Origin of the sequence: Natronomonas gomsonensis (assembly GCF_024300825.1) — an archaeon.
GTDB lineage: Archaea > Halobacteriota > Halobacteria > Halobacteriales > Haloarculaceae > Natronomonas > Natronomonas gomsonensis.
The window spans coordinates 2,949,437-3,007,107 of the sequence record NZ_CP101323.1; the positions used below are offsets into that span (position 1 = coordinate 2,949,437).

The following is a 57,671-nucleotide window of genomic DNA, read 5'->3' on the forward strand; positions in this document are numbered from 1 at the left end:
GGTTCCCCTTGAGGTATTGTTTGATTTCCTCGCGGGTTGGGTCTGGGTTCTCCTCAAGTAGCGCCACGGTGGAGACAACGAAGCCGGGCGTGCAGTAGCCACACTGCATCCCGAACTCCTCGATGAATCCCTCTTGGACGGGGTGAAGGTCCACGCCGTCTCCATTGTGGTCCGCCAAGCCCTCAACCGTCGTAACCTCCTTACCGTCGGCTTGGTGGGCCGGAATCAGACAGGACTTGACCGGCGTACCGTCGACGAGGGTCATGCAGGAGCCGCACTCGCCGACCTCGCAGGCCTCCTTGGTCCCGGTCAGTTCGAGTTCGTTCCGGATGGCGTCCCGAAGCGGAACGCCGGGTTCAACCGAGAACGTCTGTTCTTCGCCGTTCAACTCGACCGTAATGTTGTCGATCGTGCTCATTGTGCTGGCTCCGTGAGAGGGGGTGCATCAGACCGTCGTAGAGCGGTGGTAATCGCACGCTTAGTCATGACCCTGAATAGGTGTTTCCGGTACTCAACGTCGTCATCCACATCGTCGATCAGTTCGAGGTCCTCGACGATTGCCATTGCGACCTCGTCAACGGTTTCCCGGTCGATTCGGTCGCCGACCAACTGCGATTCGATTTCCTCTGGGACGCGCTTCGGGACCGGTGCACCGGCGCAGTAGGCGAGTTGAGCGTCAGTGCACGTCTCACCATCGTCCGCGTCGGGGACTATCAACGCGGCGACACCGGCCGTCGACCAGCCGCCGGGGGCCTCGGTGTCGCTCGCGTACGCACCTCCTGCCCGTGCGGGCGGTCGCTCGAACTTGATTCCGGTGACGATCTCGTGGGGTTCGAGTTCCGTCAGGTAGTAATCAAGGAAGAACTCCGAGAGGTCGTGGTGGCGGGTCTCGTCCCCATCAAAGCTGACTGCCTTGGCATCAAGACACTGGAGCGCCGGAGGCAGGTCTTGGGCCGGGTCGGCGTGAGAGACACCGCCACCGATCGTCCCTGCGTTGCGCACCGGCACGTCGCCAATCGCCTTCACGGCGTCACTGAGCAGGTCGAGGTCAGCACAAATCTCGGTCTCGAGCAACTCGGAGTAAGTCACGAGCGCGCCGATTTCGACGGTTCCATCGGTTACCGTCACCGCGTCTAGGTCGGGTATCTCGGTGATGTCTACGAGCGCGTCAGGGGAGATGAGCCCCTGCCGTAGCAGGGGCATCATGCTCTGGCCGCCGGCGACTATCTTTGCCTCGTCGGCCTCCTTCAGACGGTCCACCGCGTCGGCGAGCGAACCGGGTTGGTAATACTGCACGGAATCACCCATGCGTTGGAGTCTCAATACTGCAAGGTAAATGTACCGGATACCCCAATCATGCCGGATTACAGTCCCATTACCCCACCGTACCCCGCACCCTGTGGCTGGTGGCTCAGGAGCGGCGGCTACACTATGGTTGCCCCTGAATTGACCTCCAGCCAGCCTTCGAACGACCCAAACCTCCAAAAAGTATAAATAGAAACCCCATATCTCTTAATGCAGACATATGAGTAACCATGACAACCCCAGCGAGGGGAACAGCGACCGAACTGTCACTCGGAGATCAACCCTGAAGGGACTCACTGCGGTAGCCGGCGTAGGATCGGTCGGCCTATCGGGCTGTCTCGGCGGCAACGGGGGAGGGAACGGCAACGGCGGCGATGGCGAAGGCGGCACAATCAAAATCGGTCTTCAGGCCGATCTCACCGGTGCGCTGTCGATATACGGATTCTGGCACCGTCGCGTCCTTGAGAACTACGTCGAGGCGGTCAACGAGGACGGTGGTATCGACGGCCGTGAGGTGGAACTACTCGTCGAGGACACTGAGACCGACGCCGAAACCGGCGGGCAGGTCTTCCGGCGCCTCGTCCAACAAGAGGACGTCGACTTCGTCATCGGTTCGCAGTCCTCTGGCGTCTCAATCGCGACGAACCCGCTGGCCAAGCAGATGCAAGTACCGTACTTCCCGCTGGGAGAGGCGCCCTCGATTACCGGCGAGGACGGTAACCGCTGGGTGGTGCGAAACAACCACAGCACGGAGCACGCCGCTGAAATCGCCGTTGAACACGGGATTGAGAGCGGTTCGAAGTGGACGATTATCTACCAGGACTACGCGTTCGGCCAACAGTATCGAGACGCGGTGACCGCCGCCGTCGAACGGCGCGACGGTGAAGTACTCCAAAGCATCGGCGTGCCGGTGGGTGAAAGTGACCTGAACTCCTACCTGAACTCAGTGCCAGAGGATACTGAAGTCCTGTTCAACGCGTTGATTGGTGCCTCGTCGCTGGGCTTCCTCCAGCAGAGCGCGGACCTCAACACGCCAGGCCAGCGACTCGGTGCCATTGCCTCCATCGAGGGCGTAGATGTCAGCGAGACCGGCAAGGGCGCGGAGGGTGCGGAGTATGTGACGATGCTCCCGCGTGACACGAGCGACGTGGACGTAGACGGTGTCGAACAACTACGTGAGATGGCGAACCCGTCGGACAGCGACAACATCTACCTCGGTGGCCACATCAACGCTTCTTACGAGGCACTTTCGTGGATCGAAGACGCGGTAACCGCGACCGAGTGGTCCGGGTCGGGGGATCACCAGGCGCTCATCGAGTGGTTCGAGGGCGGTCCCTCGGTTGAAGGCAGCGAGCGGTACCCACAGGGGCCGAAGTTCTTCCGCGGGGAGGACCACCAGGCGTTCATGGACATGCACATCGAGCGCATCGAGGACGGCCAGCTAACCAACGCTAAGCGGGTCGAGGTCGACGAACCCAGCTTCGAGGCGCGGGCGAACCTGGCCAGCCAGGAGTTCTGAGCCCGGAGTCGTCTGTCCGAATCACTGTTGGGCCACACACTGTCGCATTTCTCATCCTACGAGTCGGAGTAGTGTGCCGATAGAAACTACTGTCCCTCTCGTCACAAGTTTTATGACAAGCGGGTTTATCTATGGGTTGAAGACACATACCACAGTGTGGATTGTGTTCAAAACGCCACAGAGGTAAACAAGCATGAAGGGTACGAGACAATTCGTTAACAGACGTAACGTTATTCGAACAATCGGCGCAGGGAGCGCCGTGGGTCTGGCGGGCTGTCTGGGCGGCGGCAATGGCAACGGCAATGGCAACGGCGGCGATAGCGACACCATCAAGGTTGGCCTCCAGGCTGACCTCACTGGTGCGCTGTCGACGTACGGCTTCTGGTTCAGGCGGGTACTGGAGGCATACGTTGAGGAGATTAACGAGGACGGCGGAATCGACGGTCGCGAGGTGGAACTGCTCGTTGAGGACACCGAGACTGACGCCGAAACTGGCGGGCAGGTCTTCCGGCGACTGGCTCAGCAAGAAGGGGTCGACTTCGTCATCGGCTCCTTCTCCTCCGGTGTTAACATCGCGACGATTCCACTTGCCAAGCAGATGCAGGTGCCGTACTTCCCGGCCGGTTCGGCGCCGTCGACGACGGGTGAGGACGGCAACCGTTGGACGATTCGGACCGCACACGAAATCACGCAGAATGCGGCGCTGGGTGTCGAGTGGGGGCTGGAGAACCTCGGGACGAACTGGACCATCATGTACCAAGACTACGCGTTCGGCCAGCAGTGGCGGGATGCGATTCAGGAAACCATGGGTGACGACGGCGAGATTTTGGAAACGATTGGCGTCCCTGTCGGCGAGAGCGACCTCAACTCGTATCTGAACGGAGTCCCCGAGGACACCGATGTCCTGTTCAACGCTCTAATCCTGCCGTCCTCGATTAGCTTCCTGCAACAGAGCGCCGACCTGGACACCCCGGGGGCCCGCTTCGGCGACATTTCCGGAATCGAGGGGACGAACGTCTCGGACATCCAAGACGCGGGGCAGGGCGCTTCGTACATCACTGGACTCCCCCCGACGCTGGACACGGAGGGGAACAACCACCTCCGGGAACTCGCGGATGTCGAAGGTGCAAGCGAGGCGCTTGTCCGCCAGTACTGGGTCGCCTACGAGGCGATGTCGTTCATCCGTGATGGTATCGAGGCCTCCGACTGGGAGAGCCAAAAAGATCACCAGGCGTTCATCGAGTGGTTCGAGAGCGGACCATCGGTCGATGAGGGGATTTCCTACCCACAGGGTGATAAGTTCATCCGTGGAGAAGATCACCAGGCGTTCATGAACCGCTACATCACCCAAATTTCGGGCTCGGAGCTAGATGTCGTTACGCAGATGGAACTGACGGAGCCACCGCGGCCCCCCCGCGCGAACCTTGCCGGCCAGGAGTTCTGACCGACAACACGCGGGTTACTGGCACCGATAGAACGAACACGGATGGCTACGACCGACCGAACAAATGGTCGAGTTACTCGGGCCTGGGCTGGCTGTCGCGGCCGCGCTATTCTTAGCGATTCAGGTCGGCTGCATCCGCATCGGAACGGATAGCGGCCGGTCGAACGACGCTCTAATCGTCGTCCTGCTTGTCAACATTACCGTGCTGGTTCCCGTCGCACTCGTGGTCGGTTATCCTGACTACAGCCTATCGAGGAACTCGCTGCTTGCGTTCGCTGCGGCAGGCTTGGTCGGGACGATGATGGGCCGTGCCTTCGAGTACGCGGGCATCGAGCGAATCGGTGCGAGCCGGTCGGAACCGATTAAGGCATCCCAGCCACTTCACGCGGCCGTCCTCGCAGTGCTTGTCCTCGGAGAGACGCTGACACCAGTGATGGCCGTCGGCACGGTCCTGGTGGTGGTCGGCGTCGCCATCATCTCTTGGGAGAGTCGCAGTTCTTCGACCGGGCTCGAGTCGATTTCGTGGTCGTACCTCGCGCTACCACTGGCCTCCGCATTCCTGTACGGTATCGAGCCCATCTTCGCGAAAGTCGGATTAGCGACCGGCACCTCGCCGTTCGTCGGCCTCGGTGTCAAGACGGTGACGGCGACGGTCGCCTTCTACGCGTATCTGCGGTACCGCGGTGTGCTGCCGGAACGCGGCGTGTTCGAGTCAGTCAACACGAAATGGTATGTGGCGGCTGGCCTCGCCAACTCCGCGTTCCTGCTCAGCTACTATGCGGCACTGGCGGTGGCGCCAGTCGTGCTGGTCCAGCCGGTCTTGCAGACGAGCCCGCTGTTCGTGATCCTCATCTCCTACGTCTTTCTCCAGCGGCTCGAACGGGTCACGTGGAAAATCGTCGCCGCAGCCGGCATAGTCGCGCTCGGAGCCGGCTTAGTAGCGCTGCAGGTCTAAGCCAGCTCAGTCCTCAAGATCGTCAACCTGCAGACCACCGATTCGCGGGTGGGGCCGGCCGCCGTCCGTCACGACGACAATCAACACGAGTTCGTCTGCCGCGGGCGCGTCCTCAATACGGACCGGCATCGCGTCGTAGTGGGTCCGGACGTAGGCCTCGTCCTTGTAGTGGGTCGGGACGTCGAGGACTGTCCCCGGCCCGCCGTGTTTTTTCGCGCTCGGGATGATGGCGTCGCCGCCGCCGACGGCCTCTCGCAGCGGCGTCCCGAGTTCGGGGTGGAGCATCGCCGCGACGTGTTCGAGTTCGCCGTCGGTTCCGACGATACCCCCTTTCCCGTAGCTCTCGACCCGGTCAGGTCCACCGAGCCTGTCGACGGCCGTCTCGGCGAGCTGTCCGCCCAGGTCGGCGCCCCACTCGGTGAGTAGCGACAAATCCTCCTGCCACTCCCTCGCATAGGGATTGTCGATTACGGCCGCTGCAGCGACCTTCGTGACCGGGTCGTCGAGCGCCCGTTCGCCGTCGCGTTCGGTCTTCGATTCGATTACTGTCTGCGTCCGGATGGTCGGGTCAGTCATGTGTGTTCGATGGTCGCGGTCTGTTTCGCAGGGGCGGTGTTCCGGCTCCCATCGACGTGGACCTCGCCATCGACGAGCACCGTTGCTATCGCCGGATACGAGCCGGCATCGAGCGCCTCGAGAGCCGTCTCGGCTGCACTCCCTTTCGGCGCACCCATCAGCGTCAGGTCCGCCGGCCGTCCCTCCTCGATTCGGCCGGTGTCGAGGCCGTGGTGGCGGGCCGTGGTGCCGGTGGCTAGACAAAGAACCTCCTCGGGGGATACGTCGGTCATGCCACAGAGTGTTGCGGCCTCAAGCAGTACTCCGAGCGGCGTCACCCCGGTTCCGGAAGGAGTGTCGGTGCCAATCTGGATGCGGTTGAGTTCGTCGCGGTCGGCAGCCATCTCCAGTACGTCGACCGCGACGCGCTGATTTCCGGCGAGCACTAAATCTAGAACGATTTCCGTCTCGGTGACCAGTTTCGTCACCTCATCGTCCGGGATTGGCGTCGGGCCGCCGTTGACATGGGCCGCGATATCGGGGCCGATGTCGACGAACATCTCGGCGTCTGTTGACTTCACGCCGGGAAGGCTCGTGCCGCCGCAGTGCATCAGGACTATCATGTCCCGCTCGTGACCCCAGGAGATGAGATTTCGGGCGCGTTGGCGTTCCTCAACCGGCATGAGGAATTTCAAGCGCTCGACGCCTTCCCGGTGGACATCCTCGATGTCATCCTCAGTCATGTCGCCGTCGAGAATCAGCGTGCCGCCCCTGACCTTGACGCCGCCGGGGCGGTCATTAGCGAGTGACTTCCGGGCGAGCGTGGCTAGGGACTTGGCGCTCTCGACGTCATCAGGTCGTCCGGGAAGGTGAGGTTCTCCGTTTGAGATCATCGAGGTAATCCCACCGTGCAGATAGCTCTCACACCAACCGAGCGTTTGCTGCCGTGGGGTGTAGTCGCCGAACACCGGGTGGATGTGGGAGTCGATCAGACCGGGTGTCAGGGTGAGACCGCCGGCGTCGATCTTCGTGTCCGCGGTGGTGATTGTCGTGCCCAGTTCACGAATTTTCCCGTTCTCGATATACACCGAATCCCCGTCGAGAATCGGCTCCTCCAGCCGCCCGGTGATAATCCGGCCGATGTTCGTGACGAGCGTGCTCACGACTCGGACACCTCCCGGTCTCTGATTGCTGCTTCCGGGCCCTGTGGTGCAAAGATCCACAGTTTCCGGAGCGGTTCGGTCCCGACGTTGACGTGTTTGTGCTGTACGCCAGGTGGAATCACGGCCGCCTGATTCGCTGTTAGCCTGTACGTCTCGTCGTCGGTGACGATCTCCGCCTCGCCCTCAAGAACGTACACTATCTCTTCGACTTCGCGTACGTGTGGAGAGCCCTCCGCGCCCGGTTCGAAGGTGACGACCCCGACGCTGACATTCTCGACACCGACGCTTTCGTCGGCTACGATTTGACTCGCGAACGCACCGCTGCCGTATTGCGGGAGTGTCGCGGTGTCCCGTACGACGATTCCGCCGTCGCTTTCGTCGGTCACGGGCGACCAACCTCATTGGATATGTGTTGGTAACTCATACCACGGATTGTCGTTTCAGGAGATGAAATATATAGCTTGTCCATACTCTGGCGGGTACAGCAAGCCAACGGGCGGCCGCTGTTCGTGACCGTTCAGGCGACTGGGGCTTCCAGCAACATTTATATCAACGGCGTTGAAACTACTGGACCAAGCCATGAGAGTGCATCACAGTGGCACGTGTGCCACAACGAGGTGCCGGATAACTGGACGGATTCACGGAGTACTGTCGAGGAACTGGCCGCTGTTAACCGGTACTCACGCAGCGGGCCGTTCGCCCGCCAACAAATAGTATGGCGCTGGGAAGTGACCTCGCGGTGGCGATACTGAACGGCGTCACTTGGGGACTTATCGTGGCGCTGATCGCATTAGGACTCAACCAAATCTACGGGCTGCTTGAAATCGTCAATATGGCCCACGGATCGCTGTATATGCTCGGTGCTGTCATCGGCTGGTTTATGATAGATGCCACCGGGAGCTTCGGCGCGGCGCTGCTGGTCGCGCCCCTTGCCGTCGGCGTCATCGGGATGACCGTCGAGCGCACAATCCTCCGGCCGATTGAGGACGACCTCACGATCACTCTGATCGCGACGTTCGGCCTATTGTTGATCTTCGATCACTTGGCGCTGATGACGTTCGGCCCCGGTACCCGCTCGGTATCCGCGCCAGTCGGTGGCACGGTGTCGTTTGCGGGCATCTCGTACTCGAAGTACCGTCTTGTCGTCGGCGTCGTCTCCATCGTCCTGATGGTATGTCTATACCTGTTCCTCTTCCGGACCCGCTATGGGACCTGGATGCGGGGCGTCCGTCAGGACCGAGAAACCGCAAGTGCGCTCGGAATTCCCACTTCGAAAGTGTTCGTCTTCACGTTCGGCCTAGGCTCGTTCTTGGCCGCGCTGGCCGGCGTGTTGCTGGCACCGATCGTCAGTGTGGGCCACCTGATGGGGCTCGACATCCTTGCGGTGGCCTTCATGGTGGTAATCGTCGGCGGCTTAGGCTCTCTGCGCGGCGTCCTCGTCGCCAGTTTGATATACGCACTCGTCGAGAACGTGAGTTCATTATTCATGACCCCCATAGAGGCACGCATCCTGACATTCGCGCTCATGATCGCATTCGTATTGGTTCGCCCTGACGGCATCTTCCGGGGTGCATCCGCGTGACCCGGAACATCGAGACGCCACTCGGAACGCTGACTCCCACGAACGGGGCCTGGATTGCGCTTGCGGCTATCGCCGTAATCTACCCCTTCACTGTGGACAACTTCCTGTTGTTCTTAGGCGCGTCAGTCCTGGCGCTGGGGCTGTATGGGGCTTCCTTCGACCTAATCTACGGCTACACAGGATTGTTGAGCTTCGGTCACGCCGCGTTCTATGGCGTCGGCGCGTACGCGGCGACATTCGCAATCCAAGACTACGGTCAGGGCGTTCTCACCGCCATGCTCGTTGGATTCCTCGTTACCGCCGTCATCGCCATCGGTCTGGGTCTCATCGCGATTCGAGTCAGTTCGCACGGATTCGTGATCGTTACGATCCTGATCGTCCTAATCGCGAACCTCGCCGCGGTGAGCTTGACGTCGATTACCGGCGGTACCGACGGGATGAGCGTCATCATTCCTGAACTCGCGCTACCGATGCTCGGGGAGTTCTCGATGCTAAACCCGATGTTCAGGTACTTCTTCGTCTTGGCCGTGGTCGGAGTCTCGCTCATGGCTATGAACCGCCTCGTGAACTCGCCGATTGGCCTCGTGTTCCGAATGATCCGTGACAATGAACAGCGCGCGCGGATGCTCGGGTACAACGTTACGGTTTACAAGCTGATTGCCTTCAGCGTCAGTGGCGCATTCGCCGGTGTGGCGGGTGTGCTCAGCATGTACGTCACTGGGTTCGTGAGCGCCTCGCACTTCGCTCTCATTGTCTCTGGTGACGCGGTCATCTACACGCTTGTTGGCGGCCGAGCGACGCTGATCGGCGCTATCTTAGGCGCGGTCCTGATCGAAGGAGCCTCGAACTTCGTGAGCGGGATTACCGATGTCTACCCGCTGATTATCGGCGCAATCTTGTTATTCACCGTGATCTTCGAGCCGGAGGGTGTCGTTGGGATGTCCCACCGCGTTCGCGACTGGCTCCAAGACCGCGGCGTATTGCCTGGGGGAGACGAACCTGAGTCGCCGACAGACCCCGATGCTGATCCCGGCGCTACCGAGGTGACTACCGATGAGTGAGACCATACTCAGGACGGACGGATTGACCCGCAGGTTCGGCTCACTGGTCGCTGTCAACGATGTTGACCTCGAGATTTACGAGGGCGAGATTCGTGGATTGATCGGCCCGAACGGGGCCGGTAAGACCACCGTGTTTAACATGCTCTCAGGGATGCTTGATCCGTCGTCCGGCGAAATCTGGTTTCACGATGAGGAGATTACGGACATGCCGCCGCACCAGATCACTTCTCGTGGGATGGCTCTCGCCTTTCAGATCACCAGTATCTTCCCCGAACTGACGGTCACGGAGAACGTCCTCGGGGCTATCAATGGCCAGAAGCGCTTTCTGAACCCGCTTGAACGCTACAGCGACGACGAAGCCGGCCACGAGCGTGTGATGGAACTCTTGGAGCGCGTCGGTCTCATGGAACATGCAGAAGAGACAGCAGAGAACCTCTCACACGGCGACCAGAAGGTCCTTGAGATGGCGCTCGCGCTCGCGAGCGATCCGGATATGCTCCTTCTCGACGAGCCCGCGGCAGGGCTCTCAGCCAGTGAGACACGGACCGTGGTCAACCTGCTTGAGGAACTCCACGGAGAGGTTACGATCATGCTCATCGAACACGACATGGATTTGGTGATGGAACTCGTCGATAGCCTTACCGTGCTTCATCACGGCGAGATCATTTCAGAGGGGAAACCCTCGGAGATCAAGACGGACGAACAAGTGCAAGAAGTCTACTTCGGGAGGGAGTACTAATGCTGGAAGTGGACGCCATCAACACCTACTACGGGAAGAGCCACATCCTCCACGATGTCAGCTTCGAGGCTGACAACGACGAGGTGGTCGCTCTCCTCGGTCGCAATGGTGTCGGAAAAACCACCACCATGAAATCAATCATCGGGTTAACCCCTCCGCGAACTGGAACGGTCCGATTCGAGGATGAGGTAATTTCAGGCAACTCAGCGAGCGAGATTGCCAACCGTGGAATCGGTTATGTCCCGCAGGACAGGGGAATGTTTCCCGACTTGACTGTCGAGGAGAACCTGACGATGGGGCTCGGGACGGCGACCCGGGATCAGAGTATCCTCGACCAGATTTACGAGCGATTCCCCCGCGTCGAGGAACGGCTCCAGCAAAAGGCCGGCACCCTCTCGGGCGGTGAACAGCAGATGGTGGCGATGGCCCGCGCACTGATGCGGGACCCGAAACTCGTGTTGATGGACGAACCCACCGAGGGGCTGATGCCCTCGTTGATTCCCGAAATCGCCGATATCACCGAAGAGATCGCCGATTCGGGATACACTATCGTTATCGTCGAACAGAACGTTGACCTGGTAATGGACATCGCCGACCGCGTCTACCTGATGGACAACGGCCGGATCCACGAGCAGGCAACGCCAGCTGAACTGCGCGAGAATGAAGCGATCCTCGAGAAGTACCTTGGAGTTGGTATCTAATGATAGACTTCGAACTCAGTCCGATTTCGCGACGCATCGTCGAAGAACTGGCAACGGTTACTGCAGAGGAGGAGGTGCTCGTCATCTCCGATCCGGAGAAGGTGAGCGTGGGGCGTGCAATCACCAACGCAGCGCGGTCGACGGGTGCGAACGCAACCCTATCGATAATGCCGCGACTGGATGCCCACGGGAACGAACCACCGGAACCGGTTGCCGCCGCGATGAAGGCCGCTGACGTGGCCTTCACTGCAACGACCCACGCGATCACGCACACGCAGTCCCGACTCGCGGCCTCAGACGCCGGCACGCGTGTCGTTGTCCTTCGGGGCGTCACGGAAGACATGCTGATTGAAGGGGGCATGAACACCGACTACGAGCGGCTTCGTGAGGTCACCGCTGCTACGCGTGATGTCCTTGACGCTGCCAGCGAGGCCCACGTTACCAGCCCTGCCGGAACGGACATCGACCTGAACTTGGAGGGCAGCTCGGCGTTCTCCCTCGATGGCTACTTCCATGATTACGGCTTCTCCGCGCTTCCAGGTGGGGAGTCGCCGACCTGTCCGCAAAAGAAACCAGGCACTGACGGGACCGTCGTCATCGACTACTCGATGGACAACATCGGCCATCTCGACGAACCGATCGAACTCACGTTCGAGGCGGGAACGCTGACCGATATTTCGGGTGGTAGCGAGGCCGACGAGTTACAGGCTATTGTCGACGATGCTGGCAAGAACGCCGGCAATCTCGCCGAGTTCGCAATCGGGACCAACCCCGACGCGCGCCTGATCGGCAACCTCGCCGAGGACAAAAAGAAGGCCGGTACCGTCCACTTCGCTATCGGCGACGACACCAGTCTTGGTGGCACCCTAGAGAGCGAAATCCACTTCGACGGTCTCGTCCTCGACCCGACCGTCGAACTCGACGGCACCGTTGTCCTTGACGAGGGGACGCTGGACATTGAAGGCATCCTCGACTTGGCGGACGAACTCCGGGACTAACCGGCAGAGCCGCCGCTCCCTATTCTGCAGTTCCGTTACCGCCGAAAACGTGCGTCGGCCGACCGATCACCCGTCTTCGCGGTTGTGGATCGCCCCGTCGCGCGCTGAGAGATGCTGTGGATCCCGGTCGTTCGCGACGGCCAGAAGTTCGGCGACGATGCTGTGGGCGATTCCATAGGGCGTACTCCCACCTAAATCGAGACCGATCGGGGTGTAAACCCGCTCCAGATCGGTCTCGGTTGGTGTCGTGGCGGTCTCATCGTCGTCCATCGCCGCGAGCAGTTCCTCGAAGCGCTCGCGCGGGCCCATGAGCCCGATGTATGGAACAGGGGTCTCGAGTAGTTCCTCAAGCGCGAGTCGGTCGTCGACGAAGTTATGCGTCATAATGACGACGTAGGTGTCCTCGTCGAAGGACTCGGTGTCCCGAATCCGTGCCGGTGAGGTCGAATTAACCTCGGTGGCGGAGGGGAACTGATCCGAGTCCGTGGTTCCCCGGAACCCGACGACGTGGACGCGGAAGTCGGCGTTCGCGGCCAATTCGACCACGGGACCGACGTCGTGGCCGGAGCCGACGACGACGAGTTTTGGGGCCGGCGTGAGCGCATCTACGAACACCTCGGCTGCCCCCGCGTCGGTTTCGACACGGACCACGCCACTGCGTTCTTGTTCAAGGTGGTCTTTGACCTCAGATTCGACTGCGTCCCGGACCCACGCAGGTGCGTCCGATCCCTCGACGAATCCCTTGCCGGGGCGGTAGTTTCCCCGACTCCAGGCTGGGGCGTTCCCGTCGAGAACCGTGACGACGCCGACGGGCTCATTCGCGGCAACACTGTCGAGGGCCGGCCGGTAGTCTGCAGTCAGCGGCTCAAGGAGGACATCGATGATTCCGTTACAGCCGACGCCGAGCCCCCAGACGTCCTCGTCGTCCTCCATCATGTCGTACGTTTCAATTCGTGGACAGCCGCTATCAAGGACATCCGCTGCAATGCGATTGATTTGGTCCTCCAGACACCCAGCTGTGATGCTGCCGAGGCCATCGCCATCGGGCGTGACGAGCATCTTCGCACCAGGACGCCGATAGGCGTTCCCTTCGACATCGGTTACGGTCGCGAGGACCGCCGGTTTATCTGCTTCGAGCAATTCGCGAGCCCGGGCATACACCGTCGACTCGGGAACGCTCCATCTGCTGTCTGTCATTGCTAAAGGAGTCGCGTCCCTTGATTGTAAGCGTTTTCCCCGCTAAAGTGGCCCGAATGGGCCGAACAGACTGAATACGGCTCATCTGGCCATCTCCCGTCAGCGCTAAAATCGCGGCTGCTCAGGACCGTAAACCGACAGGGTACCGGGTGGTATCCACCATCATTATTACCGGGCCCGCGCAATAGGTTGCAATGCTCGACTACTTCGATGTAGAATCGGATGTGTCCGCAGAGGAGCGGATGATCCGGGACACGGCCCGAGAATTCGTGGAAGAGAAGGTACACCCCAATATCGGCGAGCACTGGATTGAGGGAACCTTTCCCACTCAATTGATCTCTGAAATGGGTGAGATGGGGTTCTATGCACCCAACTTGGAGGGATATGGCTCTCCAAACGTCTCTGAGACCGCGTATGGTCTCCTGATGCAGGAACTGGAGGCCTGTGACTCTGGCCTGCGCTCGATGGCCTCCGTTCAGGGTGCGCTCGTAATGTACCCAATCCACGCCTACGGCTCGGAGGCACAGAAAGACGAGTGGCTGCCCAAACTCGGCAGGGGAGACGCGGTGGGCTGTTTCGGCCTCACCGAACCCGAACACGGTTCCAATCCGACGGCGATGGAGACCTACGCTGAGGAGGCCGATGGCGGCTACCGACTGAAGGGTGCGAAGACATGGATTACGAACTCCCCGATTGCGGATGTCGCCATCGTCTGGGCGCGTGACCGGACCGACCCTGACACGCCCGTCCGGGGATTCCTCGTGGAGACCGATCGCGACGGCGTCTCGACGAACAAGATTACCGAGAAACTCTCGCTTCGGGCCTCTATCACTGGTGAAATCGGTCTCAACGACGTGTTTGTTCCCGAGGAGAACCTGCTGCCCGGCGCGGAAGGTATGGGTGGACCACTCGGATGTTTAACACAAGCTCGTTACGGCATCGCCTGGGGCGCTATCGGCGCCGCACGTGATTGCTTCGAAACCGCCAGACAGTACGCAGAAGACCGCGACCAGTTCGGTGGCCCCATCGGTCGGTTCCAGCTACAGCAGGACAAACTCGCCGAGATGGCCACCCAGATAACGCTCGCCCAACTGCTCGCGCACCGCCTCGCGGACCTCAAAGAACGCGGCGCGATGCGCCCCCAGCACGTTTCGATGGCCAAGCGCAACAACGTCCGGATGGCCCGCGACCAGTCCCGCATCGCTCGCGAGATGCTCGGCGGTAACGGCATCACCGCCGACTACTCGCCGATGCGACACATGGCCAACCTCGAGACAGTGTATACCTACGAAGGGACCCACGACATTCATACTCTGATTCTTGGGGAAGACCTGACTGGCATCGCCGCCTACGAGTGACTATGGTGGGCGAAGCCAAATCCTCCGAGACCGACGTCGGCCCGCTGGATGGGCTGACGGTGCTTGACGCATCGCGGGTGCTGGTCGGCCCGTTCTGTACGATGCAACTGGGAGACCTCGGCGCGGAAGTCGTCAAGGTCGAACATCCGAAAGGGGGCGACCAGACCCGTGGCTGGCACCCGCCAACCTACGGCGACAGCGAGGAGAGCGCCTACTACATGAGCGTCAACCGGAACAAGCGCTCTATCACGCTCAACCTCGCCAGTGAAGATGGACGGGACCTGTTCCGCGAACTCGCCGCGAAGGCTGACGTAGTCGTCGAGAACTTCCGTGTCGGACAGATGGACGAGTGGGATCTGGGCTATCAGGACCTCCGCGCGGAGAACCCCGAACTGATCTACTGCTCGCTGTCGGGATACGGCGAGTGGGGCCCGGATCGGGACCGTCCGGCCTACGACATCATCATGCAGGCCGAGGGCGGTATGATGTCGATTACCGGCGCGGAAGACGGCCCGCCGGTCAGAATCGGCGTGGCCATCGCGGATATCGGGGCGGGGATGTACGCCGCACAGGCCATCTTGGCTGCGCTCCTAGAGCGGGAACTCGGCGACGGCACCGGTCAGAAGGTCGACGTCAGCCTGCTTGACGGCCAGGTTGCCTGGATGACCTACATGGCCTCGAACTATTTCGCGACCGGCGAATCGCCCGGGCGGATGGGGAGCAAACATCCCACCATTGCCCCCTACCAAGCGTTCCCGACCACCGACGGCTACGTCGTGGTGGCTGTGGCTTCCGAAAACATCTGGCCACGGTTCTGTAAGGCGATGGACCGGCCGGATCTCGTGGCAGACGAACGGTTTGAGACGAACGCCGACCGTGTCGAGAATCGAGACGACCTCGACGCGATTATCGAGGCCGAAATCTCGGCGTACACGACCGCAGATATGCTCAAACTGTTGGACGAGCACGGTGTCCCAGCCTCGGATGTCAAGGAAATGGCGGAAGTCTTCGACAATCCACAGGTGCAGGCCAGAGGGATGTACCGGACTATCTCTCACCCTACGGCTGGCGAGGTGGAGATGCCGGGAAGTCCCATGCACTTCTCGCGGACGCCGACATCGATCAGACAGTACCCACCCGCACTGGGTGAACAGACAGAGGCCATCCTTCGTGAACTCGGTTACTCGAGCGAGGAGATTGAACGACTGCGAGAAGAAGACGTGCTGTGATGCGATGACCGATACGTGCTCGTGTTAAACCATCCACGATTCCGCCAGACGAGCCGATTTGGGGAACGGTTCTGCAATCTTCGACTATCCATGGTAGAATATATTAAGAAAATATTATATAGTATCTGATATATGGGGCACGTGCTTAGTGGTGTTCTCCTTGTCAAAAAGAGTCGCTGGTAATGATATCTGTTTATATCTAAACTGATAGTAGTGTCTAGTCCTCAACTTCATTACAGAATTAGACCACGGCATCGTCAAGCGCGATGTGACTTGTCTGTTTCTCAGAGTTCGGCTGTAAATCGTTATTCTGTATCTTGCTGTGGATGCTGTTTAGATTCAACAACCTCCCTCAATTATAAATATTCTTATTTATATTTGCAAATGATAAATCGGCCAGATGCAGACGAGTACTGTCTCCAATTATTTCTTCTGGGTCATGTTTGTGCCCAACAAACTGTAAGCCGATCCAACCGCTTTAACTGGTGATTATCAATATGGCGGCATATACACGCAGAAAGCGACCGCTTCACTCCTGAGTTAATACGACGCCGGAACGGACTCTAAATGCTTCGTGGTCGCCTACACAATAGTCACATTTTTATTTTGCACGCGAGAAAATTTCCGTAATGACTAAATGCAAAATCGAGATCGTCGCCGACAGGTACGACCTCGATGCGTCCGAGGGTCGGTACGGGACCGTTGACGAGCGTCTTCTGACCCGTTGGACTGGTGCGGACGGACGCGACCCCGACGGATACCGGACGCTCACTGAGTGGTTCAACAAACGGTTGCTCAAGTCCGTCTACGACGAGTACGGGCGGGACACGACCGGGACACGGGTGAGTAGCGATTACGCGGCGCTGACCGGGGACGACAAACTCCTCCAAGAAGAGGTGATGGACGACCTCCGAGCCGACGGAATCGACCCAGAGCGGGTCCAAAGCGACATGGTCTCTTGGAGCACAATGCGAGAACACCTCAACTCATGCCTCGATGGCGAGAAAGAAGTCAAGAACTCAGAATCGGACTGGGAGCGCCGCAGCCTTGAGGTTGCAAAGAGCCTCACCCGGTCGAAGGTTCGGGATGCGTTGTCTTCTCTTGATACGAAGGACGAGTTGCCCGAAGGCAATCGGGCTGAAATCGAGATTCAGATTCTCCTGAGTTGTCCGGACTGCCCGATTCGGATTCCGATTGAGGATGCCGTTGAGCGGGGGTTCGTCTGCAAGGACCACTTCCCGGTCGCGCCGTCTGTGGGGGTGGAGAGCTAAGATGACCTGGAACCTTGAATTCGAGAACATCGCTGGCATTCGCGAAGGTGCTGCGTCGCTCGAACCCGGAATCAATGCTGTCCGCGGGACCAACTGGCAGGGGAAGTCCAGCTTCGTAACCGCCATCGAGACAGTGATGGGAACGGAGACGGTCCTAACGGAAGGCGAGGACTCCGGTGCGGTCCAGCTAGAAACCGCCGCGGAGACTTATCGGGTCGAACTCAACCGCGATGGGGAGACGATTGTCCGGTCGGGTGAACCCTATCTCGAATCCGAGAAGGCGCGAGTAACTGCGTCGCTGTATGCCTTCCTTGACGATACAAACGATGTCCGCGAGGCAGTACGCCAAGATGACAACCTTGAGACTGTGCTCACTCGGCCGCTAGACCTAGAGAACATCGATGAACGAATTGCCGAATTAAGTCGGGAACGCGACCAGGTCGAGACAGAACTCCAGCGTGCCGAGAAGGCAGCCGAACAACTCTCGGACACCCAAGTGACGATAGAGCGCCTAGAGGACGAACTTGAGGAGCTGGAAACGCGGCGCGAGGACATCAAAGAGGGGCGTCAAGACGAGGAGTCGGTTTCGGACCGTCGCGACGAACTAAGTGATGCGAAAGCCAAACGTGACTCCGTTGAGAAGCGCATCGAGCGGCTTGAGCAGACAATCGACCGGACCACAGAGAAACTCGAAGAAAAGCGCGAGGAACTAGATGCCCTTGAGGTTCCGGCGGAAGACGAGGATTTAGCGAGCCGAATCAAGGAACGCAAGGACCGCCTGAACCGCGTCGAACAGGACGCGGAGCTACTGCAGTCGGTGTACGCACCGACCAAGCGCCTCATCGATGAGGACCGGGTAGAGCTGATTACAGACATCGATCGGGACCTCCTTGAGGACTCGATTCACTGCTGGACGTGTGGCTCCGAGACAAGCAAAGCGGCTGTTGAAGAGAATCTCGACGCTCTTGGTGAACGAATCTCGGAACTCAGAGAACAGGCGAACGAGTACCGGAGCGAGGTCACGGACTTGCAGGAACGTCAAGAGAAGGTAAAGCAGGCCCAACGCCGTGAATCCGACCTCGAGGACGAAATCGCACGCCTCGAATCCACGATCGAAGAGCGCGAGACGAGCCTTGAGGGGGCCCGGGAGCGACGCGAGGAACTGGCGAGCCGGATCGACGAACTCTCGGAGATTGTCGAGGCTGAGGACGACGAATTGACCGAAGTCGAGAGCCAGATTAAGTACACGGAGACGCGGCTCGAAGAGGTCCAGGAGGAACTTGAGACGCTCGAATCGCAGGCCGAGCAGCGTGACACCCTTGAGGCCGAGCGCAAGGAGATGACCGACGAAATCAATCGGCTGCGCGACCGGAAGTCGGAGATTAAACGGCGGACACGCGAAGCTTTCGACGACGCTATTCAGGATATTCTCGCGAAGTTCGACGTCGGATTCGAGATGGTTCGGCTCACTTCGGAATTCGAACTCGTTGTTGCCAGAGACGGCCGAGAGGCCAGCCTCGACGCCCTGAGTGAAGGCGAACTTGAACTGCTTGGCATCGTCGCAGCATTGGCTGGCTATGAAGCCTTCGACGCCACCGACGACATCCCGGTAATGCTTCTCGACGGTCTCGGCGGCCTTGCCGACGAGAATCTGCAGACGCTGATTCAGTATCTCGAGGACCGGGTTGACTTCTTGGTCTTCACGACCTATCCCGAGACGACTTCGTTCGAGGCGAACACGATTGATCCCCGAGAGTGGTCCGTCGTCTCGCCGATGACTGCGAACTGACCGGGTAGGGAAACTGACCGAGATTTCCGTGGAGACTTTTGTCGTTGTCCCATTTAAAACCGGATTTAGAAGACCTCGGGTCGTCGGGAAACAGGGCGACTATAGAGATGGTATCTCCAGATAACTATTCAGAGAATACCTTCACATCCCCTTCCGTAGTCAGCCCGACTCTAACTTCGGTGCATAAACGACTCTCATGAGCAACCTCTTTGAGGAGGCTGTACAGGTGTGCGTAGAGTTCGGGGCGACAGTAGCGAATTTTCACCCCTGCGTCGTCACCGTGAGCGTATACTTGGTCGACGAGTTCGTTGAACTCAGTCCCTGACGAAACGGTGAATTGTGCAGGTGCACGAATCGTACGGAGGAGTTCAAGCGTCCGACGTGCTTTCTCGATGTTTTTTTCGGCTGCCCGCTCGATAGCACTCACATTTGAGTCCGTGGTCCCCAACTCGTTAGCGACTTCTTGTTGCGTGTACCCCTGTTCCCGGAGTTCTATCACCTCGACTTGCCGGTCAGTCAGTACTGTCGTATCTATTTCCACCACATAAACTCAAACAGAAGTGTTTGAGTTAAGCTTATTGGTCAAACAGGGCATCCTCTTCATGTGGTCGGTGATACATCAATTGGCCGCCGCCAGGTCCTTGCGGGAATCGCTTCGGGACTCGCCGGTACCGCTGGCTGTTTTCGAACGAGGGGTGGTGGCGGCGAATCGGCGACAGTCTCGATGCTCGCTGCGGGAAGTCTGAATAACGCCCTCGAAAACGGTCTTCGATCGAACGTTGACGCGACCATCCAGGTTGAAGCCCACGGCTCTGCTGAGGCCGCTCGCCTCGTCGCAGAGGGGCAAAAAGACCCTGCCATCGTCTCCCTCGCGGATATCGCCCTCTTTGACTCTCCGCTCAGTCCGGAATGGTTCGCCGAGTTCGCCACCAACTCCATCGTCATCGCATACAACTCAGACACCGATGGGGGACAACGCCTCGCCGAAGCCGGTTCCAAGAACTGGTTTAATCCGATTTTGGATGATGACGTTACTCTCGGCCGCACGGATCCCGAGTTGGATCCGCTTGGGTACCGGTCTCTTTTCATGCTCGGACTAGCGACCGAATATTATGGAACCGGGGCAGATTTGCGGGCGGCGATCCCGACACGGGAACAGATTTACCCCGAAACACAGCTTATCAGCCAGTTCGAAACCGGCTCTATCGACGCGGCGATTGCGTACCGAAATATGGCTGTCGAGCGCGGCTACGATTACGTTGATCTCCCGGTAGAGATCGACCTCAGCGACCCGGCGTACAGCGATGCCTATTCGACCGCCAGCTATGAACTACCAAGCGGGAAGGTCGTTCAAGGAGGAGTAATCAGCTACGGCTCGACTATCCGTCATCAGTCTCCCGCTGTTGTGGACGTATTCAACGCGCACACGACGAGCCAGTATCTGAGTGAGTTTGGTTTCGTCGTGCCAAAGGACTACCCTCGATTTACTGCTAATGTTCCCCATGATGTCACGGACTGAAGACGCCGTCAAGCGATTCGACTGGCTGTCAGTAGCGTTCCTACTCGGCGCGGCCTTGCTGTGTTACTATTTATTGCCACTGCTTTCGCTCGTTGTCAGTCAACCACCTGGAATCGTTATTCAGCGGCTCACGACCCCAGACGTAGTTTCTGCTGCGACCACGTCAACAACGGCATCATTCACGAGTACGGCCCTCGCGACGCTGTTCGGACTTCCCCTCGCATACTGGTTGGCTCGTACCGATAGTGGCATCCAGACGCTCGTCACTGCGCTCGTCGTGTTGCCGCTCGTCCTTCCGCCGATTGTTAGCGGGATGGTGTTGCTCACGGTTGTCGGGCCAAATACGCTTCTCGGTGAGCTGGCGGCCGCTAACGGAGTTCCGCTAACCAGATCGATCGTCGGGGTGGTCCTTGCGCAGACGTTCGTTGCCTCACCCTTCGTCGTTATTACGGCGAAGGCAGCTTTCGAGAGCGTCGACCGCCAATTGGAGCACGCTTCACGCTCCCTCGGAAAGAGTCGATTGACGACCGTCCGACAGGTGACACTCCCTATCGCATGGCCCGGTATTCTCGCCGGGGTCACACTCGCGTTCGCCCGTGCTATCGGTGAGTTTGGCGCGACGATCATGCTCGCATATTATCCCCGAACGATGCCAGTCCAGATATGGGTATCATTCACGACGCTCGGACTAGACAATGCCTTTCCCATTGCTGTTATTCTCGTTGGGATTGCAGTGGCAACCCTCGTCGTTCTCCACGTACTGGGAACGAACCCTTTGGAGTGACTCATGCTTGAATTAACTTCCCTCACGAAGATGTACGATGGCTTCGAGTTCGGTCCGGTTGACCTCTCTGTCGAGACCGAAGTACTCTCAGTGCTCGGCCCATCCGGAAGTGGCAAGACAACACTACTTTCGATGATTGCGGGGATTGTTGATCCCGATTCGGGAACTATTTCTCTGAACGGTCGGTCTCTCGAAGACACGCCTATCGAGGAGCGCCGGGCTGGGCTTGTTTTTCAGGAGGGGGCATTGTTCCCCCATATGACTGCAAGGGAAAATATTCAGTACGCAGCGACCGACTCGGGTCGTGTCGACACTCTCGCCTCGCTACTGGAGATCAGCGACATACTGAATCAGCGGCCGGCAACGCTTTCAGGCGGTGAGCGGCAGCGAATTGCTCTCGCTCGTACGCTAGCGGCAGACCCGGATGTACTGCTCCTTGATGAGCCACTGTCGAGTCTCGACGCGCCGATTCGGCGTCGGTTGCGCCGTGATCTCGCTGATTTACTCGCGTCGCTTGATGTTCCCGTCGTCTACGTCACACACGACCAACGAACGGCAACAGCGGTCGGTGACCGCCTCGCCGTCTTTCATAATGGATCGGTTGAGCAGGTTGGGCCGCCGTCAACTGTGCTTAACCGTCCTGCTACCCGATTCGTCGCACGATTCACCGGCACAGAAAACATCCTCGAAGCATCGGTTGTTGACCGAGATGCAAGCGTAACAACGATCGAAATCGGAGACATCCATCTTCGAGCATCTGCGACAGAACTCACCCATACTGAGGTCACGGCATGTATCCATCCCTCGCGTGTACAGTTGGCTATGACTGCCCCAGATGACGCGCCGAGTCGTGGGAACACTATCTCTGGGATGGTCACCGATTGGTTGAACGTGGGTACACAGTATCGTCTTTCAATATATATCGATGGCTTTTCAGACCAAATCATGGTCACTGCACAGCCGTCTGTTTTTGAGCAATTTGAGATGGAATCTGGGCACAACCTGCAGGTCACTATTCCGCCAGAAGCGATTCATTTGATATAACAACTATCCCAGTCCGGATACTATATAGATTCAAAGTACCTGATGGAGATCTGTGTGAGCAGATCAGCTCCTTTTCATGGCACGACTCTGTTTGGTCGTGTTAAATTAACTATAACTCCACTAAGCGGCGTGGGTTTGTGACCACGTTTTTGCGGCCAGTCGGTCGATGTGACTGAACCAATTTGAAAGCAAACAAGTTCTCCAATATATTTTAAAAATGATGAATTGAGCAACGCTTCTGGGGGCGTGTTGTTGGACGCAGGGGCCGAGGTTTTCTCGTCGGAGACTACCGAGAAAACCGTCTGCGTCATCGACGAGAAACATGGCGTTTTCGATATTGTGCTTCTCGGTGAGTTCGGTGAGAAATCCTCGTGTGATTGGATATTAACACGGAAAAAGCCGTGAATGAATGGTTTTGTTCGTTTACGGTTACCCGTGGTGGACAGCCAGTACCGCTCGTTGTTGACTCGGATAGTCTTTTAATCGACAGCGACCCGATCCGGGCTTTCGCCGCCAGTTGGCCATAGGTTAGCTTTCTATCCCAATTGTGAACAGCAACTCGACTCTACTGATATCTAAATAATAAAATAATTATATATAATATTGATAATACTGCGAGATAGTGGTGGATGCCCTTTCAACGGTCTCGCGGGGTATCCTCTCTCGCTCTATAAGTCCCAAGTCGATCTACTCAGTAGTGAACGGCATTCCCTATAGGACCAATAGTGGGGTTCCCGATAATCGATGGTGTGTCGCTTTCAGGATTGCGGATTTTCTGTTCTCGATGGCACAGAACGCCTCCAGGAACGGGCGTGTCGACGTCGATCACCGGGTCGTAGGAACGTAGCGTCCCGTCGAAAGCCGGGCCGTCGCGCAACTATCTCGGTCGCGACGACGCCGTCGGCGGTTATCTCCCACTCTAGGACGCGGCCGTCACCCAAGAAGTCAATCGTGAATGGCATCTGATAATCATCTCCTCCTATACGTTACAGAACAGCCGAATGTCCGATAAGCTACGGCGTGTCTCCATGTTTCTGGAAGCGAGTCGAGAACACGAACGATGACGTCTCTCCTCTATTTTTTGTGTTCTCTTTTCTTCCGGAATGATTCGTGCCGAGTCCTCCCGACATCGTCAAGTCGATATATTTATACATATTCCATCATGTTTTGTGGTAATGACTGACGAATGCAAATTATCCGTCAGTTGGCAGGATTTGGCCCGGTCGGTTTCCGGGGGTGTCGGGATTCAACAGGGTGAGCATCTAGTATATGTTTCACCAAGATTCGCGGAGATAGCCGGAATGGAACCCGAGGAGTTAGAGGACTACCCGTGGAAGGTGGTGTTCGAACCGAGACGAATAGAAAAAATACAGGCTGCCCTTGATACCGCTCTGGCAGGGGGCCGCTGGCAGGGGGAAGCACGAGTGGGTGGAATAGATGGGTCCCACGTTGAATTGACCCTCTCCTCTTTGGACGAGGACGACATCGTCGTCTGGTCGCTCAGCGAAACCAGTTCGGCGGAAGAAATAGAGCAGGCGGATTCAGAAACACTCCTATTAGCGGAGTCACCTCGGTTGGCGCGAACTGTGTTGAGCACTATCGACGATGTCGTCTACGTCATCGGCGACGATGGCCGGTTCTGGTTCTGGAACGAATGTCTCGCCGAAACGACGGGATACACCTACGAGGAAATCGGAGAGATGAATCCTCGGGACTTCATACCGGAAGATCAATACGAGTACGTTCCGGGGTTGATGCAGTCGATCGGAGGCATCGATGACCGGCGCGTCAGAGTCGATATACTTACCGCCGAAGGTGAGCGGATCCCTCACGAGTTCGACGGGACGACATTTGAGGACCCCGAGACGGGGCGTTCGTTCAGATGCGGCATCGCGCGTGATATCTCCAAGCGATTGGAACGGGAACAGAAAATACGACGCCAGCGTGATGAGTTGGCGACGCTGAACCGTCTCAATACCCTTCTCTTCGAAACTACTCAGGAGGTGATTCGGACCGGAAACGAGGGGCCGATTATGCAGATTCTCTGTGAGCACGCCGTGGAATCGGACATCTATCGGTGCGCATGGGTCGGTCAGCGTGAACGGGGTGCGGTTCGGTTTACTTGTGTTGCCTCCGAAGGGTTCGAAGGAGACTGCGAGACGATACAGACAGATGAGATGACCAATGGTGGCGGATACGAAATAATACGAGAGGCGATAAATACGGATAACCCCAAGGTATCGATTTGTCGAGACCCCTCGACAGTGCAGTGGTTAGAAACTGAACACGAAGACGACATCGAGTCGCTTGCTGCCGTTCCACTCGGTCACGGTGATACCGTCTATGGCTGTCTCGTGCTCGGTACTAAACGTCCCAACGCGTTCAGTAGTCGAGAACAAACTGCACTGGCTGTTCTCGGTCATATGCTCGGAACCGTGCTACACGCGGCCAGAACCCAGGAACTGGTGTCCGCGACCTCGGTCGTCGAACTCGAATTCGAGGCGACACACGGGGAACACCTACCCCTCTTTTTTGGGTCCGACATCGATGGGACTCTATCGCTCGAGGGGTCCGTGCCGGGCAGCGAGGGGTGGATACTCTATCTATCCGTCGAAGGGGTGGACCCAGCCAGTGCTGCGGATGCGCTCCGGGCAACGACAGCAGTCGAACGCACTCGGGTAATCACCGACGGTTCCACATCGGGGCGACTGGAAGTCGTCTTCTCCCCACCGTCACTACCCGATGTCGTCAGCGCCGCGGGTGCAACCCTTCAGGAGGCTACTTTGACTCCGGACGGTGCGCGATTCGTCGTCGAGGCGCCGACTGATTCCGACATTTCACATATCGTCGACCATATCAACGAAAAGTACCCCGAAGTGGACTTACTGGCTACTCGTAAGCGAGACCGCGACCCAGCGATGATTCCACAACCGGGCAGTATCCTCGACGAGTTGACGCCCCGTCAACGGGAAGTGCTCGAAGTCGCCTACCGGGCGGGCTACTTCGACTGGCCACGCGAAAGTACTGCCGAAGAGGTCGCAGACGCGCTCAAGCTCGCACGTCCGACTGTCCACGCACATCTCCGGAAGGGAGTGCTGCGAATCCTGTCAGAACATCTCGACATTAACAAGCAGTAAGCGGCCGAGTTCCCGTTAGACGTACTTGGTTGAGCGATTTCGATGGACGCGGCAAACAGAAGCCAGTAGTGCCCACTCATTGGCCGCGACGTTGAGGATTCAGCAGAGGTCTCGCATGGACGCTACATACGTAGACTCGTCATTGATGTGGGGTGGAAGTGAACACCCGATTATGATGTCGCGACGTGCGTCTCTAGTGGGTACGTGGAACCGCTTGCTTGATCAACGGTGTCCCTCGATGGGTGGTGAATCGCTGTGACCTACGGCCACGAGAGGACAGGCGGTCGTCCGGCCAGCCCCCCGGCGCTGACGCGGCGGGAGGTGCTGGCCACGTCCGGTGCGCTGGCCCTCGGCGGTGTGCTCTCGGGTACGCCCGAGGATGCGAGCGTTTCTTCTGAGGACTCCACTCCGGTGCTCGCTGCTGGCGACCTCGTCCAGAGCGATGCCTACGTCGAGTGGCAGGTGAACGCCGAGATGTCGGCGCTCGTCGAACACCTGCGGGCGACCGTCGACGCCTTCGAAGGCGCCGGGAGCGCCGCCACGGCGTTCGTGAGTACGGGCGCCGACGGGATTCCCCAGTACGTCGAGAGTGCGACGTTCGCGGATGCCGACGCCTGGCCCGCCGTTGGTGAGCAGACCGCAGCCTGGTTTGCCGAGCGACATGGGACCGCGGCGACAGCGGAGCGACGGGAAGCGGATGTCGGGGCGTGGACGTTTGCTGCCGGCGACGGCACGCTCGACGCAGTCCGCCTCGATAAGGTCGACGACAGAGTCGTCCTCACTATCGTCGGCGGCGAGAACGCGGCTGCACTCGATCCACTGACGGCCGCACGCCAGTACGCGGCCGTTGTACGCGGCCGAATCGGCGGGCGGTAGCGCATCAGAAACTCGGTTTTGAGTCTCAGCAGTTGTCCGGACTCTTCGAACCGCAGTCGCCACTCCCGGGACCGATAAAGGGATTCTCTGGATCGTCTACAGTCTGCAGGCCGAGCGGGTCGGCTTCGAACAAGGTGGACGCGATGCCGTCAGTCACCGAGATGTCTGAGAGGTTACTGAGCATCGATGTCCCGTAGATAGATCCACGCAGCGAGATTTCGAGGGCGGCAGCCTGGCCGACGGCTGTCGCTCCAGCAGTCGCGCCAGTGGTTGCGGCCGCAGAGGCGGCCGCCGACCGCGAAGCCCCTTTACCCAGTTGTTCGATGCCTTCCTTGGCACCCTCCTTGAGTGCCGTCTTAGCGCCGTTTTTAAGCGTCTCCTCGGTGTTGCCCTGTGGTGCCGTCACGTCGCCCGAAATCTCGTCGATGGCGTTTCGGACCGGACTGATATTGTCCATGGTCATGTTGTAGTCCTCGTTTACGTCCTCCCAGTAACACGAGAGGCCGCTCCGGTCCAACGCGTTGACCGGGTCGCTGTGGGCGTACGCATAGAAGTTGTACTGTCCACCGGCTTGGAGAATCGGATCGCGTGCCGTAAACCGGCCCGTCTCCGGCTCGTAGTCCCTGAGGCCGAACCGAACCAGGCCCGTGTCCGGGTCGCGGACACCACCGCCGAAGCCGACGTGGAGTCTGAATCCGGGCGCCGAGTCGTTCTGGACGGCGCCGAAGCTGTCGCGAACGATTTCCTTCTCGACGGTGCCGTCGGTCGCGGCGACTACGCGCGGTGACCCGGCCTGATCGGTGGCCACGTAGTGCCAAGTGCCGTCGCGGTCAAACGCGATGAGTCGGCCCGACGGGTCGTAGTAGTAGCGGGTTCGAGTGCCGTCCGGGTCACGGGCGACAGTCAGTTGCCACGGTCGGTTCGGGTCGCCGTACAGGTACTCCGTCGTGTTCCCGCTTACCGTCCGGCCAATGAGACGCCCGTGTGCGTCGTTCGTATATGTGACCGTGGACCCACCATTGGGTGTCGCCGTGAGGAGATGTCCCTTCGGTGAGTAGCTGAAGGTGTCGCTGCCGCGGCCGCTGAGAAAGCCGTCCTTGTCGTAGCTGTAGGCGACCGTGGTTCTACTGCCACTCGACTCTTTCTCGCACGCTTTCAGGCGGTCCCCGGTACGGTACGTCGCGTCCAACGTCGCGGGCCCGAGCGTTCGCGAGACGCGGTTGCCGTTCGCGTCGTAGTCGTAGGACTCGTCGGGACCGTGCCCGAGGGTACGACCGGCGAGTCGCCCGGCCTCGTCGTAGGAGAACGTCTCCGTCGTCAACTGACTGCCGTCGACGGTCTCGGTCCGTGTTTCGATTCGACCGGCGTCGTCGTAGGTGTAATCTGCGGCGTAGATCGCCGTCCCACCGACCTCGTGTGTCCGCGTATCGACTCGACCGCGACTGTCGTAGGTGATCGTGATCGTCAGCGTGCCGTCGGTGATCGTCGTGGGAGCACCATCGGGACCGTCTCTGGTCAGGGTGAACGGGCCGTACTCTGTCGTCAGGCCGTCGTCGTCGTGGCTCAGCGAGTGCGTCTGGGAGCTACCGACGTCCTCCGGGAACGTGATCCCCGTGACGAAGCCGTCGTCGTCGTGGCTGTACTCGAACCGACCGGAGACGGCTCCGCCGTACTCCAGTCCCGTCGTGGCCATGCCGTCGCGGTCGAACGAGACCGTCTGGTCCGTGCCGCCATCGGGCGACCAGGTCAGCGTGTCCACGCGACCGGCGGCGTTCCAGTCGTAGGATACAGAGGGCAGTCCCGACCCGCTCGCCCCGGGGGTAGTGCCCGTGCGACGGCCGCCGGTGTCGTAGCTGTTCGTCATCGTCCGACCGCTCGCTGGGTCGAGGTCGGTCAGCAGGCCGTCGCCGTCGTAGCTCATCGAGACGCCCTCGCCGTCGGGCAGCTCCGGCGGCTCGTACCCCGTGAGGCGACCGGCGGCGTCGTGGCTGAACCGGTGGACGTCGCCGTTCGGACGCTCGAACTCGGTGAGGTTGCCAGCATCGTCGTACTCGAAGGCCTCCGTCGCGGCATCGGCGCTTCCGGCAGCCGTCGTGGCAGTCTGGATACGACCCAGCACGTCGCGGTCGAACTCGACCCGACGGCCGGTCTCGTCCTCGGCAGCCTCGAGGTAGCCGTTGGTGTCGTACTCGAATTTGAACACCGTCCCCGCCTGTTTGCGCTCGCTGATTCGACCGTTGCCGTTGCGCTCTATCGACACCGGATCGACGCCGTCGGCCGACAACTCCGACACGTCGCCGTTGTCATCGAGCGTCAGGACAGTGGACCGACCCTCAGGGGTCGTAATCGAGTACTCGTTTGTGGCGGCCTCGAACGTTCGATCGAACGTCCGACCGTTGATCGTCACCGTTTCGGTGAGCGAGTCGAGGCTGAGGGAGTCGCTGTCGTCCGCGAGCGAGACGGTACGGTCGGTCTTGGTGACCGTCTCGCGACCACTTGGAGAGACCTCGACCGCTTTCTCGGTCACCGGAGCGGCCATCCCGAAGCGGGGGTCAGGACCCTGAGACAGTGTCCGCGACCCCCCGTCGCGGCGTGTCACTTTCCACTGTTCGCCAGTCGTGAGTCGGGTACTGCTCGAGGTCCCCCCGCAACACTCCGTCGTGAACAGTCGGTCTCCGTCGTCCCACTCGCTGGTGTGGGTAACCTCGCGCATCTCGGGAGAGATCCGCTTGATCCTGGCTCCGTCGCTGATCGTAGAGCGGACGAAACTCGTCGTGGCACCGGTCGGGTCGGTCCGGTCGGTCAACCGTCCGGCCTTCCCGTACGAGAACGTGTTCTCGTTGTCCGCGGGGTCCTCGGCTCGAGTCAGCAGTCCTAGTTCCGTGAAATCGAGCGCGATCTGGCGTCCGTCGGGAAGCGTGACCGTCGAGAGGTAGCCGTTGGCGTCCGTCTCGAACGTCGTCCGCTGGCCGGTGGGTGACTCAATGGCCGCGAGGCGCCCGTCGGCGGTTCGCTCGACCGTCGTCTCGTTCCCGTACGCGTCGACGAACGCTTCCACGCGCCCCTCGTCGTCGTAGCCAAGATCCCACAACGTCCCCCCTGTCAACGTGTTCACCGTTTCCTCGTGGCGCTCTGGGATCCGTGCTGCAATCCGCCCGTCCGGATTCGGAAAGAGGCCGCTATCGTCGACGGCGAACCGGACGCGGGCGAGGGCGCCCAGGTCTCCGGTCGTCGTGAGGACGAACGTCCCGTCGGGGGCCACCGCGACGTCAGTGTCGTCGAGTTGGCCGAAGCCACCTGCCGCCGGATCCCCGCTTTCGAGCGGATCGTCTTGGCTGTCGCCGGTGCCGAACAGCCGACGAACGGTCCCGTCGGGGGCCACCCGCTGGACGACTTCTGTTGAGAGGTCGGCCACGAGAAGGTTCCCGACCTCGTCGACGGCGAGATCACAGATGTGCCCGAACCCCGCGTCTCTGGCCTCGGTCCCGTCGACTGCGGGCGAGGAGACGGTGTCGTCTATGTCGCCGGTGACCAGTCGGAGAACCCCGTCGGATTCGACGCTCAAGACGTTGTAGTAGGCACCGATCCCGTCGGTGTCGTTGGCGACGTACACCGTTCCCTCGCCGTCGACGGCCAGGCTATCGATGTTCTGAAACTCCACGTCGGTCGGAGCAGTGTCGAAGGTCCCGTCGTTTTTCGGCCCGATGGAAACGTTCAGACTCGAATCGACCGGGGCACCGGCGACGGGTTCGATCTTGCCGTTCTGGGTAACCCGGCGGACGGCCTGTCCCTCGTATCCGTCGAACCCGTCGAACGCATCGACGAAGTAGACGCTCCCCTCGGGGCCGACCCCGACATCTATCGGACGGATCGCCGTCTCGGTCGCCTCACCCATGTCCTCGTTCGCTCCGATGTCGTTGAAGTTCAGGTCGCTGTTGGTCGGCTTGGTTCCGTCGCCCGCGATACGCGTGACCGATCCGCTGTCGGGGTCGATGCGAAACACCGCGTAGGCCGCCGGATCGGCGGCGTATATCGACCCGGACGGGCCCACGGCGATCCGTCGGATCTCCTCTATCGGGTCGCGGCTGTCGACGACTGTCGAGACGAACGAACTGTCCTCGGTGACCGTGGTCGAGGGGTCGGTCGTCTTCTCGAGCGCGTAGGTCCGATCGACCGCGAACACCGTACTGAAGTCGCCGATGTACAGTGTCCCGTCCGGCCCGAACGCCATCGAATCCCTGTTGAAGCCGCTGGCGATTTCCGGCGCCGCGTCCGAGAACACGTTCTCGACGACACCACTCACTCCCCCCTGTCCCTGCTCGTCGACCCAGACCGGGTCGCGCTGGAGGGTCGCCGTCCAGCCGCCGAACCCGAGCTCCGTGGGTCGATCGTAGCGGAGTTCCACCTGATAGGTCCGCCAGACCGTTATCGGCTCGCGGCCCTCTCCGTAGGTCACTTCGAGCGACCCTCGTCGCCCGAAGCTTTGACGCAGACCTTCTCCCGCACCACCACCGCCCCCTGGTTGAACGCCAGCAGGGGTGGGATCCGAGTACACGGGCGTGTACTGGGCCCCGACGCGAACGGTCGCCCACTCCGATCCCTGAACCGGACGCCCCTGTCCGTCCTCGCCGTTCCACTGGAAGATGTAGGAGCGTTCGGTCGAATCCAACTCGACCTCGTGGTGTTGTCCGGCGACGTCTATCTGCACGACGTGGCCGAGCAGCCCTGACGATAACGGGTTCAGACCGACGTCGATCGTCGCGTCACGGATGTTGCCTTGCTGTCGCATGCTCCGGTATTCGAGATTCAGGTCGGTACCGGGAATGCGGAGCCTCGCGTTCGTCGCTAGATTCTGTGCGTCCGTCGAAACCGATAGTGGGGTGTTCCTCGTCATCGTTGTCACTCTCAGCAGGGGTCCGGATCCTCGGGTTCGTCACGCCGCTCCCGTTCCGGTGGGAAAACGGCGCTTTCGGGTGGTCTAACGGGCCAGTTGCAGTCCCACGGCGTGAAATGGGGCAACGGTGTCCGCCACAGTTCGTCACCCACCTCGTACAGGTCGGCCAGTGTTTCGCGCTCGGCGTCGCCGACGCCCAGATCCGAGAGGGTCTGCTCGTCGGCCGCGGTGTCGCTCCCGTCGATGTCGAGGTCGGCTTTGCCGTCGGAGATCCCGAGGATCTTCACGACCAGGCCGTTGTTGGAAGGCACCCAGTTCGCCGCATCGGCATCGTAGGACCCGGTCGGTACGGGTGCTCCCACCGGAAAGTCGAGGAAGTTGTCCAGGTAGAAGACGACGTCCGTGTCGAACTGCAGGTCCCCCGCCGACCCGGAGCCGATGAACCCACCGCCGGAGGAACCGCCCGACCCGGATGCCTCCTCGTCGACGAAAAACTCCGATGCGTAGGTGTAGCCGACTTGGCGCGGGAGTCCTCCCGGCATCGACTCCGGCCCCAGATCGCCGACGGTGTACTCAGCGGTCCGGACGGTCAACGACTCCGGCGCCGTGCCGTCGGCCGTCCACTGGGCTGCGGTCCCTTCCGGGACGAAGACGACGGCCGTCCTGGTGCCATCATCGTCCGAGACCTTACCGCTCTCGACAACCTGAGGTTCGTTAGCATCGTTTTCGATTTCGGTCCCCTCGCCGTCCGGTTCGACCAGCGCGACATCGTCCATAGCCGTCTCCTGGTTCCAGTTCAGATTGACCGAACGCTGGGCAGGGAGGTAGCCGTCCTTCTCGAAGCGAACCGTCTCGCGCCCGCCGCCGTTGAGCGCCATATCCCACTCGCCATCCTCGCGGGTGTAGGTGTATCCGAACTCCGGTCGGTCTTTAATCGAGACCTTCACCCCCGACAGTGGCGATCCGTCGCGGTTCAAAACCGTCCCTGTGAGGGTACTCACCCGTTTTCCCTCGATTTTCGCTGGGTCCGCATCTCGCTGAACTGGTTCGGATCCCTGATAGAGGAACGCAGCGCGGTCGGCGGTCGAACTCGTCGTCGTGAGGTCTGGTTCCGGCGGGTCTGGCTCTCGCAGGTCCGGCTCTGAGTCACCCGGCGAGGGCGTCGGTGTCGGCGTCTCAGTCGGTGTTTCGGTTGGTGTCGGCGTCTCAGTCGGTGTTTCGGTTGGTGTCGGCGTCTCAGTCGGGGTCGGTGTTGACGAGTCGTCGCTATCGTCTCCTCCCCCACCACTCCAGCCGCCACCGGCATCCACTTGGTTGCCGTCAGATGACTGGCTCGACGATTCCTCTGTCGGTGTTGCAGTCGTAGTGTCGGTGGGGCTTGCTGTCTCAGTCGCAGTATCGGTTGGGACTGACGTTTCAGTTGCAGTGTTAGTGGGGCGTGAAGTCGCAGTCGGGGTATCTGTCTCCTCAGGAGAGGATGTCACACCCGGCGTATCCGTTGCCGTCCCCGGTGTCGCCGTCTCATCACCCCATCCAGGAATGCCGGAGCAGCCAGCAACAACAGTAGCTAGAGCCGTCGCCGCTGCCGGGACAGCGCGCCGACTCGTGTCGTTCGTTTCAACCACGAGGTCCGGTCCGTCAACTGCGGCGCGTACCGTGACCTGCTCGGCAGCGAGGAGACGGTGGTCGTCGAAGACGCGGCAATAGACCGTCGAGTCGTCTAACCCCATCGGTACATCCACGCGAAAGGTGCCGTCAGGACGCGCCGTCGACAGCGCGAGGAGATCCTCCGTTAGCCGGCCGAATAGTCGGTCCGGGAGCGATTCGAGCATCGAAGCGGGGACGTGGGCCGGCACTGGGTCCGGAATTCCATCGGCACGCCACACCTCGATTGTCATCGCTCCATTTGCATCCGGGTCCGTCCCGTGTATTACTCCAGCAACCACGTCCGATGACATTGTGGCAGACCGTAGCGATAGGAGTGTCAAAGAAGTAGACGCTACCAGCGTAGTGACGACGTTGGTGGGTTCGACGGCGGTGGCATCCCCGGATATCACCGTTAGACACAACTTGTTTTCAAACGACCGGCTCAAGTGATTTCATCGAGAAGTCCGACTTCGAGCAGTACCGTTCTGCGAGATCCATCAACGCTCGCGTCCGACGGATATCGGCGACGTTGTGTGTGATGAGTGGTTCAAATGTACTTTCCTCCCACGCTGTGACGGCCTCACTGCTATCGGCGAATGGATCAAGCTCGTTCATCCCTGCCCCAATAAGTTCTCCATAGACGCCATTCAGTGTATTTTCGCTGGTATTGAACCGTTTCTCGAAGACATCCATCACATCGACATACGGCAGCGTGCCAAAGGGCCACTCAAGGCTGTGTGTACAGAGCCGAGTCCGAAGAAACGGCAAATCGAATCCACCATTCCACCGCTCACCGTTGTACGCGACGAGTTTCGCGTTCCGTTGGGTAAGTGTTGATGTGACGAACGTCGTGAGTTCGGTTAGTAATTCCCGTTTGCTGTCGTGGGAGGTGAGTTGCACCGCCGTCTGGAGCTTCTCGTTCAGCTGGTCTGTGAGTGTTGGCGATGGTGTTGTTCCATCCGTATTGAGAAACACTCGGGATGCGACAGCAGAGTCAAACCCAACAACGGTGAGTTGATCTCTTGTCTCGAACCCAGTCGTTTCGATGTCGAAGGCGACTGTCGATAGTTCGGTCATTCTGAACCCCCAGCAGTATTCTCTGCGGCTGGTTGGGGCTGTGTGTCCTCGCCTTCCGCAATCTGTTGTTCAAGCTCGGCGAGGCGGTTTTCGTGGTCGTCGAGGCGGGCTTCCTGTTCGAGATCGATGCTGAGCAGCGCCGGTGCGAGGGAATTCTGGTGGTTCAACAGCCCGCTCGCGTCAGCGTGCTCGCGGGCGTACTCGAACAGCCGATCGAAGCGCGGCTGGTCGCGACGCCGTAGTGCTCGCCGAAAATCCGCCCAGCGCTCTTCGATGGCTCGGAGGGCATCTCGGTATGTTGGGTTCGTGCGTCCCATCGTTATCGGCCTCCCGAATCGGCCGCTGTCCACGCATCAAGCATGGGGTCCGCGGTGGCCGCCACCGTCCCACCGTCAGCCGTGACGCCCGTCCCGACCCCCTCTGGAGTCGGCGTCGACACCGACGCCGTCGGTTCCACGTCGACCTGCGTGGCGCGAGCCGCGAGCAGCTGCCGCCAGTAGGCGAACGTGGTCTGATAGTACGCGCCGTCACCGACGGGATAGACGAGCGTCTCGAAGTCCTCGCCGACGACCCGTGGCCCCATCCGGGTTTGCTCACACTCCAGGTGGTGGTCGGCGACCGTCGCGATTGATTCGGTGAATTCGTTTCGTTCGTTTCGCGTAACGAGCACCGGGATGTCGTACCCATCGGCGTAGGTTGCCAACCGAGCGAGAGTTCGAGCCTGAAGGGTTCCCGCGTGGGTTTCGCCGAGGGTATCGTCGGCGCGGTACTGGGCGTCGACGGCCGGCGCGACGATGAGGGCGGGCGTGTGGGGCGACGTGTCCTCGTCGCGACTCAGTTCCCCTCGACCGGCCGCCCTGGCGTCGGTGGTAGACATCTGGATCGACTTGTTCACCGCTGACGGGAGATCACAGACGGCGCCGTAGTGCTGGTAGGCGGTGAATCCGCGGGCGACGTGGATTCGGTTGAGCAACCGTTGTCTGGGGGCTATCTGCGTCAGCGTGGCCGTCGTCGCATGGCCGTTTGCGTCAATCCAGAAAGCGGGCCCGTCGTGCAAGAGGAGATGATCGAGTACCAATGACTGAAGGATCGGAACACCCCGATCACCGTTGACATCGAGGAGTGTGATACCGTCCTCAAGGGAGGGTAGCAGCATTCCGTCCGTCGCGGGATCGGCTTGATTAGCCAGATTCTGGTTGCGGTCAGCGCTCCGTGTTGGCTGGTCTACCGCCAATCGATTCGACGTTGAGTGTTCTCCCATACCCGATTAGTTGTCTACGTACCCGATAAGCCGCGGCGTGGCGCTTCCGCGTTTCAAGAAACTCGATGTGATCTCCTCCAATCCCGGTACAGTCCCGAGTAGTCTCCGTTTGGATCCTGTTTCCGAGAATAGTTCCTGAATCCAGCGTTCTCCGTGTTAACCAACATCCGGCCGTATTGGCGGCGGCGTGTTGGTTAAACCTCCACAGCTGTAGTCTCGAGCCTAACTGCTCGGAATGTTAATGCTCAACGCCACGTTGGAAGAGGTGCTCTATGAGCTACCCACGAACCCACGTCGACCACCGAAACCCCGATCACCACGAGTCAATGCACCCAACTCGAAATATCGTGAACGCCCACGTTGTTGCCGGGGAATTTCTCACTTCGCGGTACCACGAGGCGCTTCAAACTGTTCTCCATCCTCTCGGCGAGTCTCTGGACACCAAAGACCAACATGCGCTCAACGACCTTGGCATCGTCCATGCTACTGGTTCCTTGAACGAGCTTTCCCCTATCGTTCGCACATACGTCAAACTCGACGAGTATTGGACACGTACCCATCGTACTGCACTCAACGAACTATTCGCTGATCGACGTGCTCACGTCCTGAGTTGCTGTACGCGGTTCCTTTCTGAGTTCCCTCGACACACTCTTGAAGCCGAATCTGGCCGTTCCGGAACTGCGCTGGATACTACCCTTGCTCCGCTTCTCGAGTGCGGATTTCTCTCTCACACCGACGACGAGAAAACGACCTATACTGTCGATGAACATCACGCGCTGTATCGACCGACTGAACGGCTCTTAGACGCACTTCTTGACCAAGCAGCTGTTCTCTGTGAGCTTCTGCCACCGACCGAGCTCTAATCACACGATTCAGAACCTTTTCGGCTCTGTGGAAATCCTCTTGGTCACATACCATCTGCGGTGAAATAGCCGGGAAGTAGGCTTGCTCACCGACGACTAACGCCAACAGGGTTCTTCTTTTCCAGAGTCCTTAATTCTACAAGGCTGTGAAGCCGTGAGAAGCATTACTTGCCCAGACTGTCAAGAACGCCAGTATGAGCGACGTGGAGGACACGAACTGGTTTGAGGAGGCCGTCGAGAACGCATTAAGCATCGACCCCGAAGACATCGCCGCCGACACAGACGAGATAGCAGACTTGGTATTCGAGTATAGTGACGAACTCCTCGCCGAATACGCGGTAAAATACCCATCCGTGATGGACGATGAGGCCGCCACCCGGGAAGGATTCGAAACGCGTCTACACCAACGATGGGGACAAGCCTTCGACAACCTCGAGTTCTTCATCTTGCTGAACCACGAGGCAGGTTCCACGTTCAAACAACACTTAATCGAGGATGACGAATTATCTGACACAGACCCACTCTTCTCCGCGCTATTCCGGCTTCACGCACGGGCTTGTCAGGTGTCACGCGAAGTGCTGGCGTTGATACGAGCTGGATACGCTGACGGCGCATTTTCACGGTGGCGCGCACTCTACGAGATCGCAATCTCTGCCCAATTCATCTCAAAGCACGGCAAGGATACGGCAGAGCGATTCCTCCACCACAAAATCGTCGACGACTACTTTGAAGCCGAACTTCTTCAGGAACACCACGAGGAACTCGGCGTTAAATCGTTTTCAGATGACGAAATGGAAGATATCGAGGAACGATTGGAGCAGATGGTGGACCAGTATGGGGGTGCGTTCAAGCAATCCTATGGATGGGCGCATGTGGAGTTGGATGAGAACCCCTCCAGACGCACGGTCGCCGAAGATGTCGGATTGGACAGGTACGAACCCTACTTCGCCTTCGCAAGTGATACTATCCACGGCGGTGCGAAAGGCACCCTGTACCGGATGGGGTTAACCCCCAATACTCAGACGGAAGTGATGGCGACTGGCCCGACGAATACCGGGTTCACAGACCCCGCACAATTCACCGTGTTGATGCTCGCCGAGGTCACCGAGGCTCTGCTGCTAAATTGGGAACAAATCACGTGGTCACTTGTTTCTACGTCTGTGTTCGAAATGACCCACGAAGTCATTGCGACGTTCGACGACATCCGCAAGCAGTTAGAGGCGGAAGTAGCGATGGCCGAAGGGAAAGGGTACACTATCGGCGGTCGAGACTGATTAGCAGATTTGAGTTATCGACGGCGACGAAATCGTCGTGTCGGAAGTCCACCGGCACGCGTTCCCCGCTCTCCACATCCTCAAACACCAGACACCCACCCACCCATTCAATGTTCTCCCCCTGTACTCACCGATTGTCCCCAAATCTACAATCAAATGAGGGGCAACAGCACCAGCCCTTCACATTTCCAGATACGTTGAAGACTCTCCCGGTCGGACCCGGATGTATGTGTGGCCGAAACTCGCTCTTCATCGACCAGGCCGACCTCGAGGCCCGCTTCGACGCCGAGGTTGTCACGGACGGCGGGTACACACCCTGATACAACATTGCGCCTGGCGACGACCTCCACATCGTCACGAACGAGGCTTCCGATGAGATCGACGCCTACCACTGGGGGCTGATTCCGTTCTTACCGATGTTGGGGTCGAAGAACGGTTTGAGTGGCAACGGAGTGAACTGACTGATATCGAATCTGAACTCCGCTCTATGCTGGAGTTCGTCTCCTGAGCCTCGTTTACTTATTCTATCCTAGCTATTCTAGAGTAGAATACTATTTTAGAATAGCGTATGGTTGTGGAATAGAAAACTATTCACACTATTTACCACAGAGTTAAGTCGAGAGGGGTTAATACTGCTGAATAGTATGAGTGGTTCAGATAGTAAGAATAGCATAGATAGAACGAATAGCCCAAATAGCCCATATGATTCGGTACAGACCGATGGGAACTCTCGAGCTGTTTCGGTTTGTATGTTGAAGGGGGGCGTCGGCAAATCGACAATTGCTGTCAACCTCGCCCGGCAGCTGGCCGCACAGGGCCACGATGTACTCCTCATCGACCTTGATCCGAACGGCCACGCGTCCGTCGGCTTAGGCTTTGACGACCAGTATCACAACACCGAGGAAACCATCGGCGACGTCTTCTTCGATGATGCTGACCCGACTTCTGTTGTCTACGATACCAGCTACGAGTTCGATATTCTCCCGTCCAGCGAGGACTTAGAACAGGTCGAGCGGGAGATCGTCGTCGGCGACGTATTCCAACCCTCTGCGCTACTCAAGCGGGAAGTGGTAGACCCACTCCTCGGGGACACGTATGATTATATCGTCACGGATTCGCCGGCGTACCGCTCTCGACTCACTGACAACGCGCTCGTCGCGACGGCTAATCTGGTGCTTCCGCTCGCCCCCGGGAATGAGGCGATGGCCGGTCTGGAGCGAACCATCGAGCGCCAGATTTCACCGCTCCGGAAGCATATGGATGTCGACGTCCTTGCGATGGCTCCGAATATGTTGAGCGGCCGTATTGACCAACAGACCCAGGATCGACAGCTTCTGGAACGGCTCAATTCCCACGATAACCTCCAGGACCGCATCCCGAACTTCGCGCGGATTACGGACTGGGAGGCTGTCGACGCCGGCGATCTCAAACCATCTCCCGGCATTCGGGACCGTACCAGTATCACGAAGGCCTACGGCGAGCGCAAACCGCTACTGGACTACGACCCAGACTGTGACCAGCTGAAGTGTTTCGACGAACTGGCTCACATTGTCGAGGCAGGGGAGGTGGTCCGCCATGGCTGAGGACGATCCGTTTGCCGACCTCGGAGAGACGCTTGAGGATGAACCGGACGACGAACCACAGGATACGGATGAGGGATCCGAATCGGGGGCGACCGAGGAGACACCGTCTCAGGAATCGGTTGAGCCGCGGGATCCGATGACCGATACTGCGTTCAGCTACGAGGCTGCTAAACAGCGCCCCTTCTATGCCCGTCAGGCAACGATCGAGGACTTCGATTCCTGGCTGAAGTACGAATTGGAGCGCGAACTCAACCAACAGGGCTATCAGAACATCGTTGTTCGGGAGATGACCGATGCTCTCCTGCGAACTGTCGTGGAGGAAGACCTCGTGGAAGAGGTGGCCAAACGGTTCGAACAAGCCCGAGAATCCGATTTTTCAGAATCAGGCGAATAGTCTACTATTTTTGAATAGAATACTATTTTATAATAGCTTAACAGCAGTCCTGGAATAGCTGACTCTCCAGTTTGTACCGCGGACTCAGTTGAGACCTTGAGAAAGAGGGTTTAGTTGAGCGGATGGCCAGCTGGCGTCTAGAGGTCACTGACTGATCTCACTAGAAGTACGAACTCGACAACGAGTGAATGGCCCCTAGGACAAGCCTCGACGCATTCGGTCTGCTCCGATTGCGGACTTCTTAGGACTCGTCACCGAAGGCGGCTTTCAACTTCTCGCGCATCAGCGCACGACGGACGCTCCGGCGTCGTTCTTCGGAGAGATAGTCATTCCAAACGACTTGAGCGGAGCTGCTACCCTGTTCTTCTGCAAGTTCGCTGACCGCGTCGAGCAAGACATCTTCAAGGACCTCAGAGTAGGCGTTGTACCAATACTGGCGGGCCTGCTGGGGGTTTGGATAGGCATCATCGCCATCTCCGAGAGTTACACCAGCGCGATCAGCGAGGTCGTGAAGCCAGTCACGAACGGTGTTGCGGTGGACGTGGCCCGACTCTGATCTCGTCGACGGGAACAGGTATCCGCCCCAGTCGTCGCCGTCCAGTAGCGAGATGCGTGTCTGAGCATCTTGTTCTCCAAAGGGGATGTTCACCGTCGATGGACCATTCTTCCGCTCGTCGAACTCGATGTACGGTTCGTCGACGTCGAGGACCAACTGGTCGCGATGCAGACGAGCCACCTCGTTCGCGCGCAGCCCCCACGCACAGAGAGCGACGACAAGCGTTCTCTCCCGGTTATTGTGGGCTTCGTCGTAGAGGGCTCGTACCTGATTCGGCTCGATAGTCTCCTCCGACCCGTCGTCGGGATCGACATCGGACCAATCAAAATTCGAGGCAACAGCCGACGTGGGGATGGTCGTCGCGAGGCCTCGGTCCCGCAGGTGTTCATACCACTCGTCGACGGCTCGATACACCTTTTCGAGAGTGGTCCGCTTGTACTGGTCATCGAGACGTTCAAAGGCCCGCCAGCAGGCGTCTTTCGCTTCGTACTCTGGTGTTTCGCTGTCTGGAGCGATTGGACTCAACAAATCATCGGTGTCATTGACGGTGTAGTATGCGCCCGCGTACTGCTTCAGACGGCCACGATGGGTCGCAGTTGTTGTCTCGCTCCACCGGTTCCCGCGACGTCGTTCGAGATAGGTTTCGAGCGCGTCGATGGTGTCTTCATCGCCAATTTCCCAGTTGTAGCCCGGTTCTTTGTCCTCGAGCCCCAGGGTTTGCGTCCAGAAATCCCCGAAGGAGAGGTCGTGATACTCTTGAAGTGCGTAAATGAGATCTCGGTGGCCGTTTTCGACAAGCCACTTGTAGGTTGGCCGTTCGCTATTCGGGTCCTGCCCCTCGGAGCGGAGGTCGGGCCCGACTTCGGACCAGTAGCGCTCCTCGAGTTCGTCGAGCGTGCAGACTGAGGCTCCTTTCTTCCGCAGCGCTGGATAGATGTCGTTGGGGTCACTCATTGGTCTCAGGGTTCTCCGTATGCTGTTTGATTTTGGAATCTGAGTGGGCGGGTTTTGGCATGTTCAGCCAATCTTTCGGAATTTATATAATTCTGTTGTTGGTGCAGTCTCTATTCAGACTGCTAACTCAACAACAAAAAGGGCGAAATTCCATAAACTATAAATTACTATATCTAATTTGCTCCGGTCTGGTTGATCCTCCGAGGTTGTAGCCCACCCGACGCAAGTCGGATGTGTGTAAGGTTGTGCCAACAAATATTACTCAATAGTGAAACGAAGAGGTAACGTTAAGCCACTTCGTGTTAGGACTTAACATACCGCTCTCGGATGAGTGGCACACGGAGCGGTACACCACGGAACAGGCATGACCACTGCATGTGAGATACTCGACCGGGCAGTAGAATGTATCGAAGAAGAAACACAGAGCCTCCAGCGGGAGCGTCAGGCCTTCGAGACCTTTCGAAAATCGGTCAGCAGAGCCCAACCGGCCACGGGCGACGGTGGAACACAGACTGGAAGCCTACTCGAAATATACCAAGAGACGGTAATGTCGACACCTGATTTCGAGGTAGCCTACGACGAACCAGTTTCTGAAAGCCTCAAATCCGAACTCTCTCCGTCCATAGCCGAAACACTCCAGCAAAACGAACCGATAACACAACACTTCAAACGCAATTTACTTCTCGCGACGACCGAAGCTATCGAATCGCGAGTCCGGTTTATTCGGGTGTTGGAGGCAGAACAGGAGTCGATTCGAGCTGTTTTGAAGACGGTACTGGAGATTGAGGACACCCTTCAGGAACTGCCAGTCTGCACGTTACGATGTCTTCAGTTCGAACAGTTCGTTGACGTCTGGGAGGCCTGTGAAGAGACTGTCGAGCGATGCGACCAACGTTCCGAACAGCGGCAACGCCATATCAACGAGCGGCGGAGTAAAAACGAGCACGCGAATGTCGGAGCACATGCCCTCAACGCCTACCTCTACAGCGACCTCAAAACCCAATTTCCAGCGTTGCGTGCCCTATCTGAAAAAAGACAAGAAATTGAACAATATCGTGGAGAAGCGACCAAACCAGTCAGTCACACGCGGGAAGATAACTGTGACAGTGGTCTCGAGGCGACATCAAATTGAATCTGCCACAGAACACATCCAGCCCTATCGTTCACGGGCATTCTTGCGGACGGGCTCGATGATATCCTGCATCGACGAGCTTGGACCAAATATCTCGACGACGCCGAGATCGCGGAGCCCCTCGCAATCATTGTCGGAGATGATCCCCTAGCTAACACCAGAGTGTGCTTGAAGGCCTCGTGCTCTTTTCAGGCCGTCGAAATCGTGACTTGAACGATATTGCTCAGCGGCTGTTGGGCTGTCAGCGACTGCCTCGCCGTCTAGGTGTGGAAGTTCAGGCGCTTGGATCCGGCGGCATCGGAGCCGTGTGCTGTGTTATTTTATTGCGCACGCGTGGATAATGTGGTTGTGGGAGTTGAAAAAGAAGGAGATCAGTGGCGCGACTTCAACGATATCTCGCCGAAGGGATGTTAGTGACTCGTCCGAACTGTTCCGGCTTAAATTTCGTCCAGAGGTAGTCGATCGTGTTTGCAGATGTCGAGTCTTCGCTAGGTTGTACAGAGTAGAAATTGAGGTCTCGTCGGCGGTTGTACCGACGAAAAGATCTCTTCGACATTGATTTCAGCGTTGGCGGTGAGGTTAAATAAATCACCACATCAAACCGCTTGGCGAGGGAATTAACGAGCCGGACCTTGTGGATCTCACTGTCTGTTTATGGTTTAAACGGCACTGGTGAATCGCTAGAAAGCATCGGCTCCGACCGTCAGAACTAGTGGAATGAAGCGGGAAACCGCCGATGGTCCATGTCTAAGATTTCCTGCTTCACGAGCAAAGCGGTTCAGTTAGCTAAAATGCCGTCGGTGGCCGAGACGAAGTCGCCGCCCCCGAAGGAAATGGTGGCTTCGCCGACTATGCGGTTGTGTAGCTGCACTCTCTGCGGGTTTACTTGGAGAAATCCTACCGAGAAGCGCTGGATTTTCTGAGCGAGATGCCACATATTCTCGGAGAGATCGGCCTCAAACCGGCCGATCTCCCGGATCACTCAACGTTAGTAAAGTGGTTTGACAGGATCAAGACAGCACTCTGACGAGTGCTGCTGCGCCGACAGGCGCAGCTGCACGAGCCAAGTGGTCACGCTGCCATCGATGCGACGTTCTTTGACCGCGAAAATGCAAGCAAACACTACTGTCACCGGACGAATTATCGCGTCCAGACGCTCAAAGCGACAGCTCTCGTCGACACAGAACCGCAAGTGATTCTAGACGTTCACTGCACGACCGAGAAACGCCATGATACACAACTCGGCTGGCAACTCGGGCGAGATTGCCAGCCCCGCTGCCGACAAAGGCTATGACTGGATGAGTTACGCGAAAAAGGTGTGAGACCGCTGATCAAACACCGGACAACGACGCGCTGGAAGAAGTTGGTCAAATAGGTGGAGATCAAACTGGCGGTAATGGGATGGCCGAGTTGCCCGACGACATCCCGATGCCGTACGACCATCTCTCTGAAGAGGAGTATTTTGTTGAAGAGAATTCACCCCTATGACGGTATGATGCAAGTTAACTAGAAAATATCACATGGGGGACATAACCTCTGAAACGAAGTACACTATTCTGCTCAACACAACCGTTTAATCCGGAGTGCCAAAATCGGTATGAATATCTGCCACTAACCAGTAGAGATTATCGATGGAGGTCATCATTCCGTTCTCAATAAAGTCCCCGAAGACTCGTCTTAAACCCGCTCTGTCAGCAAATGAACGGAAGCGTTTTGCCAAATCGATGCTTTCGGACGTTTTGACCGCGCTCGCCGAAACAGACGCGTCGCCAACTATCCTTGCAACTGGCCCGGTCGATTGTGACGCACCCGTCGTCATCGACCAACGCGACCTCGATACCGCAATTACCGACCAACTGGCAGACAGTAGTTTCCCGGTTGCTATCGTCATGGCCGATCTGCCGCTAGTCACACCGACTGCGCTCGAACGTCTGTTCGAACCGGACGCCGATATCGTCCTCGCACCTGGCCGCGGAGGCGGCACCAACGCCATCGTTGTCCGTCACCCGGAATTCAGGGTGGACTACCATGGCATCTCAATCCGAGACCATCGTACCATCGCAAAGAACGTCGATGCTGAGGTCGGTGAGATCGATTCTTTACGACTTTCGACCGATATTGATGAGCCCCAAGACTTTGCAGAAGTTTTGCTGCATAGCAATGGTGCCGCAAATGAGTGGCTTACGAGCGCCGGTTTTGAACTTGCTGCAGATGGTCGCGTGACCGTCGAGAGACAGTAATCCAGACGGTCTGAATCTTTTTCTGGATCGGGAACGGTATCTGTAATATGTCGCCCCGCAGCGCGAAGTACAATTCCGAGGTTGATATTGCAGATAAGGGTGTTGAGTACCTTCTTTCGGTCACCCCCGCCGACGTTTCGGCTGCCACGAAGTTGACCTTCGCACGCAACGTGTTCGTCCCGCTGACGACCGCCTGTCGCTATACATGTACCTACTGCACCTACTACGACCCACCGGGACAGGCGTCGCTGCTGTCGCCTGAAGAAATCCGCGACATCTGCCAGCGCGGTGCCGACGCGGGGTGTACGGAGGCGCTTTTCACCTTCGGCGACGACCCCGACGACCGGTACACGGCGATTCACGAGCAACTCGCGGAGTGGGGTCACGACTCGATTCACGCCTACCTCCGGGAGGCCTGCGAAATCGCTCTCGACGTGGGACTGTTGCCCCACGCCAACCCCGGCGACCAGACCCGCGAGCAGATGGAACTGGTCGCCGACGTGAACGCCTCGATGGGCGTGATGTTGGAGACCACCGCCGAAGTGCAGGCCCACGGCGGGCCGCGGGCGAAGGAGCCGGGCCAGCGACTCGCCACCCTCGCTACCGCGGGGGAACTCGGCGTCCCGTTCACGACGGGCATCCTCGTCGGCATCGGCGAATCCTGGCAGGACCGCGCCGAGAGCATCCTTGCGATTCGGGACCTCCAGGAGCGCTACGGCCACATCCAAGAGGTCATCGTCCAGCCCGTCGTGAACAACGACCGCTGGCAGAGCGGGTCGCCGGACGTCGAAACCATGCGCAGAGTGACGGCGATGGCACGGGTCGGCCTTCCCGAGGAAGTGAGCGTCCAGTCGCCGCCGAATCTCGCGCCCGTTCGGGAGTTACTCGACTGCGGCATCGACGATTTGGGCGGCGTCTCGCCGGTCACCGACGACCACATCAACCCCGAGTACGCGTGGCCACAACTGCGTGAACTGGAGTCAATCGCCGAGGAGGCCGGCGTCCCGCTGAACGAGCGGCTTCCGGTGTACGAACGGTACATCGAAGACGGGTGGCTCTCCGAGCGCATCGAGGCGGCGCTGGACGCCGACGATGCCGCCGGGGAACGCTACCGGGCGCTGTTGGTTGATTAACGCGACACCAGGGGCGTGCCGTCGGCGTTCAGCCCCAACTCCGGCCCGTGGGGGCCGTCCTCGGGGTCGATGCGGCGGCGTTTCTCGTAGTCCGTCGAGCGCTCGACGGGAACGCGTCCGATGGCCGAAATCATGTCCACGTACTCCTGGAACGACCGGAACTCCCCGTACTCGCCGCCGGCGCGTTTCGTGATTTCCTCCGAGAGGATGGTGCCCATGAAGTCGTCGGCGCCACAGGAGAGCATCTTCAGCCCTTGAGCGTCGCCGTATTTCACCCACGACGACTGGATGTGCTCGACGTTGTCGAGATACAGCCGTGAGACGGCTATCATCAGTTCGTCCTCGTGGACGGTCGCCCCGGAGTCGACCATTCCGCGTTCGGCCAGCGGGGTGTCGTGGTGGACGAACGACAGCGGGACGAACTCGGTGATGTTCCCGGTTCGGTCCTGTAACTCTCGAATCCGGTCGAGGTGCAGCGCGCGGTGGGCCTCGTTGTCGACGTGGCCGTACATGATGGTCGCGGTGGTGTCTAACCCCACGTTGGCGGCGGCTTCCATCGCCTCAAGCCACTCGCCGGTATCGATTTTCGCCGGACAGATGACCTCCCGGACTTCGTCGACGAGGATTTCGGCGGCGGTGCCTGGTACGGAGTCGAGGCCGGCGTTCTTCAGACGGCGGAACACCTCTTCGTAACTCCAGTCGGTGCCGCGGCGGGCGTGGTAGGCCTCCTCGGGCGTCATCGAGTGGACGTGGACGCCGTCGACGGCCATCGCCCGAATCTGTTCGACGTACGTTCGGGGGTCGACCTCGTACTCTTCGGGTGGGCGGTAGTTGAGGTCGCCGCGGTCGCTCGATTCGAGTATTTCGCGGTGTTCGTCGTCGAGCGCGAAGGCGGGGTGGAGTCCCGACACCGAAGTCACCTCGTAGATGCCGCGTTCGACGGCATCTCGGACGATTTCCCGCGACTCGTCGGGCGTCTTCGTGAAGCCGCCGTGGTCGTCCTGGTAGGTCGTGCGGAACTGCTCGGAGCGGTCCTTGAAGTTACAGAACAGACACCCGGTGTTGCAGGCGGTCGTGATGTTGTTGTTGAGGTTGGCGACGAACGTGACTTCCTCGCCGACGACTTCTGCGCGGCGGCGGTCGGCGGCCTCCAACACTCGCTCTTTGCGTTCGAGGTCGATGCCGTCCCGTTCGGTTCCAGTGGTTAGCAACTCTATGGCGTCGTCGACATCGAGTCGGTCGCCGCTCCGCGCTTTCGCGAGAGCGTTCTCGAAGGATTGCTCCGTCTCGGGGCGGTGTTCGAAGCTAGTAGGTTGGTTCAAGTTCCCCATAAGTATATCAAGAGCTTTTATCACATAATGTTTATCGGCCTTCTATATATCGTAGATCAATCAGCATTATGTCGTAGTGTTCCCTACACGTGGCTTGCGCGCATTCCAACAAAGCTGTGAGGTGTGTCTCTTTGGACGTCAGCCGAGAAATGTACTGGTCGCGCCCGCGCCGCCATCGATCCAACTGGCTCCGGCGTGGCTAGCCCAACTGCCACATAGCAACCGCACTATCCCGTCCGGGACTGAAAGTCACTTACTACAATCGTGGATGTTGAAACGCTGTACCTTACAACAGCAACTCAGTGATCTCAAAGAACAGTGATACCAAAATTGGTCTGTCGGTCGCTCAACGCGACGGCAGTGACCTGTGAGTCTCGCTGCTAACCATGGCTACGACGTGGAAGCCTTTCCGATGACTCCTCAAAAATAGTGTCAAATATAGTGTGAGCCCAGACCCGTGTCTTCAGACGCAAGAGGAGGTCAATAATTAGGCTTTAGAAAGCTCCCCGACGATGCGAATCGAATCATAGGGGATTGAAATTTCACGTTCGTTTTCCATATAAGAAACTTCAATAATACCGTGTGAATCCAGCGCTTCAATATCAGCGGTTCCTTTATTTCCAAGTGATAACTGATCTATAAGTTTCTCGGCAGAGATTGTGGATTCTTTCATCACCGCTTGGATAATCCGAACTCGATCCTTTGTGAACACCTCTGCCACATCATTGAAATTTTTTGTAATCGTTGCCAGTGACGTTTTCTCCTCATCCATCGCCCGAGATACATTCTTACTACCTTCAAGACTTTGGACAAATTCTATTTGAAGGGTTTCTTCATCTTTCGAAGTCTTTGTCTGACTACTTGGATTATTTTGTTTAGTCATGGTATGTCATTATGTCCTTAGCAAATAAATGTATGCCCTCACGCGGCCATCGTGTTTAGTTAAGTGAATTCCACCAGACGGCGAAGGCTTGCAGCCATGTTTCTGCCGTCGTCGGCTGCACGTGGCTAAAGCTATTACTAAACGAAGAAGTTCGTCGTTTTATCTCTCTAAAGATACGTTCGACAGCATTCCGATTTCCATGCCGGATCGTCTGAAATCGGAGCCCTGCTCGGCGGAGTGCTGCCGCTAAATGTTTGGCGTAATCGACGAGAAACACGGCGTCAGAGACGTCGTGTTTCTCACGAAGTTCCTGCAGAAATCGCTGTGTCAATGCAGTTGTAGTGGTCGTAAACAGCCGTACGTGCAGGAATTTGTTTGTCTCTGGATCGACAGCGGCGTACAGCCAAAACTGCTGACCGTTGATTTGGATCACCGTTTCGTCAAGCGCAACGTGATCCGGACTGGTATCGTCGGCTGGCTGTAGATCGGCTTTCTGCACCCAATCGTGAACGGCTTTTCGTGACCGTTCGACACCGAACTTCTCAAGTTCTCGAATGGTATTCGAAAGTGATAGACCAGCCAGATGGAGTCGAATACCGAGCTTCATCAGCTCGCTCGGTGTCCGCTCTCGCTCCACAAAATCTAACTCGATCCAGTCGCTACAACCGCTGAGGCGTGTGATTTCTGCCATAGACACTCAGAAAATCACCACGCCTCACTCTTCATCCTTAACTAAACACGACCCACGCGGCAATAAGGATACTGATGGTATGAGGTCTTACTGATACTATTGAAATCGCCACCACATCTTACAGTTATGTATACAGCTTGAGGACGTCATAGACTCACCAACTAATTCATGGGAAGTTTCGGGACTTACCCCCCGAGGCAGTTCACTGTAAACTGAGTATTTGTCGGGCTTCTGCGGGTGTTGCTGTCTCACGACCAACGTTTTCCACCATCGCGACCGCTTTCGAAACTAGCTCAGCGTTATCTAAAGCCCGCTGGCCGCCTGGGAGATAGAAGTTATCCTCCAACCCAACACGAACGTTCCCACCCATTGCAACGGCTGTGCTGACGAGTTTCCATTGCTCCCGTCCGACTCCGATAACCTGCCATGTTGAGTTCTCCGGCAAGCGGCGAACTTGCTCAAGAAGAGACCCAGGTGTCGCTGGCATTCCCCCAAGAACACCGAGAACGAGGCTAAACTGGAGCGGCGGCTCAATCTCACCACGTGTTAGTAGCGGTCGGATACTGCGGATGTGTCCGGGGTTAAAACACTCTAATTCCGGTTTGATACCGACATCACCCATGGTTTGTGCGAATGTACTGATATCCTCGAAAGAGTTAACGAATGTCTCCTCGAAGACGAATTCCTCAGCCCCAGTGTCAAACTTTCCATAGTTCATTGACCCCATGTTCAGCGCGGCGACTTCTGGCTCGGCAGCACGGAGGTAGCTCGTTCGTTCCTCAACAGGAACACCGAACGCCCCCGTCGAGAAGTTGACGATGACATCGCTACGCGCACGAATCTCCTCGTATATTTTATCATAGACATCATCTTCAAATGTAGGCTCACCACTATTCGTCTTGGCGTGGATATGAACTTGAGCTGCTCCCGCCTCGCAGGCTTTTTCAGCCTCGATCGCTATTTCTGTCGGAGTATGTGGAATTCCCGGATGATGGGATTTTGAGGTCGTTGCACCGGTTAATGCTGCCGTAACGATAGCTCGTTCTGGATCATTTCCCTTGCTCGTATCGGCGACTGTACCTGCGGGACTGGCTGCTTGGTCTACGGACATTGATAGCTAATATCTAGTCAAAGCGGTCGTAAATACACCTTTGGTTACTGACCGGGCAGAGTCTTACAGCGCTAGGAGAACCGGTCCGGCAGTCATCAAAGAGCGATACGACTCGATAGGCAGCTGTCTAGCTTAGTACTCGCCGAAGACGTCGCGCATCGCGTTACAGATTTCGCCGGTCGTCGCGTAGGCCTTCACCGCGTCGACGATGTAGGGCATGACGTTTTCGTCACCTTCGGCGGCCGCTTTGAGGTCGGCGAGAGCATCGTCGACGGCCGCCTGGTCGCGGTCGTCGCGAATCGCCTGGACGCGTTCTTTCTGTTGTTGTTGTTCCTCCTCGGAGACCTCCTCGATGTCCTCTTTGGGGTCCTCGTCGACCTGATACTCGTTGACGCCGACGATGATTCGCTCGCCCGTCTCGATTTCCCGTTGGCGCTCGAAAGCGACGTCCTGAATCTCCCCTTGGACCCACCCGCTTTCGACGGCCTGCCGCATCCCGCCGCGGTCGTCGATGTCGTCGAGGATGTCGAAGGCCTCGTTTTCGAGTTCGTCGGTCAGCGATTCGACGTAATAACTGCCCGCAAGCGGGTCGATGGTGTCGGCGGCGCCGGACTCGTGGGCGAGGATTTGCTGGGTTCGCAGGGCGGTGCGGACGGATTTCTCGGTCGGCAGACTGAGCGCCTCGTCTTTGCCGTTGGTGTGGAGGCTCTGGGTGCCACCCAACACGGCGGCGAGTGCCTGATAGGCCACGCGGACGACGTTGTTCTCGACCTGCTGGGCGGTCAGCGTCGATCCGGCGGTCTGGGTATGGAACTTCAACTGCTTGGAGGCGGGTTTCTCGGCGTCGAAGCGTTCCTCCATGATTCGGTACCACATCCGGCGTGCGGCCCGGAACTTCGCGACTTCCTCTAAGATGTTATTGTGGGCATTGAAGAAGAAGGAGAGCTGGGGGGCGAACTCGTCGACGCCGAGGCCGGCGTCGATGGCGGCTTCGACGTATTCAACGCCGTCGGCGAGCGTGAAGGCGATTTCCTGTGCGGCGGTCGCGCCGGCCTCGCGGATGTGATATCCCGAAATCGAGATGGTGTTGAAACTCGGGACCTCCTCGGCGCAGAACTCGAAGATGTCCGTGATGATGCGCATCGAGGGCTCCGGCGGGAAGATGTAGGTGTTGCGGGCGATGTACTCCTTGAGGATGTCGTTTTGGATGGTCCCCCGCAACTCCTCGCGGTCGACGCCCTGTCGGTCGCCGACGGCGATGTACATCGCCAGCAGCACCGACGCGGGGGCGTTAATGGTCATCGAGGTCGAGACTTCGTCCAGCGGGATGCCCTCGAAGACGGTCTCCATGTCGTCGAGAGAGTCGATGGCGACGCCGCTTTTGCCGACCTCGCCTTCGGCCATCTCGCTGTCGGAGTCGTAGCCCATCTGGGTCGGCAAATCGAAGGCCATAGAGAGGCCGGTTTGGCCCTCGTCCATCAGGTAGTTGAATCGCTCGTTGGTCTCGCTGGCGGTGCCCATGCCGGCGTACTGCCGCATCGTCCACAGTCGGCCGCGGTGCATCGTCGAGTAGACGCCGCGGGTGTACGGCGACTCGCCGGGGAAGCCGATGTCCTCATCGTAGTCGATGTCGGCGATGTCGGCGGGGGTGTAGAGGGGGTCGACCTCCTGGCCGCCGGTGTCGGTCGTGAACTGCTCTTTGCGCTCCCCGAAGCGCTCGACGGTGGGGCCAAAGGTGTCCTCGGTCCAGTCCTCGTGGCCCTCGCGGATGGCTTCGAGGTCGTCGGGGTCGAACATATGTTGTTATTTTGTATATTGATCTTTGAGGATTCCCATCTAGACGATTAGTCCAGCACAACCAACGGGTCGCCCTGATTGACCGACTGGCCCTCCTCGATGGCGACTTCCGTGACCGTGCCACCTATTTCGGCGATGACGTCGTTTTCCATCTTCATCGCCTCAAGCACGCAGATGACGTCACCGGATTCGACGGTGTCGCCCTCCGCGACGTTCACTTCGAGGATGGTTCCCTGCATCTCGGCGCTGACGACCTCGCCCTCCGCGGAGACGGCGGGGGCGCTGCTGCCGCCACCGCCTCCCCCTCCGCCGCCACCGCCGCCACCGCCGCCTCCGCCAGCGGCGCCCGGTGCGGGACGGGCCGCGGCCATCTCGGCGCGCTCTTCGAGGTTCACCTGGAAGCGCTTGCCGTTGACCTCGACGGTGAACTCACGCTCGACGACCTCCTCGTCGGTCTCGCTTTCGGTGTCACCGGTGCCCCACTTCTCTTGGGCCTCGTCGAGGCGGTCGCGGTCGAGGTGATGGTCGAGGTACTTCGTCGTGTGGGTGCCCGCGGTGAACTCCTCGTCGTCCAACATGAGCCGGTGGAACGGGATGATGGTCGGGATACCCTCGATGTCGTACTCCGCAAGGGCACGGGCCGAGCGGGCGAAGCACTCCTCGCGGTCCTCGCCGTGGACGATGAGTTTCGCTATCATCGAGTCGTAGTCGGTGACGAGGTCGTCGCCCTGTCGGGCGGCGTCGTCGAGACGAACGCCGATACCGCCCGGCGGGTCGTACACTTCGAGTTCCCCGCCCGAGGCGGGCGCGAAGTCGTCGGCGGCGTTCTCGGCGTTGATGCGGTACTCGATGGCGTGGCCTTCGAGTTCCACGTCGTCCTGTTCGAAGGTCAGCTCCTCGCCAGCGGCGACCCGCAGTTGCCACTTGACGATGTCGATGCCCGTCAACTCCTCGGTGACACAGTGTTCGACCTGAATCCGAGTGTTGACTTCGAGGAAGTAGAAGTTCGCGTCCGGACCGAGCAGTTCGCCGTCCTCGCGGTCCTCTTCCTCGACGAGGAACTCGAAGGTACCGGCGTTGTAGTAGTCGGCCTCGTCGGCGCCGCGGCGGGCGGCCTCGCCGATTTTCTCTCGGAGTTCATCCGAGAGTGCCGGCGAGGGGCCCTCCTCGATGACCTTCTGGTGGCGGCGCTGGAGCGAACAGTCACGCTCGCCGAGATGGCGGACGTTGCCGTGTTCGTCGGCGAGAATCTGTACCTCGATGTGTCGGGGTTCCTCGAGGTACCGCTCGAGGTACACCGAATCGTTGTCGAAGTACGCCTCGCCCTCTCGCTTGGCGGTTTCGAGTTGCTCCTCGGCCTCGTCGGGGTCGCGGACGATTTTCATCCCGCGGCCACCACCGCCGCCTTCGGCCTTGATGGCGATGGGGTAGCCGTTCTCCTCGCCGAACTCGTGGACCTCCTCGACGGTGTCGACGGGGTCAGTCGTCCCGGGGACGATTGGCACGTCGGCAGCGTCCATCACCTTCCGGGCCTTCGTCTTCTCGCCGGCCTGCTCCATCGACTCCGAGGACGGGCCGACCCACGTGATACCCTCGGTGTCCTCGACCTTCCCGGCGAACTCGGCGTTCTCTGCGAGGAACCCGTAGCCGGAGTGGATGGCGTCGGCGTCGGCCTTTTCAGCAGCCTCGATAACGCCCTCGTGGTCGAGATACGAATCGGCTGCCCGGGCGGGACCGATGTTGTACGCTTCGTCGGCATAGCGGACGTGGCCGCTGTGTTTGTCAGCGTCGCTGTAGACGGCGACGGTGTCGATACCGAGGTCATCGCAGGCGCGCATCACACGCACCGCGATTTCACTCCGATTGGCGACGAGTACCTTGTCGAACATTCCCGCTGTGGTCTGCCTCCGGAACACACCTTATTCTATCGGTTACGAGTGCGGTTTGCTGCTTAGCCCCATCTCTGGGTTTATCTCTACTCGAAAGTGAATGGTACCTTACCGCTCAGGTGCATTGTCGCGGATAAAGTCAATCGTCTCTGCCATAGAGGCCCCCGGCCCAAAGACCTCCGAAACGCCCAAATTCAGAAGGTCAGCTCGGTCTTCCTCAGGAATGATACCACCGACCAGCACGAGGGTGTCGTCAAACGCCTCGTAGGCTTTGAGCCCATCAATCACCTTCGGGACGAGCGTGTTGTGCGCCCCCGAGAGGATAGAGATTCCAACGACGTCAACGTCTTCTTGGACAGCTGCCTGCACGAGTTCGTCCGGCGTCTTGTGTAGTCCCGAGTAGATAACCTCGAAGCCGGCGTCACGGAAGGCACGCGAGATGACGTGTGCACCACGATCATGTCCATCAAGCCCGACTTTCGCTACCAAACACCGAATAGAACGGCTTTCATCCGACATGGTATGCAATAGAGGATCTGTCCAATATCTGGTGGTATGTGTTATAAACGTCCATAACTGTTGTTCGTGGGGCATGCGACTTTATAGCGTCGATACCGACGCTGTATGCCGAACGCTGCGATAGGACGCCGGCCAGAATACATTGAATTTGCTACAGAGCGAGAGACCCCATACCGTGAACCGGGCGACTCAGCCCATCCGACCGGCTCGCCCGCTCGCCGACCAGCCGTCAGTCGGGGCGTCGGTCGGAATTCGGGGGCTACGCTGCAGGACCGCGTCCATTCGACTTGCAAACTGCCAGCGATTACCCTGCCACGAGGGGTCATCCTTGGCCTCAACGTTCTGTTCTTGGATGTATGTGGAGACGGCCGCGACGATGGCAGCAGCCTCCTCACCGTTGGCATCCTGTGGGACGAACCCCGGAATGTTGTCTTCCATGCTCACAGCGGGATATTGCCGTGTTTGCGGTCCGGCGTGTCCTTGCGTTTGGATTCGAGCATCTCGAGGTCGCGAATGAGTCGCGGCCGCGTCTCCTTCGGTTCCAACACGTCGTCGACGAATCCGCGCTCGGCCGCCGTGTAGGGGTTGGCGAACTGGTCGCGGTACTCGTCGATGAGTTGCTGACGCCGAGCCTCCACGTCGTCGGCAGCCGCCAGTTCGTCGTCGTAGAGGATGTTGACTGCACCCTTCGGACCCATGACCGCGATTTCTGCGGTGGGCCAGGCGTAGTTCACGTCGGCTTCGAGGTGTTTCGAAGCCATCACGTCGTAGGCGCCGCCGTAGGCTTTCCGCGTGATGACGGTCAGAAGCGGCACCGTCGCCTCGCTGAAGGCGTACAGCAACTTCGCGCCGTGTTTGATGATGCCGCCGTGTTCCTGGTCGGTGCCGGGCATGAAGCCGGGCACGTCGACGAACGTGACGATGGGAATGTTGAACGCATCACAGAACCGGACGAATCGGCCGCCTTTCAGCGAGGCGTCGATGTCCAGCGTGCCGGCGTTCACGCGCGGTTGGTTGGCGACGACGCCGACCGAGCGGCCGTCGAGGCGGCCGAACCCGGTGACGAGATTGCGGGCGTATCCATCCGCAACCTCGAAGAACGAATCCTCGTCGACGACGCGGTCGATGACATCGACGATGTCGTAGGGTTTCTGCGGTTCGGCGGGCACCACGTCGGCCAACTCTTCGTCGCGGCGCTCGGGGTCGTCCCACGGTTCGACCCGCGGCGGGTCCTCGACGTTGTTCGAGGGGAGATACGACAGCAGGTATCGGATGTCGTCGAGTGCTTCCTTCTCGGCGGCCGACGAGAAGTGTGCGACACCGGATTCCTTGGTGTGCGTAGACGCCCCGCCCAACTCCTCGAAGCCGACCTCCTCACCGGTGACCGTCTCGATGACATCCGGGCCGGTGATGAACATGTGGCTGGTCTCCTCGACCATGAAGATGAAATCCGTAATCGCCGGCGAGTACACCGCGCCGCCGGCACACGGGCCCATGATGGCCGAAATCTGGGGGACGACGCCGCTTGCTTTCTGGTTGCGGTGGAAGATGTCGGCGTACCCAGCCAGTGAGTCGATGCCTTCCTGAATTCGGGCGCCGGCAGAGTCGTTCAGGCCGATAATCGGTGCGCCGGTTTCGACGGCACGGTCCATCACCTTACACACTTTCTCGGCGAAGGCCTCGCCGAGCGATCCCCCGAAGACGGTGAAGTCGTGTGCGAAGACGAACACCTGTCGGCCGTCGACTTCGCCGTAGCCGGTGACGACGCCGTCGCCGTAGGGCTGGTTTTCCTCCATGTCGAAGTTCGTACAGCGGTGGGTTTTCAGCTGGTCGAACTCCTCGAAGGTGCCGTCGTCGAGGAAGTACTCGATTCGCTCGCGAGCGGTAAGCTTCCCCTTTTCGTGTTGCTTGGCGATGCGCTCTTCGCCACCGCCCTTCTCAGCATCGTCCTTTTTTATACGGAGATCAGTTAATGGATCTTTGTCTACCATTGTACACAAGTTCGATGGAACGATTGACATTTACGGTCACTGTTCTTGGTTGTCGACTTTTTGTGTTGTATCGTTCGTAGTGGGTGGCATCTCGTGCAGCAGGTGCTTGGTGGTTCGAGCATCTCGAAGCGAATACCATGTACTGATGATGTCATGGTTCCAAAGCCTGCTCAACGCGTAACGGATAGTTCGACGGGGGAGTAGCATCTCCTCGTCAAGCTGTTGTACGTTTAGCATCTCCTCCGCTTGAGAGAACGCGTAAAACGCCAGCTTGCAACTGGGAGGAAATCCCTGTAGGTCCTCCAGTCCATGGAGTGCTACGCTTTCAGGCATCTGACCAGTCTGGATATCATTTGTCATCAGTGCTAGTGTGTTTGCCGGGAGCGGGACTCGGTCAATTACAACAGACCACATATCTCACCGGGACAACATCACTGTGGTCTGTGAGTACTCAGATAAATTTCACCCCGACATCCTGCATTCCCTCGCTGTACCGAGCAATATTAATGACGAGGGGCGTTACGCTCTCCACTTCGGCTGCGTTAGCAAGCGGACCGGCATCAAGTGCTCGGAGGCCAACGATTTCATTCGCGAGATCCCTGATTTTGTCCTTCGCGTCTGGGTCATCTCCAACAATGAGCGTGTCGAGGTCAAGTTCCGAGTCAAGATCAGCCAGACGCTCGGCAGAGAGATTATGGAACGCACCCACGACCGGCACGTCACTTGGGGCACGCTCGGCGATAAGTTCTGTAACACTTCCCGTGTCTGGTGGATGGTAATGAAGGCCGTCATCATCACCTTGCATCCCAACGCCGGGGGTGACGAGTATTTGCTCGTCAAGTTGGCTTGCGATGGATTCGACTGTATCGCCAACGTGGAATGGTGGAATAGCAAGAATCACAATATCTGCCGCATCTACTGCTTCTGCATTAGCAGCACCTGTAATCTCGGCATTAGTACTTCGATCAGCGAGACGAGATTTGTATTCGCTGGCGGCCGTTTGTGCCTTTGATACCTCCCTAGAGCCAATAATAATCCGCCGGTCGGTATCGACAGCCAGCCGGAGGGCCAGCCCTTCGCCAATATCACCAGTACCGCCAAGCAGTGCTACCGTCATGTATCCCAAGATTCCTCTCGCCTATTACTTAAGCATATCTGAAGGCATCCCCTTGTATGACCACTTCTGGGTAGAATTTGTTTACAGACTCTTGACGGCGAAATCCGATCCAGCAACCACGTTCCAGAGATGAGTGGACGTTAATTGTTTAGCGGTTGTCGAAAGCATCGGGGTTGACAACGCCGTTGACAGTCTCACCTCGGAACGCAGCAATTGCATTTTCGGTTCCTCGAGTTCGAACACGGTCGAGGGCTCTATCGGAGTACCAAGCGATGTGTGGCGTCACAATTGTATCGTCGCGGTCGAGGAGAGGATTGTCCGATCGTGGCGGTTCTATTGTCAGCACATCTAATCCCGCTCCAGATAGCGGTCCATCCTCAAGAGCTTCGACTAGAGCACTCTCATCAACCAGCGCTCCTCGGGCAGTGTTGATCAGAATAGCATTTTGGGGGAGGCGACCGAGAACATCGGCATTGAACAGCCCCTCAGTCTGGTCCGTCAGCGGCGCATGTAGCGAAAGGACATCGCTTCGCTCGAGTAATTCCTCGAAAGTGACCGGCTCAGCACCTGCCTCACGTATATCACGTTCGTCGATATAGGGGTCATGTGCGATGACCTCAAACCCAAGGGAAGCAGCCCGGTCAGCTGCCGCCATGGCTTTGCGGCCGAAAGCAAAACAGCCGAAAGTGAGGTCGCCAGCACTGCGGGGACGTTGAAGCGACTGCCATTGCCACCCACCGGCCGCTGTGTGAGCGTCCGCGTGAGGCAGTGACCTGACCAGTGAAATTGCCAAGGCGATGACGTGCTCACCGACTTCCTCGTCGCAGTAGGTCGGGACATTCGTGACCGTCACGCCACGGTCGGTAGCAGCAGCCACGTCGATACCGTCTACGCCGGTTGAATAGCGCGCGATGACCGAACAACCAGTAGAATCTATCGCCTCGGCTGGTACCGTGCTATAATGGGTAAGCAGTATATCGGCCCCATCAACATCCGTACCGATGGATTCACCAGAGGAATCAACTTCATCGAATATCACACTGTCAATTTCTCGTTGGAGGATTGTCCGTTCGGTGTCGAGGTTTGCGAAACCTTCAGGATCAAGATG

48 protein-coding genes and 3 pseudogenes (2 of these 51 running past the window's edge) are annotated in these 57,671 nt (G+C 58.7%); 25 read left to right on the top strand and 26 right to left on the bottom strand.

The genetic code is table 11. The features are described from left to right. Both NMP98_RS15655 and NMP98_RS15660 read right to left on the bottom strand, forming a co-directional pair. Positions 1-418 carry the 5' portion of a (2Fe-2S)-binding protein gene (locus tag NMP98_RS15655; protein WP_254858794.1) on the bottom strand. 71 nt of this gene lie to the left of the window's left edge, so only the first 418 of its 489 coding nucleotides appear in the window; its start codon is at positions 416-418; its stop codon lies beyond the left edge, outside the window. Then, the gene (locus NMP98_RS15660) at positions 415-1,308 is read right to left on the bottom strand and encodes an FAD binding domain-containing protein (RefSeq protein WP_254858795.1); all 894 of its coding nucleotides are present in this window, start codon (positions 1,306-1,308) and stop codon (positions 415-417) included. Before NMP98_RS15660 ends, NMP98_RS15655 begins: the two co-directional genes overlap by 4 nt. A 217-nt stretch (positions 1,309-1,525) precedes the next feature. On the opposite strand from NMP98_RS15660, the gene NMP98_RS15665 reads away from it, so the two are divergent. The 3 genes from NMP98_RS15665 (at position 1,526) to NMP98_RS15675 (ending at position 5,223) form a co-directional block, all read left to right on the top strand. After that, complete coding sequence (locus NMP98_RS15665; RefSeq protein WP_254858796.1) at positions 1,526-2,824, top strand: ABC transporter substrate-binding protein; 1,299 nt, start codon at positions 1,526-1,528, stop codon at positions 2,822-2,824. 259 nt (positions 2,825-3,083) lie between these two features. Further along, positions 3,084-4,268: an ABC transporter substrate-binding protein gene (locus tag NMP98_RS15670; protein ID WP_254858797.1), complete on the top strand. Its 1,185-nt coding sequence runs from the start codon at positions 3,084-3,086 to the stop codon at positions 4,266-4,268. A gap of 64 nt (positions 4,269-4,332) precedes the next feature. Then, positions 4,333-5,223 (top strand): EamA family transporter, encoded by an 891-nt coding sequence (locus NMP98_RS15675; RefSeq protein ID WP_254858798.1) that lies wholly within the window; start codon positions 4,333-4,335, stop codon positions 5,221-5,223. A 6-nt stretch (positions 5,224-5,229) separates the two neighbouring features. Here the strand turns inward: NMP98_RS15675 and NMP98_RS15680 are convergent, their stop codons facing one another. Genes NMP98_RS15680 through NMP98_RS15690 form a run of 3 tightly spaced genes read right to left on the bottom strand, consistent with a single transcriptional unit; the run spans position 5,230 to position 7,327 of the window. After that, positions 5,230-5,799: an amino acid synthesis family protein gene (locus NMP98_RS15680; protein ID WP_254858799.1), complete on the bottom strand. Its 570-nt coding sequence runs from the start codon at positions 5,797-5,799 to the stop codon at positions 5,230-5,232. Continuing rightward, entirely contained in the window at positions 5,796-6,941 is a 1,146-nt protein-coding gene (locus NMP98_RS15685; RefSeq protein WP_254858800.1) for an amidohydrolase family protein, read from the bottom strand. The genes NMP98_RS15680 and NMP98_RS15685 overlap by 4 nt, the downstream gene beginning before the upstream one ends. Further along, a complete protein-coding gene (locus tag NMP98_RS15690) occupies positions 6,938-7,327 on the bottom strand; it encodes a cupin domain-containing protein (protein WP_254858801.1) in 390 nt (129 codons plus the stop codon). The genes NMP98_RS15685 and NMP98_RS15690 overlap by 4 nt, the downstream gene beginning before the upstream one ends. 329 nt (positions 7,328-7,656) lie before the next feature. Here NMP98_RS15690 and NMP98_RS15695 point away from each other — a divergent pair, with 329 nt between their 5' ends. From NMP98_RS15695 to NMP98_RS15715, 5 genes are read left to right on the top strand one after another with little or no spacing between them, the layout of a single operon-like run. Next, positions 7,657-8,523, top strand: a complete 867-nt coding sequence (locus NMP98_RS15695) for a branched-chain amino acid ABC transporter permease (RefSeq protein ID WP_254858802.1) — start codon at positions 7,657-7,659, stop codon at positions 8,521-8,523. Next, positions 8,520-9,584, top strand: coding sequence for a branched-chain amino acid ABC transporter permease (locus tag NMP98_RS15700; protein ID WP_254858803.1), 1,065 nt, complete (start codon positions 8,520-8,522; stop codon positions 9,582-9,584). The genes NMP98_RS15695 and NMP98_RS15700 overlap by 4 nt, the downstream gene beginning before the upstream one ends. After that, positions 9,577-10,323, top strand: coding sequence for an ABC transporter ATP-binding protein (locus NMP98_RS15705; RefSeq protein WP_254858804.1), 747 nt, complete (start codon positions 9,577-9,579; stop codon positions 10,321-10,323). The genes NMP98_RS15700 and NMP98_RS15705 overlap by 8 nt, the downstream gene beginning before the upstream one ends. Further along, positions 10,323-11,024, top strand: a complete 702-nt coding sequence (locus NMP98_RS15710; protein ID WP_254858805.1) for an ABC transporter ATP-binding protein — start codon at positions 10,323-10,325, stop codon at positions 11,022-11,024. Before NMP98_RS15705 ends, NMP98_RS15710 begins: the two co-directional genes overlap by 1 nt. Continuing rightward, complete coding sequence (locus NMP98_RS15715) at positions 11,024-12,022, top strand: aminopeptidase (protein ID WP_254858806.1); 999 nt, start codon at positions 11,024-11,026, stop codon at positions 12,020-12,022. Before NMP98_RS15710 ends, NMP98_RS15715 begins: the two co-directional genes overlap by 1 nt. 66 nt (positions 12,023-12,088) lie before the next feature. Here the strand turns inward: NMP98_RS15715 and NMP98_RS15720 are convergent, their stop codons facing one another. Further along, entirely contained in the window at positions 12,089-13,219 is a 1,131-nt protein-coding gene (locus tag NMP98_RS15720) for an XdhC family protein (RefSeq protein ID WP_254858807.1), read from the bottom strand. Positions 13,220-13,413: 194 nt separating this feature from the next. Here NMP98_RS15720 and NMP98_RS15725 point away from each other — a divergent pair, with 194 nt between their 5' ends. The 4 genes from NMP98_RS15725 (at position 13,414) to NMP98_RS15740 (ending at position 18,866) form a co-directional block, all read left to right on the top strand. Then, positions 13,414-14,577, top strand: coding sequence for an acyl-CoA dehydrogenase family protein (locus NMP98_RS15725; protein ID WP_254858808.1), 1,164 nt, complete (start codon positions 13,414-13,416; stop codon positions 14,575-14,577). A gap of 2 nt (positions 14,578-14,579) precedes the next feature. Next, positions 14,580-15,806, top strand: coding sequence for a CaiB/BaiF CoA transferase family protein (locus tag NMP98_RS15730; protein WP_254858809.1), 1,227 nt, complete (start codon positions 14,580-14,582; stop codon positions 15,804-15,806). Positions 15,807-16,435: 629 nt separating this feature from the next. Beyond that, on the top strand, positions 16,436-17,077 hold the full coding sequence (gene rdfA / locus NMP98_RS15735) for a rod-determining factor RdfA (protein WP_254858810.1): 642 nt from the start codon (positions 16,436-16,438) through the stop codon (positions 17,075-17,077). 1 nt (position 17,078) lies between these two features. Continuing rightward, positions 17,079-18,866, top strand: a complete 1,788-nt coding sequence (locus NMP98_RS15740; RefSeq protein ID WP_254858811.1) for an archaea-specific SMC-related protein — start codon at positions 17,079-17,081, stop codon at positions 18,864-18,866. A 124-nt stretch (positions 18,867-18,990) separates the two neighbouring features. On the opposite strand, the gene NMP98_RS15745 is transcribed toward NMP98_RS15740, so the two are convergent. Then, a complete protein-coding gene (locus tag NMP98_RS15745) occupies positions 18,991-19,407 on the bottom strand; it encodes a Tfx family DNA-binding protein (protein ID WP_254858812.1) in 417 nt (138 codons plus the stop codon). A 63-nt stretch (positions 19,408-19,470) separates the two neighbouring features. Between NMP98_RS15745 and NMP98_RS15750 the strand changes: the two genes are divergently transcribed. From NMP98_RS15750 to NMP98_RS15770, 5 genes are all read left to right on the top strand, one after another. Next, the gene (locus NMP98_RS15750; protein ID WP_254858813.1) at positions 19,471-20,385 is read left to right on the top strand and encodes an extracellular solute-binding protein; all 915 of its coding nucleotides are present in this window, start codon (positions 19,471-19,473) and stop codon (positions 20,383-20,385) included. After that, entirely contained in the window at positions 20,360-21,169 is an 810-nt protein-coding gene (locus NMP98_RS15755) for a molybdate ABC transporter permease subunit (RefSeq protein ID WP_254858814.1), read from the top strand. The genes NMP98_RS15750 and NMP98_RS15755 overlap by 26 nt, the downstream gene beginning before the upstream one ends. Before the next feature lie 3 nt (positions 21,170-21,172). Continuing rightward, positions 21,173-22,213, top strand: coding sequence for an ABC transporter ATP-binding protein (locus tag NMP98_RS15760; protein ID WP_254858815.1), 1,041 nt, complete (start codon positions 21,173-21,175; stop codon positions 22,211-22,213). A 1,175-nt stretch (positions 22,214-23,388) separates the two neighbouring features. Next, on the top strand, positions 23,389-25,350 hold the full coding sequence (locus NMP98_RS15765; protein ID WP_326494480.1) for a bacterio-opsin activator domain-containing protein: 1,962 nt from the start codon (positions 23,389-23,391) through the stop codon (positions 25,348-25,350). 255 nt (positions 25,351-25,605) lie between these two features. Next, positions 25,606-26,226 (top strand): hypothetical protein, encoded by a 621-nt coding sequence (locus tag NMP98_RS15770; protein WP_254858817.1) that lies wholly within the window; start codon positions 25,606-25,608, stop codon positions 26,224-26,226. A 25-nt stretch (positions 26,227-26,251) separates the two neighbouring features. Here NMP98_RS15770 and NMP98_RS15775 read toward each other — a convergent pair whose 3' ends face one another. The 6 genes from NMP98_RS15775 to NMP98_RS15800 all read right to left on the bottom strand — a co-directional run bounded on the left by NMP98_RS15775 (position 26,252) and on the right by NMP98_RS15800 (position 35,587). Next, on the bottom strand, positions 26,252-31,120 hold the full coding sequence (locus NMP98_RS15775; RefSeq protein WP_254858818.1) for an RHS repeat-associated core domain-containing protein: 4,869 nt from the start codon (positions 31,118-31,120) through the stop codon (positions 26,252-26,254). Positions 31,121-31,131: 11 nt separating this feature from the next. Then, complete coding sequence (locus tag NMP98_RS15780; protein WP_254858819.1) at positions 31,132-33,078, bottom strand: carboxypeptidase-like regulatory domain-containing protein; 1,947 nt, start codon at positions 33,076-33,078, stop codon at positions 31,132-31,134. Positions 33,079-33,196: 118 nt separating this feature from the next. Continuing rightward, the gene (locus NMP98_RS15785) at positions 33,197-33,844 is read right to left on the bottom strand and encodes a ribonuclease H-like domain-containing protein (RefSeq protein ID WP_254858820.1); all 648 of its coding nucleotides are present in this window, start codon (positions 33,842-33,844) and stop codon (positions 33,197-33,199) included. Further along, the gene (locus NMP98_RS15790; protein ID WP_254858821.1) at positions 33,841-34,161 is read right to left on the bottom strand and encodes a DUF8156 family protein; all 321 of its coding nucleotides are present in this window, start codon (positions 34,159-34,161) and stop codon (positions 33,841-33,843) included. Before NMP98_RS15790 ends, NMP98_RS15785 begins: the two co-directional genes overlap by 4 nt. 2 nt (positions 34,162-34,163) lie before the next feature. Then, the gene (locus NMP98_RS15795) at positions 34,164-35,000 is read right to left on the bottom strand and encodes a hypothetical protein (RefSeq protein WP_254858822.1); all 837 of its coding nucleotides are present in this window, start codon (positions 34,998-35,000) and stop codon (positions 34,164-34,166) included. 428 nt (positions 35,001-35,428) lie between these two features. After that, the gene (locus tag NMP98_RS15800; RefSeq protein WP_171814224.1) at positions 35,429-35,587 is read right to left on the bottom strand and encodes a hypothetical protein; all 159 of its coding nucleotides are present in this window, start codon (positions 35,585-35,587) and stop codon (positions 35,429-35,431) included. A gap of 575 nt (positions 35,588-36,162) precedes the next feature. Here NMP98_RS15800 and NMP98_RS15805 point away from each other — a divergent pair. From NMP98_RS15805 to NMP98_RS15820, 4 genes and pseudogenes are all read left to right on the top strand, one after another. Continuing rightward, entirely contained in the window at positions 36,163-37,242 is a 1,080-nt protein-coding gene (locus tag NMP98_RS15805) for a DUF5677 domain-containing protein (RefSeq protein ID WP_254858823.1), read from the top strand. A gap of 227 nt (positions 37,243-37,469) precedes the next feature. After that, positions 37,470-37,652, top strand: a pseudogene (locus NMP98_RS15810) (SOS response-associated peptidase family protein); the annotation flags it as partial. Between the two features lie 234 nt (positions 37,653-37,886). Beyond that, entirely contained in the window at positions 37,887-38,825 is a 939-nt protein-coding gene (locus NMP98_RS15815) for a ParA family protein (protein WP_268105299.1), read from the top strand. Continuing rightward, positions 38,818-39,219: a DUF7970 domain-containing protein gene (locus tag NMP98_RS15820; protein WP_254858825.1), complete on the top strand. Its 402-nt coding sequence runs from the start codon at positions 38,818-38,820 to the stop codon at positions 39,217-39,219. Before NMP98_RS15815 ends, NMP98_RS15820 begins: the two co-directional genes overlap by 8 nt. 241 nt (positions 39,220-39,460) lie before the next feature. Here NMP98_RS15820 and NMP98_RS15825 read toward each other — a convergent pair whose 3' ends face one another. Then, positions 39,461-40,729 (bottom strand): tyrosine-type recombinase/integrase, encoded by a 1,269-nt coding sequence (locus NMP98_RS15825; protein WP_254858826.1) that lies wholly within the window; start codon positions 40,727-40,729, stop codon positions 39,461-39,463. 331 nt (positions 40,730-41,060) lie between these two features. Between NMP98_RS15825 and NMP98_RS15830 the strand changes: the two genes are divergently transcribed. Next, on the top strand, positions 41,061-41,861 hold the full coding sequence (locus tag NMP98_RS15830) for a DUF7260 family protein (protein ID WP_254858827.1): 801 nt from the start codon (positions 41,061-41,063) through the stop codon (positions 41,859-41,861). A gap of 200 nt (positions 41,862-42,061) precedes the next feature. Here NMP98_RS15830 and NMP98_RS19675 read toward each other — a convergent pair. Further along, a pseudogene (locus NMP98_RS19675) lies at positions 42,062-42,151 on the bottom strand (methylmalonyl-CoA mutase family protein); the annotation flags it as partial. Positions 42,152-42,604: 453 nt separating this feature from the next. On the opposite strand from NMP98_RS19675, the pseudogene NMP98_RS15835 reads away from it, so the two are divergent. From NMP98_RS15835 to cofG, 3 genes and pseudogenes are all read left to right on the top strand, one after another. Then, positions 42,605-43,203 (top strand): annotated as a pseudogene (locus NMP98_RS15835) (IS5 family transposase); the annotation flags it as partial. Positions 43,204-43,492: 289 nt separating this feature from the next. Further along, the gene (gene cofC, locus NMP98_RS15840; RefSeq protein WP_254858828.1) at positions 43,493-44,101 is read left to right on the top strand and encodes a 2-phospho-L-lactate guanylyltransferase; all 609 of its coding nucleotides are present in this window, start codon (positions 43,493-43,495) and stop codon (positions 44,099-44,101) included. 47 nt (positions 44,102-44,148) lie between these two features. Beyond that, complete coding sequence (gene cofG, locus NMP98_RS15845) at positions 44,149-45,234, top strand: 7,8-didemethyl-8-hydroxy-5-deazariboflavin synthase subunit CofG (protein ID WP_254858829.1); 1,086 nt, start codon at positions 44,149-44,151, stop codon at positions 45,232-45,234. Here cofG and cofH read toward each other — a convergent pair. The 11 genes from cofH to NMP98_RS15900 form a co-directional block, all read right to left on the bottom strand. Then, positions 45,231-46,565, bottom strand: a complete 1,335-nt coding sequence (cofH, locus tag NMP98_RS15850; RefSeq protein ID WP_254858830.1) for a 7,8-didemethyl-8-hydroxy-5-deazariboflavin synthase subunit CofH — start codon at positions 46,563-46,565, stop codon at positions 45,231-45,233. The genes cofG and cofH overlap by 4 nt on opposite strands. Before the next feature lie 487 nt (positions 46,566-47,052). After that, complete coding sequence (locus NMP98_RS15855) at positions 47,053-47,448, bottom strand: hypothetical protein (RefSeq protein ID WP_254858831.1); 396 nt, start codon at positions 47,446-47,448, stop codon at positions 47,053-47,055. Positions 47,449-47,503: 55 nt separating this feature from the next. Next, positions 47,504-48,139: an IS6 family transposase gene (locus NMP98_RS15860; RefSeq protein WP_254857797.1), complete on the bottom strand. Its 636-nt coding sequence runs from the start codon at positions 48,137-48,139 to the stop codon at positions 47,504-47,506. A 202-nt stretch (positions 48,140-48,341) separates the two neighbouring features. After that, positions 48,342-49,250, bottom strand: a complete 909-nt coding sequence (locus tag NMP98_RS15865; RefSeq protein WP_254858832.1) for a beta-keto acid cleavage family enzyme — start codon at positions 49,248-49,250, stop codon at positions 48,342-48,344. A 132-nt stretch (positions 49,251-49,382) separates the two neighbouring features. Further along, the gene (locus tag NMP98_RS15870; protein WP_254858833.1) at positions 49,383-51,047 is read right to left on the bottom strand and encodes an acyl-CoA mutase large subunit family protein; all 1,665 of its coding nucleotides are present in this window, start codon (positions 51,045-51,047) and stop codon (positions 49,383-49,385) included. A 47-nt stretch (positions 51,048-51,094) separates the two neighbouring features. Next, a complete protein-coding gene (locus NMP98_RS15875; RefSeq protein WP_254858834.1) occupies positions 51,095-52,936 on the bottom strand; it encodes an acetyl/propionyl/methylcrotonyl-CoA carboxylase subunit alpha in 1,842 nt (613 codons plus the stop codon). A gap of 108 nt (positions 52,937-53,044) precedes the next feature. After that, on the bottom strand, positions 53,045-53,455 hold the full coding sequence (locus NMP98_RS15880; protein WP_254858835.1) for a cobalamin B12-binding domain-containing protein: 411 nt from the start codon (positions 53,453-53,455) through the stop codon (positions 53,045-53,047). 189 nt (positions 53,456-53,644) lie between these two features. After that, a complete protein-coding gene (locus NMP98_RS15885) occupies positions 53,645-53,893 on the bottom strand; it encodes a DUF8022 family protein (RefSeq protein ID WP_268105408.1) in 249 nt (82 codons plus the stop codon). A 2-nt stretch (positions 53,894-53,895) separates the two neighbouring features. Continuing rightward, entirely contained in the window at positions 53,896-55,446 is a 1,551-nt protein-coding gene (locus NMP98_RS15890) for an acyl-CoA carboxylase subunit beta (protein ID WP_254858837.1), read from the bottom strand. Positions 55,447-55,897: 451 nt separating this feature from the next. Next, positions 55,898-56,563, bottom strand: coding sequence for an NADPH-dependent F420 reductase (npdG, locus tag NMP98_RS15895; RefSeq protein WP_254858838.1), 666 nt, complete (start codon positions 56,561-56,563; stop codon positions 55,898-55,900). Between the two features lie 148 nt (positions 56,564-56,711). Then, positions 56,712-57,671, bottom strand: the 3' portion of a protein-coding gene (locus NMP98_RS15900) for a C-terminal binding protein (RefSeq protein ID WP_254858839.1). The gene runs 30 nt beyond the window's last position; only the last 960 of its 990 coding nucleotides appear in the window; the start codon falls outside the window, past its right edge — the gene reads right to left on this strand; it ends in the stop codon at positions 56,712-56,714.

Excerpts from the sequence above, each read along its gene's own strand:
- NMP98_RS15660 (WP_254858795.1), bottom strand. The coding sequence starts at position 1,308 with ATGGGTGATTCCGTGCAGTATTACCAACCCGGTTCGCTCGCCGACGCG.
- NMP98_RS15665 (WP_254858796.1), top strand. The coding sequence starts at position 1,526 with ATGAGTAACCATGACAACCCCAGCGAGGGGAACAGCGACCGAACTGTC.
- NMP98_RS15675 (WP_254858798.1), top strand. The coding sequence starts at position 4,333 with ATGGTCGAGTTACTCGGGCCTGGGCTGGCTGTCGCGGCCGCGCTATTC.
- NMP98_RS15680 (WP_254858799.1), bottom strand. The coding sequence starts at position 5,799 with ATGACTGACCCGACCATCCGGACGCAGACAGTAATCGAATCGAAGACC.
- NMP98_RS15695 (WP_254858802.1), top strand. The coding sequence starts at position 7,657 with ATGGCGCTGGGAAGTGACCTCGCGGTGGCGATACTGAACGGCGTCACT.
- NMP98_RS15705 (WP_254858804.1), top strand. The coding sequence starts at position 9,577 with ATGAGTGAGACCATACTCAGGACGGACGGATTGACCCGCAGGTTCGGC.
- NMP98_RS15710 (WP_254858805.1), top strand. The coding sequence starts at position 10,323 with ATGCTGGAAGTGGACGCCATCAACACCTACTACGGGAAGAGCCACATC.
- NMP98_RS15715 (WP_254858806.1), top strand. The coding sequence starts at position 11,024 with ATGATAGACTTCGAACTCAGTCCGATTTCGCGACGCATCGTCGAAGAA.
- NMP98_RS15720 (WP_254858807.1), bottom strand. The coding sequence starts at position 13,219 with ATGACAGACAGCAGATGGAGCGTTCCCGAGTCGACGGTGTATGCCCGG.
- NMP98_RS15725 (WP_254858808.1), top strand. The coding sequence starts at position 13,414 with ATGCTCGACTACTTCGATGTAGAATCGGATGTGTCCGCAGAGGAGCGG.
- NMP98_RS15730 (WP_254858809.1), top strand. The coding sequence starts at position 14,580 with ATGGTGGGCGAAGCCAAATCCTCCGAGACCGACGTCGGCCCGCTGGAT.
- rdfA (WP_254858810.1), top strand. The coding sequence starts at position 16,436 with ATGACTAAATGCAAAATCGAGATCGTCGCCGACAGGTACGACCTCGAT.
- NMP98_RS15740 (WP_254858811.1), top strand. The coding sequence starts at position 17,079 with ATGACCTGGAACCTTGAATTCGAGAACATCGCTGGCATTCGCGAAGGT.
- NMP98_RS15755 (WP_254858814.1), top strand. The coding sequence starts at position 20,360 with ATGTTCCCCATGATGTCACGGACTGAAGACGCCGTCAAGCGATTCGAC.
- NMP98_RS15760 (WP_254858815.1), top strand. The coding sequence starts at position 21,173 with ATGCTTGAATTAACTTCCCTCACGAAGATGTACGATGGCTTCGAGTTC.
- NMP98_RS15765 (WP_326494480.1), top strand. The coding sequence starts at position 23,389 with ATGACTGACGAATGCAAATTATCCGTCAGTTGGCAGGATTTGGCCCGG.
- NMP98_RS15775 (WP_254858818.1), bottom strand. The coding sequence starts at position 31,120 with ATGACGAGGAACACCCCACTATCGGTTTCGACGGACGCACAGAATCTA.
- NMP98_RS15780 (WP_254858819.1), bottom strand. The coding sequence starts at position 33,078 with ATGTCATCGGACGTGGTTGCTGGAGTAATACACGGGACGGACCCGGAT.
- NMP98_RS15785 (WP_254858820.1), bottom strand. The coding sequence starts at position 33,844 with ATGACCGAACTATCGACAGTCGCCTTCGACATCGAAACGACTGGGTTC.
- NMP98_RS15790 (WP_254858821.1), bottom strand. The coding sequence starts at position 34,161 with ATGGGACGCACGAACCCAACATACCGAGATGCCCTCCGAGCCATCGAA.
- NMP98_RS15795 (WP_254858822.1), bottom strand. The coding sequence starts at position 35,000 with ATGCTGCTACCCTCCCTTGAGGACGGTATCACACTCCTCGATGTCAAC.
- NMP98_RS15800 (WP_171814224.1), bottom strand. The coding sequence starts at position 35,587 with ATGGACGATGCCAAGGTCGTTGAGCGCATGTTGGTCTTTGGTGTCCAG.
- NMP98_RS15805 (WP_254858823.1), top strand. The coding sequence starts at position 36,163 with ATGAGCGACGTGGAGGACACGAACTGGTTTGAGGAGGCCGTCGAGAAC.
- NMP98_RS15815 (WP_268105299.1), top strand. The coding sequence starts at position 37,887 with ATGAGTGGTTCAGATAGTAAGAATAGCATAGATAGAACGAATAGCCCA.
- NMP98_RS15820 (WP_254858825.1), top strand. The coding sequence starts at position 38,818 with ATGGCTGAGGACGATCCGTTTGCCGACCTCGGAGAGACGCTTGAGGAT.
- NMP98_RS15825 (WP_254858826.1), bottom strand. The coding sequence starts at position 40,729 with ATGAGTGACCCCAACGACATCTATCCAGCGCTGCGGAAGAAAGGAGCC.
- cofC (WP_254858828.1), top strand. The coding sequence starts at position 43,493 with ATGGAGGTCATCATTCCGTTCTCAATAAAGTCCCCGAAGACTCGTCTT.
- cofG (WP_254858829.1), top strand. The coding sequence starts at position 44,149 with ATGTCGCCCCGCAGCGCGAAGTACAATTCCGAGGTTGATATTGCAGAT.
- cofH (WP_254858830.1), bottom strand. The coding sequence starts at position 46,565 with ATGGGGAACTTGAACCAACCTACTAGCTTCGAACACCGCCCCGAGACG.
- NMP98_RS15855 (WP_254858831.1), bottom strand. The coding sequence starts at position 47,448 with ATGACTAAACAAAATAATCCAAGTAGTCAGACAAAGACTTCGAAAGAT.
- NMP98_RS15860 (WP_254857797.1), bottom strand. The coding sequence starts at position 48,139 with ATGGCAGAAATCACACGCCTCAGCGGTTGTAGCGACTGGATCGAGTTA.
- NMP98_RS15865 (WP_254858832.1), bottom strand. The coding sequence starts at position 49,250 with ATGTCCGTAGACCAAGCAGCCAGTCCCGCAGGTACAGTCGCCGATACG.
- NMP98_RS15870 (WP_254858833.1), bottom strand. The coding sequence starts at position 51,047 with ATGTTCGACCCCGACGACCTCGAAGCCATCCGCGAGGGCCACGAGGAC.
- NMP98_RS15875 (WP_254858834.1), bottom strand. The coding sequence starts at position 52,936 with ATGTTCGACAAGGTACTCGTCGCCAATCGGAGTGAAATCGCGGTGCGT.
- NMP98_RS15880 (WP_254858835.1), bottom strand. The coding sequence starts at position 53,455 with ATGTCGGATGAAAGCCGTTCTATTCGGTGTTTGGTAGCGAAAGTCGGG.
- NMP98_RS15885 (WP_268105408.1), bottom strand. The coding sequence starts at position 53,893 with ATGGAAGACAACATTCCGGGGTTCGTCCCACAGGATGCCAACGGTGAG.
- NMP98_RS15890 (WP_254858837.1), bottom strand. The coding sequence starts at position 55,446 with ATGGTAGACAAAGATCCATTAACTGATCTCCGTATAAAAAAGGACGAT.
- npdG (WP_254858838.1), bottom strand. The coding sequence starts at position 56,563 with ATGACGGTAGCACTGCTTGGCGGTACTGGTGATATTGGCGAAGGGCTG.